Origin of the sequence: Paenibacillus dokdonensis (genome assembly GCF_004916975.1) — a bacterium.
Classification (GTDB): Bacteria; Bacillota; Bacilli; order Paenibacillales; family Paenibacillaceae; genus Paenibacillus_AQ; species Paenibacillus_AQ dokdonensis.
The window spans coordinates 883,926-941,596 of sequence record NZ_STGQ01000002.1 but is presented as its reverse complement, the minus strand read 5'-3'; the positions used below and the strand labels follow the sequence as shown (position 1 = coordinate 941,596).

Genomic DNA, 57,671 nt, shown 5'->3' with positions numbered 1-57,671 from the left:
ACCCAGCGAGTCCAGAATCGAACTGGTCTGTACGGATTCAGCAGCCGAGAAGCCTACGGTGATCTTTTTCTCCGTAATGCCTGCATTGGAGGTCATAATGATCACTGTTTCCTTAAAGCTTACGGTACGGCCCTGGCTATCCGTCAGGCGGCCGTCGTCCAATACCTGCAGGAACATATTCTGCACATCGGGATGCGCCTTCTCAATTTCATCCAGCAGGATAATACTGTACGGATTGCGGCGTACACGCTCCGTCAATTGACCCGCTTCATCATGACCGATATAGCCTGGAGGCGAACCGATCAGCTTGGAGACGGAATGTTTCTCCATATATTCACTCATATCCAGCCGAATCATAGCGTCTGCCTGACCAAACAGTTCCTCTGCCAGCGACTTGGACAGTTCTGTCTTACCAACACCGGTTGGTCCGACGAACAGGAAGGAAGCGATTGGCTTATTCTTCGGCTTGAGTCCTGCACGGCTGCGGCGTACCGCTTTAGCTACCTTCTCCACCGCTTCGGTCTGACCGATCACTTTCGTTTCCAGACGGGCTGCAAGGTTCTTCATCTTGTTCTGCTCATCCTGCTGCAGTTTACCGACCGGAATGCCTGTTTTGCGTTCAATGATCTGCTGTATATCCTCTACACGCACCTCTGTCTGGCTGCCGTGATCCGTTCCGGCATGATCCAACTGGTTCAACAGACCGGCTTCTTCATCACGCAGTTTGGCAGCAAGTTCGTAATTTTCAGCTTGGGTTGCCTGATCCTTCTCGCCTCTGATTTTCTCAAGACGTGCTTGGATCTGCCCATGACCGCTCTCGGAAGCACGCAGATTCAGTTTGGCACCCGATTCATCAAGCAGATCGATGGCTTTATCCGGCAGGAACCGGTCCTGAATGTAACGGTGAGATAACTGCACACAAGCTGCAATGGTGTCATCTGAATAGCGGACCCCATGGAATTCCTCGTATTTCGGACGCAGTCCTTTCAGAATTTCAATGGTTTCCTGTACCGTTGGTTCATCGACCATGACCGGTTGGAACCGGCGTTCCAGGGCTGCGTCTTTCTCGATCTGACGATATTCCTTCAGTGTGGTAGCACCGATCACCTGCAGTTCACCGCGTGCCAACACGGGCTTCAGAATATTGCCGGCATCCATCGAACCTTCAGCAGAACCTGCACCGACCAGCAGATGGATCTCGTCAATGAATAACAGAACATTCTCGCGCTGCTGCAGCTCGGCAATCAATTGTTTAACTTTCTCTTCGAACTGACCCCGGATACCTGTACCTGCAACAAGAGAGGCAACATCCAGTGAATATACCTCTTTATTCAGCAGCTTGGCCGGTACTTTGCCTTCGATAATACGGAGGGCAAGACCTTCGGCGATGGCTGTTTTACCAACCCCTGGTTCACCGATCAGCACCGGGTTGTTTTTACTGCGGCGGTTCAAAATTTCAATGACCCGTTCGATCTCCTCATCACGGCCGATCACCGTATCAATCTGGCCAGCGTTCGCGGCGTCATTCAGATTGCGTCCCAGCTGATCCAGCATTCCGCCTCTTTGGCTGCCGTTTCCAGAAGCTCGGTTAGCAGCAGCATGGGTGCCAGAAGCATCATGTTGAGCTTGCTGCGGCTGCATGAAGCCTTTGAAGAATTCATCGATCGGCGACATGCCTGATGAGCCGAAGCCGGCATGGAACGGAATTCCGCTATTTATTTTTGCATAGCATTCCTGACATATATATAGTTTTTCGGATTTTTGATTGATTGTTAGGCTAAGTCCTACCGTTGCTTCGTTCTGATTACATTTTTGACAACGCATTGTACATGGCCCCTTTCTTGGTATGTTGCTAATTGGGTTGGATCAAGCTAAGTTTGACGTTTGATCAATTTCTTTTGACTTTGACTTTCTTTGACTATTATACCGCATTCAGACGCAAAGTCAAGATGTTTGAAAACAATGTATTGAAAATTTTCATTTTGTTTTCTTGTGCAGGCAAAAAAAAGAACAACTGCGCTGAATGCCGGCTGTTACCGACCGCAATCGCAGTTGCTCGTTGTCCAAAACTACAAGCTGCCCCAGTGAATGATGTGCAGCTGAATGCTGATCTTTCCATAGAATATGATCCCTTCAATTCCGAGTCCTTGTCACTTCGGGCTTTTCGTATCCAGCTTGATCTTCAGTAGCAGCGTCACCGCATCCGTTTGCAGCATTTCCTTCAATTGCTCCGGGTCAAACGTTTGATAAACACCGGATTCATTTTGGCGGCATACCGCTAATATCGTGGATTCGCCGGCTTTCAATTCAAGCTTTTGATCCCCTATGACTGAACCCATCATCGATGAAAGATTATGATCAATCACGTCGGGTACGCTGCTTAATCCCGTCCCGGCTCCAGGAGCGTATAAAATCATCGACTTCTGCGCTCCGCCTTCTTTTACGATCCCCCACCCCAAAGCGCCTGCGCTTGTTTTGGACGGAGCGAAACCGTAGGAGAGCGAGATCAGCGGCGATCCCTGCATTTTTTTACCCTTTTTATAACCTTCCACCCATACTTCAACCCAGGTTTTGTCGGCATGCGGCAAGCTAAGGTTATAATCGAAAATATTGCCGAGAGATAAGGCATTAAACATTTCCTCATAGTCGGAATCCTTCTGTGCCTGGATCACCGCAAGCGTATCCGCCTCAGGCCGCGAACTGCAGCCGCCGAGCAGCAAAATCAAAATGGAACAGACCATCAAAAGCTTTAGCCCTGTTTTCATGTTCCCCTCATTTCATACTTTTTAGTTGCCTTCATGATTCGAAAGGCTGAGCGATCAAAACTGCTCAATCGCATGTTATATTTTGTATATATTGTAAGTTAGTTCATAGAATGCGTAAACCCTGAAGCCCCGTTCCCGCGGAATTCTCGGCTGGATTCCTTTTCATCTGAAAAAAGGAGCATCGTCAAATGCTCCCTCGCCTTCATTAACGAGCTGCACCTAAATCTGTTATAATAAATGTTCCAGTTTATTGCTTGCATGGAGCACAATCATGATGAGGAGGAGAGAAACATGTCCGTCTTGGAGATTTGGAAGGCTATACATTGGCCGGGAAAATTTACGAAATGGCGGTCGATGCGGGTTACATGCCGGAAGAGACGGCTAAATCATTCATGGAACGCTATCAAGGGATGTTCGTTAGCATGCCTCCAGAGACCGTTCTCCGAAAAGTATTGATTGATAGTGGGTTGGTATCCATGCAGCTTATGCTTGTCGCCCGCGCTAAAGGCTATGATACATTACCGATGGGCGGCTTTGACCAAGTTACATTTGTAGAAGCGTTCGATATTCCGGAGAGATACTCTCCTGTTATGCTCATCGCCATCGGTAAGGCGGCAAAGCCCGGACACCCGACGGTAAGATTGCCGATTGAGGATGTCGCTTTCTTCAACGAAATGCCTAAGGCATGATAATACAAATAATATTAAAAAAGAGACATCTTTCGATGTCTCTTTCATCCGTGCTATTTTGCCGCCAGCATATGCTCTTTAATCTTACCGTTGATCCAATCCCGCTTCGACAGAATCCAATCCGCGTTCCTCGGATAGCAGCTGAATGTGATCGGCTCATCCAGGCCCTCATCCAGCGCCGCGAGTACGGCATCTCGCCCCATCAGTTCCTCCAGCAGGCGCAGCGCGCGCAAATCCTGCAGCGCCTCGTACATAACCTCCATCCGGATCGATTCGATCGGGCCATCCTCTCCCGGATACACCAGATAGGCGTCGCCGGAAGGAAAAGCGCCCCCTGCGTCCGTCACGTGGAACGGGTCGATGACCTGCTTGGAATACTGCGTATACCAGAAGTTATATCCCCAGTGCAGGAATCCGGCCGCATCGTATTTGTACAATTGGTAACCGAGTATCCGGTTGCGTGCAGACGGCATGCTGAAGAAGCGGTTGGATACATCCTTGTACTGTGATACGCAGTAATACGTCCACAGCGGCGTGACCCCGTGCTCCAGGAAAGGCTCGATGTGATTGTTGGCCGGGATCGGGTTCTCCACCAAACCCTTTTCATAGAAGTCGTAATCCGACAGCGCGTCGATGATGGGAAATCCCTCGAGCAGATCCTTGACGATATTACGGGCGCTTTCGTAAGATTCCAGGTGATCCAGCGTCGGCTCATCGGAAATATGGAAATAGCTGCGGCTTTCCAGCCCGTTCTCCCGAATCCATTCAACCAGCTGCGGCAGAAACTGATTCAGGAATGCACGATAGGCGTCGCCCGACGCGTCGGTCTCCCAGCCGAAGATGCGCTTCGCTTCGCCATCTGCGGTTGCCATGATTTTCGGCGCGTGCTTCGCCCCCCACTGCGTGAACAGATGCGAGAATTCGAAATACTCGATGCCGCATTCGTTACACAGCTCCACCCATCTTTTCAGGCGGTCAAATCCGAAACGGTACTGATTCTCCCCCGTCACCTCGACATCGACCAATTGCACGGTCGGCCGTTCCCCTCCAACTTCCGTATCGAGCGGAGGCGTGAAGAGTGGCGTCAGCAGCATATTGATGCCGTGATCCACCGCGGTTTGTATGTACTGTTTCAGGAGCTCCCAGTGTCTTTCGCTGAACGCATCCGTATGATAGTGCGTCGTCAGGCAATCCGTGTGAAACCACTGCGTATGCAGAAGCTGCTGCTTCGGCAGCTGTGCCCCGATGATCTCCAGTTCAAAGCGTTCCTTTGCCAGCTCCTCTCCCGATTCCATCACGAAACGCACCACGGTCGGGTAGAGGCCGGGAATAACCTCGTTCTTCGGGTTCACCGAGATCCAAATCGAACGCCACTGCCCCGGATATGCACGCACGCCGTCGCCGCTCAGCGGCAGCAGCGGATCCGGATACAGGCCAGGCGTGGTCCGCAGCATGTTGTCGTCATGATCGCCCTGCACAGGGTACTCCGATGGTGACAGACCGACGCTGCGCATCGTGATGTAATCCCCGATTTCGGACTCGACCTTCACATGAATCGACGGAATCCAATGCTGCGACCGATAGGCCACCTGGTACGAGAAGACCTCATTCTGGAGTGCCGCTCCCTTGACGACTTCCGTCTCCTGCAGCTCCTCATCAGGAAATACCTTCACTAAAGAATGGACAATACGGGTTTCGAATTTCTGCGTCATACATTACATCCTCCCTTCATATCCTCCCGGTACTGCGTGGGGGTCTTGCCAATGATCTTTTTGAAAATCTTCGCAAAGTAAAAATAGTTCGGGTACCCGGACTGCTCCGAAATCTCGTAAATGGAGAGCCGGGAACTACTTAACAGCTGGCACGCATAGGCAATCCTCTTATCCGTTACATATTGTAGAAAGGTGGTATTCACCATTTTTCGGAACAGCTGGCTTAAATAGCTGGGATTCACGTAGAACTGCTCTGAAATGCTTTTGAGCGATACATCATCTGTGAAGTGGCCATCCAGATAACGCAGAATATCCTGCAGTGTTTCATTCTTTACCTGCCCTAACTCTCCAGCCAGCTCGCTACGATGCGAGGATAAATTCCTGATCTCGTTCATCATATTCGCGAGGGTCCCATACTTTTCTACCAATTGCTCAAAGCTGTGAATATATTCATCCTGCTCGACTTGACCGCTGTACATGAGGAAGAACGTATTATAAAAGCGCAGTGCATCCTGAATATCTACCGTGCCCTGTTCAGCATGCTGCATAAACATATCGCAGGCTCTGGATGCCTGCTCCAGATTGAATTGATTCCCCATTTGCTGGAATAGCTCCTTAATCTCCGGCCGCAGGCGTTCAGTAACAGGCATAAACGGTCCCTTCCGTCCCGTAATAAAACACTGGTATGATGCAATCTCCGCTTCCTGATAGGCGCAGCGGAGCTGGCCAATATCCGTAATACGCCTGGAACAGCCGAAGCCCTTAATATCCGGGAGTATGGATAATCCTACTGCAAGATCGTGATCCATGCTGCCTTCTAGCCCAGCTTCCAGCAAATACATCGTTTCCTGCTTGCCCGTGCGTACGCGGATATGCGGAGCGGAGATACCCCGCAGCTCCTGATCCTCTCCCATGACATCAACTACGATCATCCCCTGTTCCCTGTTCCAGGAAAGACCCATACGTACAAGCAGTTCATCAGCGTAACCCTCATGCTCCAGCCGATCCGACATCAAATACAGCAGCTCCATTTGCAGAAGAAGCTCCTTCTCCTGCTGCATCGCTCTGAACCGTATGAGCAGACTCGCCATCTCCTCCTCCTCGAACGGCTTCAGACAATACCCGATCGCGCCTGCATTGAGTGCCTGCTGGGCATATTGGAATTCGGCGTGACCGCTGGATACGATGAACTTGGTATCCAAGCCCAGCCGGTTGACCTCGCGGATCAGCTCCAGACCGTCCATGCCCGGCATACGGACATCCGTGATCACCAGATGGGGACGGAGCTCCTGAATCGCCTTCAAGCCCAGAATCCCGTTCATGGCTTCTCCTACCACTTCATATCCGTATGAATCCCAGTCTACAGAACGGCGGATATCTTTCAAGACCCATTTTTCATCATCGACCATGACAATTTTATACTTCATGCATCATCACCCCGGTTTGCCAATATTGTCAGGTATACCTCCGTGCCGCCAGAGGGCGAGCTCCTGAGCACCAATCCGGAACCGCTTCCATAAGTCAATTGCAGCCTTCTGTGGACGTTCATCAGCCCCAGGCTGTGATTCTCGGTCGTTCCGGGTTCCCGCTCCGCGTGTCCCGATAGCGCCTGCTGAAGCTGCTCAAGTTTATCCGGCGGAATGCCCTCGCCGTCATCCTTGACCCAGAGCACGGTAGCCCCCTGCCCGTTGTCGCATCCGCCAATCCGGAGGGTTCCCTTATTCATTTTCCGTTCCAAACCGTGGGATAAAGCATTCTCGACGATGGGCTGCAAAATCATCTTGATGATCTTGCGGTCGTGCAGCTGCGGATCCACGTCATAATAGACGTCAAAGCGGTCCTCGAAACGGAACTGCTGGATTTTGACGTAGGATTTCACGATATCCAGCTCCTCGCGCAGCGTTACCCACTCCGCGCCCTTGATGCTGTATTTGTAAATCTGGCTGAGGGCGCCGGTAATTTCCACGAACTGCGGGATGTCAAGCTCGGCGGCCAACCCTTTCATGGATGCGAGGGTATTGTACAGAAAATGCGGATTAACCTGATGCTTGAGATAGGAAAGCTCGGCCGTCTGCTTGGACAACTCCAGCTCGTAGATCCGCATGCGCGAGTCCACCGCTTCTTCCGTCAGCTCGTCAATCGCTTCGATCATTTCATTGAATTTGCCCGCCATGATTTTAATTTCCAGATAACCGTCCAGCTTGATCTCGGTTCTTTCTTTCTGAAACTGTCCCATCTTCAAGGCGTTGATAGCCCGGATGAACATACGAATGGGGGACACAATACTTCTTCCGAATACAATCGCCATGAAGACCAAGGTCGGAATAGTTAAGGCTAGAATGACCATGTAGACCTTCCGAATATCCGTCATTCCGCGCAGCAGTTCCTTTTCGGAAATGACGTTGATAATCTTCCCTTCAATATCCGGCAGATCGACCATTCTCACGATATGGCGGGTATGCTGCTGATCATAGAACACATAGTCTCCACCGCCGGCCTCCTCCAGTTGATCCAGCGCATAGACTTCTCCGATATGCCCGCCGCCGCTGGCTGCGACGACGACATCGTTTCGGTCAAGCACATAAATTTTACCGAAGGCATTCTGATACACCTCTTCCACATTGGAGATAAAGGAAGAAGGCTCCATAAATACGACCATATACCCAAGCCGTCTGCCCACCGTCGAGGTCGACATGGCATTGTTAATGGGTAGCCCCACAAGAAAATACTGATTATCTTTATCCCCGTCATGGTGAACGATGAGTCCCTTATAATAAGGACTCGATCCGCCGTATCCTTTCGATTTCATCTCTTCAATGGTTTCCAGAACCGCCGCCCGCTTCTGCTGATCGAACATCAAGTTAAAGTTGCTGCCGCCTGTCCCCATGATCGTCACGTCCGAAATCCCTTCACGAAGTGAGCTATACCGGGCTACCAAAGTATTCGTCTGCTTGTACAACTCGTATCTCCACGGGGACTGATCTTTACTCTCCAACAAATACTGCTGAACCGATTCGTTATAAGCTATCCCTTGGATCAAGCGGTTGGTTGCCGTATTCTGCGCGGAAATATGCTGCCTGATCTTGTTCAGAAGCAGGTAAGAATAATCGCTGTTCTGGTTATAAAGCCACCTTGATGTAAACATATAGGCTGTGGCCATCACCGCAAAGAGCAGCAACATAAAGGCCAAAATAATAAGAAACAGTTGCCGCCGGATCGGCAGAGCTTTGATGTAGTGCAACAAGAGGCGGGTCTCCCTCCGTGTCTGTGATGTTCCAGGACAAGTTTAAGTTCCTGGTATTCCTCCCCATTATCGCATACATTTGCCCCTGAATATGCAATAAACTTCCTCTGCAGGCATAGCCTGCAGAGGAAGTGACTCACGGAGCAGTACGGATTATGGCTTGATGCCCATTTCCGCCGCTTTGTCATTCACTTCTTTTATGGCCTCGTTTAATCCCTTCGCTTCATAACCCTTCAGGACCGTTCCCCACATTTTGGCCGGGTCTTCTTTACCGATCACGACCTTCGTAATGTCATCGATAAATTTGATGCCCATGACCTTATCCTTTGCCGGCGTCGACATCAGCTTGATATCGAAGGCCGTCGGGATTGGTTTGGCTTCAGCCATTTGCTTATTGTAGTATTCATCCGTTATGTCAACCAGCTTATCCCCGTACATGGTTCGTTTCACCCCATCATCCAAGTAAGTCCCTTCACGCCATCTGGCGGTCATCGCAATCAACTGTTGGAAGGGATAAATATCCTTCAAATCCTTCATAGCCCCCGTTTTAGCATCTGCAGGACGTGTAGCAATGACCTTATCACCATCCAATTTGTAATCTTTACCTTCAAATCCGTAGCGAACCAGCGTATCCCCTTCCGGTGACAGCAGGAAGTCATACAGCCTTAGAATGCGATCCATCTTTTCGTCATCTACCTTGGCGCTGAAATAGCTTTCCGACCAGAAGGAAGTTTGTACGAATCGATATGTATTTCCTTCCTGGTCCGGCCAAATCGGCAGTATGATAACAGCGTCCTCGAACGGTTTATCATGTTGATATTTCGACCACATTGTCTTTAATCCTGCAAGCTTATCGATGGAAATTTGATTAAAGATAGCTCCGGCTTTATTTTGGGCGAATTTCTCCATGCCATCATCGTTTTTCAGAATTGGGAAATCCGGATCGAGGGCTCCACTGGTGTACATATCGCGAAGTTGTATCAAGCCGTCGACCATTTTCGTAGAAGCAACTGATGGTATCCACTTTCCACCCTCATACAACCAGCCCTCATTGCTGTACTGCGGAATAGTGCCCAGAAGCGGTGTATCCAGGAATCCAGGAAGACGGAGCGTCACCCCGATCGTATCCTTCTTGCCATTGCCGTCTGGATCCTCGCCTACAAATTTGACCAGCATGTTTTTGTATTCATCGTAGGTTTTCGGCACCGGAATGTTCAGCTTCTCCATCCAGTCTTTGCGGACGATTAGCCCGCGTTCCATGACCCAGTCTTCAGTTGAGTCAAAGGTTAGCCTCGGAATCATATAAAACTTGCCGTCCACCTTCAGAGGCTGTATATCGGCTTGATCCATCACCTTTTTCACATTCGGATATTTGCTGAGGTCATCCGGTAATGGCCGGATGATGCCTTGATCAATCCATTGATTATAGGTCGCTGTATTAAACATGTCGTTCGCCATAATGTCAGGTAATTCATCCGCAGCCGCCCAGAGTCTGAATTTTTCCTGATAATCGGACCAGCTTACGTTTTTGGGCTTGAACGATACATTGAAATCCGATTCGAATTTTTTCAGCATTTCATCACTATCGCGATTGACAAAAGCCTTATCGGCATCCCACATGCCGATACTGATTTCCAACTTTTTATTGCTCTCTGTAGGAGCTTCCGTCTTTGTTTCCCCAGCGTTTGCCGGCTCGATCTTGCCCGGATCTGCCGCCTGTTCCGTCTTACTGCCGCCGCAAGCCGCTACCGTAAACACCATGAGCAGCGAAACGGCTCCTGTCGCAAGTCTTCTGAACTTTTTTGACATCATGAAGCAGAACCTCCCTTTAATTTGCAATCTTTTTATAAGTTGATTAGAGCTTTTGGCCCCAATTACTCCTTCAGTGATCCGATCATCACGCCGGCCGAGAAAAAGCGCTGCAGAAAAGGATAAATGCACATGACCGGCAGCATGGTGACGACGACCGTCGCCATTTTAAGGCCCTCCGGATACGTATTGCGCATCTCGGAAGCCATGGAAGCGGCATAGGCGTTATTCATCATTTTGTTGACGTCCACCAGCATCTCCCGCAAATACAGCTGCATCGGAAACTTGTTCGTCTCGGATATATACAGGAGCGCGCTCCACCATTCATTCCAGCGGTCCACCGCATAGAACAGGGTGATGGCGGCAATCGTCGGCATGGAGATCGGGAGCACGATCCGCAGCAGCACCTGGATGTCGTTCGCACCGTCGATCTTCGCCGATTCCTCCAGCGCCTCGGGCACCGTGCGGAAATACGTCAGCATGATAATCAGATAAAAGGTGTTGATGGCAAGCGGCAAAATCATGGACATGACGCTGTTGATCAACCCGAGTTGCTTGACCGTCAGATAGATGGGAATCAGCCCGCCGTTGAACAGCATCGTGATTAGAATCCCAACAAGGAAGGCATTTTTACCAGGAAGATGCTTTTTGGACAGAGCATACGCACCGATAGTGGTAAGAGCAATATTAATCAGCGTGCCGACAATGGTGACAATGGCTGATACCCCAAGCGCCCTGAACACGGTATCGCCGGAAAAGATGTACTTGTACGAGCTCAAGTCAAACGATGTCGGAATCAGGTAGATCGCCTGCTTGGCAATTGCGCCGGGGTCTGCAAAAGAAATCAGCACTACGTTATACATGGGCACCAGAATCAGCACAGCCACAAAGATAAGTATCAGATGGATGACGACGTTCGGCCAGCCTCTTTTTTCAACCATTTACATCAATCCTCCTTGGCCCATGCGCTTGACCGCCAGATTGGCGATAATCAGCAGAATGCAGTTAATAATGGATTTGAAGACGCCGACCGCCGTCGAGAAGCTGAAGCTGCCGCCTTCATAGAAGGTTGAACGGTAGATGAAGGTATCGAGAATATCCGACACTTCGTATACTCCGGGGTGATACATATTGAAGATCTGGTCGAAGCCCGCCCCGTTCATAATGTTGCCGACCTGCAAAATGAAAAGCACCGCTGCCGTGCTGCGAATCGAGGGCCAGGTAATTCTCAGCATCCGCTGGAACCGGTTAGCCCCGTCGATGCTTGCCGCTTCATACAGCGCGGGATCGATGCCCGCAATGGCAGCCAGGTAGATGATCGTTCCCCAGCCCATCTCTTTCCAGATACTTGTGCCGAACAAGAGGCCGCGGAAGCTTGAGGGCTCCATCAGCAAATTGATTTTTGGCAGTCCGACATATTGCAGCAGCTGATTAAGTACGCCGGAGTCGCTCAGAAAGTTGATCAGAATACCCGAAACGATGACCCAAGACAGAAAATGCGGAAAGGTAAATACCGTCTGATAAAATCGTTTGGTGAGCGTTCGGCGGACTTCATTGAGCAGTAGAGCAAAAATAATTGGAATGGGAAACTCAATAACGATCCGTCCTGCGGCGAGAATAAGGGTATTCTTGAGCACGTCGATAAACTGGGGAAGACTGAACATCGACTCAAATTGCTTGAGACCAACCCAGGGACTGCCCAGAATACCTTTGGAGAAGCTGTATTCCTTAAAAGCAATGATAATCCCATACATCGGGTAATAATGAAAGACGACATAATAAGCCACCAGCGGTAAAAGCAGGATATACAGATACCTGGCCTCCCACACATGCTTGGCCACAATATTTGTGGTGCGCTTGGTGCCGGGCGGCGACTCTTTCGCTCCGTTCAGTTTGCTCTCTAACATAGAGCCCCTCCTATCTCTTTCTACTACTCTTATTCCTCATTCTTGTTAGCGCTTACAACATAAATTATAGAAAATAATATGTATTCTTCGTATAGCGTTTTTTTAGTTGTTCTATGTCCGATTTTTAGATTGTGCTGGATGGGGATTCTAAAAAGGAAAAGACTGCTTCCAATAAAAAAGGGGAAGAACGGTATAGCCTGATTGAATTCTCAGGTATGACCGATCTCCACCCTTGAAGGCTAGTTACTCCACGGTAACATCGTCCCCATAAGCATATCCTGTGCCAGAAGGCTTGTATATGTAAATGGTTGCAACTGTGTTAGCTGACCCCGTTGTGAAGGTTACCGTTCCTAGCGAATAAGAAGTACTGGTTATGACGGCGTATTGCTCTGTGCCTCCATAATTCTTTACACCAATGCGCACAGGCTGGCTGCTGTTATCTGTCTTGGCATAGCCCTTCAGCGTATACGTGGTGCTCGGCTGCAGCGTAATAATCTGCTCAGCCGATCCCGGTCCCCCGTTCAAACGCAGGGCATAGCTGCCGCTTCTTGCATTACCGCTTACGACGCCGGCTGTGTTCCAGTTCGTCCAGGGCGATAAGACACCCGCTTCAAAGCCGCCGTTCTTCACGATGCTTGCAGGCGTTCCCTGTATTCCCGGCCCGTTATAAGCGCCCCGGTTCGGCGCACCCGTCTGCGAGACCGCATTGCCCCAGTAATCCTTGCCGCCGTTACTGCTGACCGCCATGCCCGAGCCCAGCGCCGGCGATCCCTGCAGCAGCTTGTACCCGTCCACCGTGCTCCGGTTCACCCCTGTTCCTGGCGCAGCAAGGAGCGGATTAGCCGTCGACTTGTTCGCGTCGGCAGGTTCTCCCACCGTATGAACGCCGTAAATCGTATTGTATTTGAACGTAAAGCTGGCAATGTTGGACAAGCCGTCCCATATGCCTCCCCCATCAAGATGCCAAATGTTGTTGTAGAAGGAAACGGACTTCGTATACCCGTCCCAGGAGCCCGCCACGATCGGCGAGGTCGTGCTTCCAGTCGGCAGATAGATGGTATTGTTGTAAACCAGCGTGTTGGTTGTCGGTCCGGCTAAATGAAAGGTACGCGCATAATCGTTTTGGCTGATATTATAGCGCACGATGCCGCCGTCATTCTTGGCGCCTCCCGGCTGGCAGATCAGCATGAATCCTCCGTCATTGTCATGACTGTAATTGTACTGGACGATCGTCCGCGACTGGCCGTAGTCGATGTCGAAGCCCTGCCCGTCCTGGGTCGTGTTACCGTTAAACGCTTCGTTGTACTGAATGACGGTGTCATCCGCGTTCCAGGCCCATATGCCTGCATTCGCCGTTCCTGACCGCATGTTAAATCCGTTCACGGTGTTGTACTGCAGCACAGCTCCCTGCGTAGCCATCGGCACGATACCATCGCCGCCGACATCGGTTACGTAGTTGTTCTCAATGACTACGTTCGTGCTTGGATACCAGTTATTCGTCCCGGTACAGCCGCTGTCGGTCCGGCACCAATAATCGGAATTGACGTCAATGCCTGTCCGGTCCACGCGCGGCCCCACCGTATTTCCGTCGATCCGCACATCGTTATAATTCGATTTGACGCTACCCGTTTTCGTGCGGATCTTGATGCCTCCACTGCCATTGCCGTCTTTTACGTTGTTGCCGTAAACATCGTGAACGTTATTGCCGATCACATAAATGTGATTCAGCAGACCTGCGCCTTCGTTTACGACATAAATGCCCATCCGGCGCGAACTCGCTCCGTTATCGTTTGTAATCTCCAGGTTTTTGATTTCCCAGTACTGCTGGTTATACAGATAAACGGCGGCCTCCTCGCCGTTACCGTTCAGAAGCGGCGGATTTCCGGCGCCGTAGGCATCCACGACAATCGGCGCCTGTGCGGTCCCGCTCCCTTTCGGCCACAATTTTCCGGTCCAAGAGCCTCCGCGTTTGAATACGATGCTGTCGCCAGGCTGAAACGTCGTTGCGTTCACCTTGTTCAGCGTTTTCCACGCTGCGTTTTGCGAGGTTCCCGCGTTGTTGTCGCTGCCGCCTTGGGAATCCATATAGTACATTGCAGCCGAGGCTGACACGGCAAAGAATGCTGCCCCGCATACCATGGAAAAGGCCGCCAACATCAATCCGCGCATGATCGTCTTCAATTCAATTCCCCCATCCTTTTTGAATTCACGTCAATCCGTCTGAAGCGTGCCATACAATTCCGTCAGCCCAATCTTCGCCCCGGAAGCAAGCCCTTCGAGATAATCCCCGAAGCGCTTATCCTCATACCGCAGCATCACCTCCTCCCGGACTTCGTCAAAGGATAGATATCCCCCTTCGGTTCTTGCATCGCAGTAGAGAATGGCCTTGATTCCGTTCTCTTCCACCATCCCGCTTTCTCCCGGCTGCAAGCGGGCAACGAGTTCATAGAATCCGCTCCGGTACTTGGCCATATCGCGATAATTATCCTCTTTGATGACCTCGACTCCAGTCAAGCCGGGCTTGTATTTTCGCGACTCATAAAGCTTCATGAACGGAATTCCTCCGCCCTGCATCTGCTCCAGCAGAGCCTCTATGCGCCCGTTGGCCTCGTTTCGCTCCCGTTCCCCCGAACCCCCGTTTTTGTTCATAGAGAGCTCCGTTAATTTATAGATCCGGATGATATCGTGTTTTTTGGCAAGCTGATTACGGTTCTCCTCATAATAGGCACGAAGAGCTTTGTCTTCGACGTTCGGCTGCTTCTTCTTCCAAACCATCTTCAGCTGATTCAACGTCCTTGCATGCTTGTAATCATAATATGACTGCAAGGTAAACTGCCGCGGCCCGTAAATGATCTGCTTACTCCGCACAGCTTCGTCTCTGCGCTTGTTTTCCTGCTCCAGCTCCGCGGAAAGCGAAGCATATGCGCCTTTTTCCGATATTCCCTGCCGGATGGCCTCCTGCTCGGCGGTCTTCACTTGGATGAGCGATTCAATCACCTGCTCCTTCAATGACTCGGACAACTTCCCGCCCTTCTCCTCCCGATAGCCACGCGTCTGCTTGGCCAACAGTAAGAACTCTTCCTTGTCTACGGGTTCCGTATTAATATAGGCCACAATGCCCGTACGAGGATTCGCGGCATCATCATTCCGGATGAACATGACGGATAGCACCAAGGCTACACATACAGCGATAAAAATGGCCGATCCAGCAACTTTTCCCTTCAAGTGATCACCGCCCTCCTTTTGGTAGCGCTTTCAAAATAGATTATAATGACCCCTATCTTTGCTTCGTATGATCATTTTTTAGATGCCATATATCGGATCTTTAGTTTTTGGCACATTCAACGCTCAAAAGCCCGCAAGGAGAGTAACAAGCACTCTTCTTACGGGCTTTATTATTAAAGAAGATATTTAAGGGTATCTTATTTTGTAGCGTTTTTCCAGTCAGCTGCGAATTTGTCCATACCTTGATCCGTCAAAGGATGTTTTGCAAGCTGTGCGATAACACTGAATGGTACAGTCGCAATATGCGCACCTGCCATAGCTACGCGGGTAACATGATCCGGATGGCGAACGGATGCAGCAATGATTTGCGAATCCAGGTTATGAATACGGAACAGCTCGGCAATTTTAGCTACCAACAATACGCCGTCTTCCGAAATATCATCCAAGCGGCCCAGGAATGGGGAAACATAAGTTGCTCCTGCACGTGCAGCCAGCAAGGCTTGGTTCACCGTAAAGATCAAAGTAACGTTTGTTTTAACGCCTTTTTTAGTCAGGTAGCGGCATGCTTCAAGACCATCTAACGTCATTGGAAGCTTGATCGTGATATTTTTGTCTCCGCCGTTGATCTTGATCAGCTCATTCGCTTGTGCGATCATCTCTTCTGCTGTTTCAGCATCCGGGGTTACTTCAGCAGATACCGATTCAACCTCAGGAACGGCTTGCAAAATTTCAGCAATACGGTCTTCAAATTTCACGCCTTCTTTGGCAACCAGTGAAGGGTTGGTTGTTACACCGGAAAGTACACCGACTTTGTATGCCTTTTTAATATCATCAAGATTCGCAGTATCGATAAAAAATTTCATGATTCTCTACCTCCATATTTTGTATTTTGTGATTAGTTCTTAATTACAGCATGACCGCCAAACTCGTTGCGGAGCGCCGCAACCACTTTACCAGTGAACGTATCGTTTTCAAGAGAACGATAACGCATCAGCAGAGACAATGCAATAACCGGAGTAGCGGTCTGCAGATCGAGCGCGGTCTCCACGGTCCATTTGCCCTCACCGGAAGACTGCATGATACCCTTGATGTCATCCAGCTTCGCATCCTTGGAGAAGGCCTGCTCGGTCAGCTCCATGAGCCACGAACGGATAACGGAACCGTTATTCCATACGCGAGCGACTTTCTCATAATCATAATCAAAGTCACTTTTTTCAAGCAGCTCGAAGCCCTCGCCGATGGCAGCCATCATGCCGTACTCCACGCCGTTATGGACCATTTTCAGGAAATGTCCGCTGCCGGCTTTACCTGCGTAGAGGTAACCATTTTCAACCGATGTATCTTTAAAAATCGGCTCCACAATATTCCAGGCTTCTTGATCTCCACCGATCATATAGCATGCACCATTACGTGCGCCTTCCATACCGCCGGAAGTACCCACATCGAGGAAGCTCACGCCGATTTCCTTGAGCTTGTTATATCTGGCAATGGATTCTTTATAATGTGAGTTTCCTGCTTCAATTACAATATCGCCTTGCTCGAGAAGCGGCGACACTTCGTCGATAACAGAATCAACAACCGAATGCGGGACCATGATCCAAACGATTCTTGGGGATTCCAAAGCGGCAACGAGCTCTTTCAAGCTTGCAGCACCTTCGGCACCTTTGCCTTTCATGTCTGCAACCGCAGCGGTATTCAAATCAAAAGCAACAACATTATAGTTATGATCCAAAAGATTTTGTCCCAGATTCAAACCCATTTTTCCTAATCCAACTAATCCGACTTTCATTTTATTACCTCCACACCATGCTGTTTTTATCTATTTTTATATTACTTAACCAGTATGATCATAAACCCGTCAGGATTGAGTAACCAATTCCTTCTTGTCAGCCTTTTGGGCAGCCAGTGCTTTATCAAGCCACCACTCGAATCCATCCGCTTTAACCAATTGATCAGAAGCCTCAGGTCCATTCGATCCTGCCGGATAATACGACATAGGGATCAAATCCTGCTCAAATGCATCGAGGATTGGCTGCACATATTCCCAGGAAAGCTCAACTTCATCCCAGTGGGCGAAGAAGGTGGAATCGCCGCGGACAGCATCAAAAATCAGGTTTTCGTAGGCTTCCGGCAATTCCTCTTCATTGGAGAAAAAGTTAATGCGCATTGGCTCAAGCTTCTCGGTGTTGAGCGGATCTTTTTTATTCAACTGAATAAAGATACCTTCATTCGGGTTAATTTCGATGACCAGAAGATTAGGGTCGCTTGTGGTAGTTTGTCCTTTTAAAGGCTCTTTAAATTCAATAACGATCCGCGTAGATTTTTCCGCCATTCTTTTTCCTGTACGAATATAGAAAGGAACTTCACTCCAGAAGTAATTATCAATCCATAAACGGAGAGCGATGAAGGTATCATTTTTTGAGGCTTTTGGAACGTTCGGTTCATCGGTATAGCCTTGCACTGACTTTCCTTGCAATTCTCCCGCAGTGTATTGACCGCGGATAACATTCTTCGCGATGTCCTCCATATGCAGCGGACGCAGGGATTCCATGACATTTTTCTTCTTCATGCGGACTTCGCTCGCATCACTCTTCCGCGGTAGCCGCATACTGATCATCATGAGAAGTTGAAGCATGTGGTTCTGAACCATATCACGGATCGCTCCGGAGTTATCGTAATATCCTGCTCTTTCTTCAACACCGACCGTCTCACTCGCTGTAATTTGAACGTTGGCGATATGATGATTGGACCATAGGGCCTTCAAAATAGGATTCGAGGATTCGAGGATTTCGAGATTCTGCACCATCGATTTGCCGAGGTAATGGTCAATCCGGTAAATTTCGCTTTCATCAAAAGCTTTGCTGAGCTGTTCATTGAGATGCCGTGCCGATTTCAAATCACGTCCGAACGGTTTCTCGATAATCAGCCGCTTCCAGCCATTAGTTGAGCCAAGACCGCTCTCCTTAATGTTCAAAGCGATGACATCAAAAAATTCCGGTCCAACCGAGAGGTAAAACATGCGGTTTTCCGGAATGCCTAGCTCCTGCTCACGGGACTCTACAAGACTCCGCAGCTTCTGATAATCCTCCACATGAGTCGCATCCAGCGCAGAATAACGAATCGATTGCAGGAAAGCCTCTACGACAGCAGGATCGTTTGCCGCTCTTCTTGAAAAAGTCTGCAGCGACTTCGCTACAACCTGTTGAAACTCTGTATGTGACTGCTCTTTTCTTCCCAGAGCAATGATCGAGAATGCTTCAGGCATTTTGTTATCTATATACAGATTGAATAAGGCAGGGTATATTTTTCTCTTCGCTAAATCCCCTGTCCCTCCAAATAAGACAAATGACATATTGTCCACCGTTAACTCCTCCATTCCACCATAAAACATAAGCTGCCGGCAGCAGTTTTCACTGCATATATGGTTACTAAAAATAACCCGATTACTTAACATGGGCAATATTAAACCCATTTTTCCGCCTTGTCAAACATTTTTTGTCCAAATTATGAACAACCCTTTTCCCCCTTAAATGATAGCGTTTCCGTGATATTATGTTGTATAATTGCTTAAATGCCATCATAAATGCATGATATGGACTGCATAGTAACTTGATCATATTTAGTAACCGTGGGAGGAAGGAGTGAGTAAAAATGAATGATGAAAAACACGAAAATCCATTATGTGAAAAAATAGAAATCGCCTATCAGATCACAGGTAAAAAATGGGTCAATCTCATTATCCATACCTTGATGGAGGAACCCAAACGTTTCAGTGAGATTCAGGCCTATATTCCCGATCTTAGTAAGCGCATGCTTAATGAGCGGATCAAGGAATTAGAGGATAGTGGAATTATTATCCGTAACGTCATTACAGAACGCCCCGTTCGTATCGAGTATTCCTTGACCAGAAAAGGGACGGAACTCGGAAGAGCCCTGCGGGCAGTGGAGGAATGGGCTGAGAAATGGTACTAGCCGTTATGCGTTCTTGCTACGCCGTTTTGTTAGCGTTCACAAACCAAATTATGTAACTTTAGTCATATAAAATTCACTTGTTTCTTCTGTTTTTTCATAAAAAGATTCTGCATCTAAAGATGCAGAATCTGTAGCAATCGCCGTATGCTGTTTTTTCAATGAACGAGTCGAAAATTCATCTCTACCAGCCCTCTTAAGCCAGTGTCATCACTTCATATTTGTCCGCCAGCTCCATAAAATGTCCCATACTTGAAATTTCACCGGCTGTCAGCTTCTCGCGAACATCGTAATAGTCCACGCAAGTGGCACAGGCCAGCACGGGCACACCTTTGCCCTCCAGCTCCTTCAGATGCACGGAAGCCAGAGACAATTCCGTCAGTGCAAGCACGCCCCGATTCGCGCAAAAGATGGCCGCAGGCAGCTGCTCGCGCTGCTTCAGCAGTGTGAAAAACGTTTCCAAAATCTGCGCACCCAGCCCCGGATCACCGTTTCCCATACTGTCGGTGGTCAGAAAAATAACTTTATTTTGCATTCCAATCCATCCTTTCCGTCCTTATAATCTCATAATCACTTCCAACGATAGCCCACGTCCGGCTAAAGAGCAACCGCAGGGCCTGCGCTCCCATGATCATCCGGCCCATAGTTATAATTATTTTATTATTTTTTTATATTAATACTGGATGTAATAGAAAATCCAAATATAACACTTGAAATCATAGGAATATGGTCATTTACGAGAATGTATGAAAAAATCGGCTCATTGAAATGAAATAATCCTGAATATGCCCAAATATAACTCATAGAAACGATGAAGGATGGTAGAGTAAGTAACAAAAGTCTAGATATATCAATACGTGAACTCCCTTTAGCTTTAATTAGGCCATTTAAACCCAGCAGAGCTCCAATACCCCCGTAACAAACAATGATTACGACCGTTATATATATCGGACTAAAATTGAAGCTCTCTCTTGCCTGGGCATAATGATTGGCGATTAATTTTGATCCAGTAGTGAGCAGCGCGATAATTAATACCAAATAAATTAAATTACCCATAAAGCTGTTTTGAATTTTTTTCATGTAATTCCCCCCTCTCTTTAATTGGGTGGTTCCTTATTTGTCCAATATGTTTAATTGTTATTATATATATAATGTTTAGGTAATTCTTCAATAAATTATAATAAGCCAATTGTTCAGCAGCCGTTGTACGAAAATAGTATGTCTTTTCCGAAGCTTAGGCTGCATGAGGAGCTTTAGAAACCCTCTAAAATAAGAAGCCGCTGTCCCAAAGGTTCGTCATGGGCAGCGGATTTTTAATATCAAATATTCAATGGGCGGCCCCCTTCAGATTAATGATCACGACACCCAGCATAATAAGCACAAGTCCTGCCGCAGTGGTCATGCTGGCCGCCTCCTTCCAAACAACAATACCGATAATGGCGGTCACCGCCGTTCCGACACCTGACCAGATTGCGTAGGCTGTGCCAATCGGAATATGCTGAAGTGTGATCGAAAGCGCATAAAAGGCGATGCCAAAACCCAGCACGGTCGCCAGACTTGGCAGCCATTTGGAGAATCCCTCCGACGCCTTAAGCATCGAAGTGCCAAACAGTTCAGAAACAATGGCAACAGCCAAAAACAGATAAGCCTTCATCCCCCACTCACCTCTTTGCCAGCGTATGCAATACTTCGCTTATTCATCTTTTTCATATCCATCAGTCCTTTCTCATCTGTCCATTGCCGCTTCCATAGCGTTGCAAGTTCTAATGTTCTTACCCATGCGTCCTCTGCCCAATCAACAACCGAGATGGCATTTCTGGATTATGCTGAAGCCCAAACCGGAGCTGGGGCCGTGACAATACGTGTATATCAGAAGTTTCGCACATAAAAAAACGGACACGAGCCCGTGTCCGTTTTTTTAAACTTCCATTATTTGATTATCGGATAAGACCTGCCTGCAGCAAAAGCCGCTGCAACACGGCCGCTGTCTCGGCCTTTGTAATGCTGTTTTGTGGCTGCAGCTCAGCGTTAGCGCCCTGCATAAGCTTGCTTTGTACCGCAGTGGCAATGGCATCCATGGCCCAGCTGTGGATGGATCCCTTATCAGCAAATCCGGCCAGAACGTCATTAGCATTGCTGACATGGGTGTTCAACCCCGTAAGCTTCATTGCCCTATTTAGAAGAACCATCGCTTCCTCTCGGGTAATCGTGTTATCCGGACGGAACGTGCCGTCTTCATACCCCGTAATCAATCCGAATTCCTTCGCCTGAGTCACTACGCCTGTATACGGGTTAGCAGGACTCATATCCGTATAAGAACTGTTCTTTCCATTGTCGGCAATGCCAAGTGCCCTAATCATAGCTGACGCAAACTCTCCGCGGGTAATGGCCTTCGCTGGTATAAAATGCGTATCGTCAGTACCCTGTATAATCAGCCTCGAAGCCATATCGTTCACGATGTCCTGGGCCCAGCTTCCTTCCAAATCTGTAAAGGTCTTCGGATGGCTGATCAAAGCAAACCAGCCGCTGGTTAAGCTGCTGATTACAGCCGCCTTTTGTCCGCTGCGTTCCGTGATGTAGGTTGGTACCGGATGAATAGAACCATCCTCTTCCACCATGACCCCGGTTGTAATCCGGCCAGCATCCACCTTGTCCGGGATATCGATAATCTGCTGTACATAAGAGCCGAATGATTTAAGCGCAAGCAGCTTACCCTTATAGACCGCATTCACCGTAAACTCCCCGGCCGGCAAAACAACATCAAACCTCTGCTCCTTGGCTTTCATGTCCAAAGGCTCTTCCTCTGCCTTGTCCGCTTTGGAAACACCAAGACGGATCACTAGCTCAGACAGATTTAGTCCCGTTCCATATCCATCCGTCAGCTGAGTTTTAGAAATCGCATCTGCGGGCAATCGAATAATTCCGCTTGGCGTAACAAATTCGAGAATCGCATGCTTATCCTGCAATGCCTGGAGAGCATCACCATTCAGTTCCATGACAAAGCGATCGCCCTTTTGTGTAACCGGAATCGAAACTGTCGGTTGATTTCCGGCAGAGGTTAGTAAAGACTGGATCGCAGCGGTATCGATATGGGCCGTTACCACGGCCAGACCGTTTTCCGTCTTGGCGCCGGTTGTAACCACCTGATCATATGTCTTGTCTCCTACCGTTACTCGAACAGGTACATTCGTACCAATACCTCCGGAGGACGGGGTACCTACAGTTCCGGTTCCGCCTCCACTACCGCCGGATGATCCGCCGCCATTTCCAGCCATGCCGCCACTACCTCCTGACCCACTGTCGCCCGGATTACCGGTGTCTTTTTTAATCCAGTGTGCATAAAGCGTGACGTTACCGTCCTTCATCTGGAATTTGTTACCCTCAAGATAGTTCGTACCTTTGCCATCCGCCCGGGTATTCCAGCCTGTAAAGGAATATCCATCCATGCTGAGCTCACCCCGATTACCCAGTACGGTGACTTCAGCGTTTGCTTCATAGGTTAACGGATCGACCGGAACGTTTCCCTGAAGGCTGCCGTTGCTGTCATAGGTTACGCTAAATTTCTGCACCGGCTCGGTTCCACCGCAAAGCGGACGTGTTCCAAAGCAAATTGCCTGACCCGTCATGACACTGGAATTGTTCTGCGAATACAGCACGTAGTTGGCTGAATGATTATCCCCCTGATCCTGGATACCGATTGTTGCCGATGCTCCATTATCGTAATAGCCCCCACCGACTCCGTCCATTTCGATCTGTGGATACTGAAAGCGGATATTACCGCTTTTCTCATACAAAATAGCTTGAAACGTGACAGGCGCATCCACGCCCATATAATACATATTGTTCCATTGGATAATAAATTTCTGGTCACCCGGTTGACCCACTATTTGGGTATAAATACCCGAGCTTTCGTCCCCGTTGTTGATCTCCATATTTCCCAAATAAGGATGAAGCGCCGGAGGGGAATCAAAATCCGGATATTCGTCCATGTACATCGTGTCATAGTCACGGTCGCTAAAATACAATGCGCCCATGGGACTAACGGTGATTTGATGATAGATGTTGTTGTAGAAACGGAAGCTAAAAGGCAATTCAACCTTGGCTACGTCTCGGTCGCCGCTGCTTGTTCTCGTGACTGGAGCAGCCGTTCCGTCAGAAAAAGCATCCAAGTCCTCATACTCTACTTGATCATTGTATGTATATGGATACAGTGTCCCTGCCTGCACATCAAAATAAGTATAGACCCTATTTTCTTCCCCCTCTTTGACCACTTGGGTCTCTCTTGGTGACCGGTTGCTGTTATCAGGCTTGACCACCAAGCTGCCAAACGGATGTCCATCCACTTCAGCAGAGATGGTATATGGGCCAGACCCCGTCGTATTCATGGCAAAATGCAGAGACTGATCGGAGCTGTCGTAGGATAATTCATCATTTCCGAAGCTGACCGTTGTTTCCTCCCCGGCATCAGGTGTCAACGTAAGACTCATGCGGGATGCCAGCTCAGGTGAGACTGGAACACTCCCTTTGACGGTTGATACCATGCTCCACTCATAATCCACTGTATCGACGGTTGATTGGTCATCCTTTCGGAGGGTCGATACGCGGAAGGTTACGGGATGGGGCTTATCCAGGTCGAAATAAGGAACCCATGTTGCTGGATCAATAGCAAGCAAAAAAGGCTCGCTTGGATTATCAGGACTGACTTCCTCATGCATCTGATCTTCCCCGTAATACGACTCTACTTTCAGTTCATATTCTTCATTTCCGTATTCTGAGTCCATGACAGCAAAAACGTAAGGATTACCCTCCAACGGCTTCACGGAAATTTCCGCCATCGCCAGCAGCGGAAACGCCTGCTGAACACCGAGAAGCAGCGAGGCGGCCAAAGCCGCTTTTTTGAAACGTCTCATTCCTTGATCTCTCCCTTACCACAATGAAATAAAGCCGCAGCTGTATTTTCTTTTGACAGCAATCTGAGCTTTCCCGGCGATTCCGGGCACCCTTATCATATCGATGCAAAATGGCATGAACAATTAACAAAAGTTAATTTTCGACAATTTTCATCCGCAATTTTCCGCATAAACAGACCAAGAAAAGAATCCGCTGCCTTCATTTCGTCAAAAATGGGTTTCAGGAAAGAAAAGGCTGTATAGAAATGAAGATTACGGGGCGGAACAAGTGGTATACTGATTGCTGGTGATTGAACCGGGTACGAAAGCTTCATCAGCCATTTTTTCACTTTGTGCCATGCCTGTGCGGATCCATGGTGAAAAAATGCGCATGCTGTGCTACAATACTGGAATTGCACCGGCAAATAGATCAGGGAGGTTTATATACAAGCCATGCTCATTATTGGTATCGCCGGCGGGACAGGCTCCGGCAAAACGACAGTAGCCCGCTCCGTCATTGACCGTCTTGGTACGGGTAAAGTTACTTTTATATCCCAGGACAACTACTATAAAGATCACAAACATCTCACGCTGGAGGAACGGGCACTGATTAATTACGATCATCCCTTCGCCTTCGATAATGAGCTGCTGATCGAGCATCTTGCCCAGCTTCGGGCAGGAGAAGCAGCATACGCACCGGTATATGACTTCACGGTCCATGCCCGTTCCACAACTGAAACGCTGGAACTGAGACCCAACAATATTATTATTATCGAGGGACTGCATGTCCTGTCCGACGAAAATCTTCGCGGAATGCTGGATATCAAGGTGTTTGTCGACACAGACCCCGATGTTCGCATTTTACGCCGTGTCGTGCGAGATATCGAGGAACGCGGCCGTTCCATTCAATCGGTAAACCAGCAGTATCTGACCACGGTAAAGCCGATGCATGAGGCCTTTATTGAGCCTTCCAAAAAATACGCCGACCTGATCATACCCGAAGGCGGGGAGAACGAAGTCGGTATACAGCTCCTGTCCATCTTGACGGAGAAATTCCTGTCAGGTGACCGGGATTGGTCTGATTACTAAGCCCTGATTACTAAGCCCTGTTTGCATCACGCAGCCAGCGGATACGTATAGGCATACAGCAGCCCCCGGTGCATTCATGCGCCGGGGGCTGCTTTTAATACGGTCTGACCTATATTCAATATTCCGCATTGGAATAGGATTGAAGAGTCTTGTATTCACCGTCCTCTTCCCCCATCTTTTCGAGCAGCACACGCTGCGACGGGTATGCCAGCCGAATTCCTTCTTCCTCCAGCACCTCAAGCACCATCAAATTCACTTCCTGCCGCGTCTTTAGGTACTCCGCCCACACGGTCGTTTTGGTAAAAAAGTAGAACATGATGCCGAGACTGCTCTCCTGAAACTCCGTAAACTTGACCATAATCGTCGCCGGATCCATTTTTTCATCTTCCCTTAGCATCCGTTCCAGACGCTCCGTAGCTGCTGCCAGCCGCAGACGGTCTGAATCAAGCGCCACGTTCAGGGTGAAATTGATCCTGCGCTTGCCCATCCGGCTCCAGTTCGTAATCGGCTGACCTGAAAGTGTGGCATTAGGCACCGTGACCAAGGCGTCCGCAAAGGTGCGGATTTTTGTGCTCCGGAAGGTGATATCATCCACGAATCCTTCTACGCTCGGCGTGAGTATCCAGTCTCCTTTGGAAAATGGCTTCTCCAGGATGATGACGATCCCCCCGATGATATTGCCGAGCGTGTCCTTGGCCGCCAGCGCGAGCGCCAAACTGCCCAGCCCCATACCTGCAACCACACCGTTGATGCTGAACCCCCACTCGGATGCGACCAAAGTGATGATCAGTACAAATACAACAAACCGCAGCACCTTGGATAAGAACGGAATCAGCATGCTGGAATCATCGAGCCGGATCTTCTTGCTGATTTCCTCCAGCAAAAAGGAGGATTGATTGGATAAAACCAACAGCCCCCATCCAACCAGGATAATCACCGCACTCCGGAACCACCGGTCCAGCATGATTGCAGTGAGCCAGAGCGGCGGCAAAAGATAGTTCAAGCCCAGATACACGCCAAGCAGCACAATAAACAGCCGCAGCGGCTTCTCAAAGGCCTGCCTCCACATCAGCGTCTGCTCGCCCGCTTTAAACTTTTTGTTAATAAACGCGAAAACATATGTAACCAACAGCCGGTTTATGATGAAAAAAACGAACATAATACCGAAGGCGATCAACATGTCCATCCACCGGATCTGGTGGTAAACATCCCCTGCCCATTCCCAAATTTTCATGGTGACACCCCCAAAATTTGAAGTCATCATTGTAACATTGATCAACCCTTGCTGTCTAAGCACATGGACAACCGAGGCGATGTCCATTCTATGCCGCCAAGACAAAAAAAAGAACATCCAATCGGATGCCCCAGGTCGAATCGAGCTTGGTATGCGTGGCGATCTCGCTGATTTTCATGTCCGTGGTCACGAGCAGCTGTTTACAGTGGCTCATTTTGACCGGAGTCAAGTAATGGATGTAATTGGAGCCAGTCATCTGCCTGAAAGCCTTGCTCAGCTGGGACGCGCTCACATCGGCTTCCATGGCGAACGTTTTCAGCGACGGATCGCTCATGTAATTATCGTTGATTCTTCGGATGATCTGATGATAGCTCTTATCCAGCACCTCGATATACAGCTTGATGATGCTGGCATGGAACCATCCGATGCAGGTCTGCGAGTCCCGTAATGCTTTCAGCTGCAGGCCCTGCAGCTTCTCAACCAGCTCATATTCCATCAGATGGGCCGCCTGCCCGGATAAGAGCTGATTGATCGGCGCTTCCCGAATCTTCGGGATGGACTGGTTCAGGCTGCTCAGCAGCGTTTCGCTCACGGAGCGGTACAGGCGCCATTTTCCCTTGATATATTTGAGCACGTTATTCTCCTTCCTCGTCCAGCCTTTGCCTTCTTGGAACAAATTCACCATGCGGTGGATCGGCCGGTACATGGGATACACCCCCAATAGCTCAGCCTGCACAAGTCGCGGAACATCTGCTCAAGCGACAATTTCAAGCAACTGGATCCATGCAAAAATTAGTGATGGATAATTACTTATTTGCCATTTGGTAATAAGAAGTTGTACTTATCGAGCATTTTAGATTTGTACAACGGAGAGATTGTCGCTTACAATATTGCAGATACACAAGATACATCCTTTGTTTTAGATACGCTAAATCAGCTTCCAGATCAGCAAGGTATAATGTTACACAGTGATCAGGGCAGCGTGTACACGTCTCAAGCATAACAAGAGGCTGTAAAAAGAAAAGGCATAACCATGAGCATCCCGCAAGGGAACGCCCGCTGATAATGCCCCATCGAATCGTTCCATTCCACACTAAAGTCTGAAACGTTCTATCTCGAAGGGCTAACCTGCACAACGACGGCTATCGTTGAACAGACCGTTCGAGATTACATTAGCTATTATAACTCAATTCGCATTCAAACAAAATCAAATAACCAGTCGCCGATACAATATCGACAACTGGCTGCTTAAACTTGCAAGGTGTTTTGATCCCTGTCTCACAAAAGGGGCCAGTCCCAATTCAGTTCCAAGAGGTTTTTTTGCGAATCAAGGGCTCCTCTTCCCATCCTGCATCTCGGCTCTTCACTTCAACAAGGTCTTTTCAACAAAACCCGAAATCTTGTAAACTAATACCAACCATAACGACCAGGAACCACCTAAATATAGAAAAGGAGGATATAGCAATTTGAAAGGGATTACAAACAAACTCGGATTCAGCCGTTCTCTGTTCCGTAAAATGCTGCTTTCCTATATGGCGACGATTCTTATTCCATCCCTTCTTATTTTGGCTGTTTATGCCTATACGCTAAAGGAAGATTTGCTCTCTCAAATGGAGGAATCCTCAAATGCGAGCATGCAGCGGGTATCCGCGAACGTCGAGACGATTATCAACCAGATCAACGGTTTCTCCTTACAGCTATCTTTCCTGCCGGACATCAATAATTTGTTGAAGCAGCCGGATACGTTCACGATGTATGATTATTATCAATTAAAGGAACAGCTTCGCACCCAGATCGTTTCGAATTCTCTGTTTGAGTCGGCCTATCTTTATGTGTCGCAAAACGGGAAGATGCTGACCACCAATGAGGGGCTTTTCGATGCCCTCTCCTTCTATGATCAGGATGTCATGAAAGAAGTACGCTCCCATACCGGTGAATCGTTATGGTACAAAGTGCGACAGGCTCCTGCCAACCCCAATCCGAGCGCCAAAGCACTTGATTTTGGCGAGTGGATCACCTTTTACAAATCGGTCCCGGTAACCTCTTCCAAGCCACTCGGCACGCTTGTGCTGAATATTCCGAAATCCATGTTCCTCCAAACACTAAGCAATATGAACGGGGGTAACGACAGCCATATTCTAATTATGGACAGCAGCGGCTCGCCCATTTCTTCGAGCCGATCAGAAGACAGTGGCAATCTCAGCCAGTTGGCGATGCAAAGCACGGCAGGTGTACCAGGAACGCCGGCAAGCAAAATTCGTTGGAACGACGAATTGTACTTCGCCCATATTCATACGATTCCTTTGAACGACTGGAAGGTTATTAATCTCGTTCCTTATTCCGATTATGAGTCCAAACTGTTTGACAAGCTGTCCCGCCTGCTGCTCATCCTGCTGTTTGTATGTTTCGTCGGCCTCGCGATATCGTACCTGTTCGCCGCGCTCATGTACAATCCTTGGAAAAAAGTGCTTGCTGCATTGTCGCATACTTCGGACAAGCTGCTGCGATCCACATCCGGCAGCCGGCAAATGAGTGATGAAGTAACCATTGTGAACAGCGCTATCCGCAATATGATACATACGATTCGAGAGAACGAACCGATTATTCGCAATTACCTGATCGCCGATATACTGCGGGGCAACATATCCGACAAAGAATCGATTCCCATGATGCTGGAACAGGCAGGCATCTCCTTCCCCCATCCGGATTACATGGTCATCGTCGCAGTATTGGATGGGCCCGAGCCGCCGGTCGCGAACGATTCGGATAACCCGCAGACGACGCTCGTTCTGTTCAGCATGATCTCGGATACGTTAAAGCTGCATATGCAGGCGGAAGGGACGATATTAAGCGGAAGCAAGCTGGGTTTTATCGTGAATATAAGCCCCTTACAGCATGAGGAAGACCTGAAAGAGACCGTCAGGGAATGCTACTCGGAAATGAGCGCCATGATCCAGGAACAGCTGCACATGACGCTCCGGCTATGTGTAGGCGATATTTGCCCTCCAGCCGGACTTCACATCTCTTACGGAAGAATTCAAAGCGTTTTGAATTATAAAGCCGTCATGAACAGCAGGGACGTCATCTTCGTGCATGCCCGCCAGACGAACCCAAAATTCGTATACCCCATTTCGTTTCAAAAGCAGCTCATCCATTCCATCACTTCCCTGGACCTAGCCAAAATAGAAGAAGGCATCAACAATTTGTTCCAACGTTATATTTACAACTCCAAATATCCGCACGAAAAGCTGCAAAGCATGGTCATGGCCTTGATGGGAGGCGTTATGAACGAGCTGATTCGCGAAGGCTATGATTTGGAGAGCCTAAATGAAGGTTTCGAGCTGTTCGAGCTGCATAACTGCCAAAACAACGAAGAGCTGCACCGATTTATGACGATCCGGATGGTCCGCATTGTGGAAGCGATGCAATCTATTCAAGAACGGCCGGTAATTAATCTCTACGTATCCGAGGCGATAACCTACATGGAGGAAAAGTACGCGGAAAATATTTCGATAACCGATATCGCCGAGCATGTCGGGATCAGCAGCGGACACCTCAGTCGCACATTCAAGGCGGAGATGGGCCGGTCGATGCTTGAATATTTGACTGAATACCGATTATCGAAAAGCAAGGAAAGGCTGGCCAATCGTCACGATTCACTTCAGTGCATCAGCCAATCGGTCGGTTACAATGACGTGCAGAGCTTCATCCGTTTTTTCAAAAAATACGAAGGCGTCACCCCAGGGGAATACCGCAAAAACTTATTTAAATCCTGATATCCATAATGAAATCATGATTTCCGCCTGAATTTCATCATAAATATCGCATCATTACGCGAAAGTGAGGATTCCGCCGAATCGGTCTCCGGTATAGGATGAAAGCGCACACATTTATTGTGGCCAACACCTTATCGGAGAGGAGGAAATGCATGGGAATCGGGATTCAGAAGATGAATCAGGAGCGCAAGCTGCGGGACGTCAAACCGTCATTGGTGAAATCCTTCAACAAATACAAGTACTATTATGTACTGCTGCTGCCGGGTCTGATCTATTTCATTGTGTTTAAGTATTTGCCCATGGGCGGCATATTGATCGCATTTCAGGATTTCAAGGTAACCGGAGGCATATTTTCAAGTCCATGGGTGGGCTTAAAGTGGTTCCGAATCCTGTTTGATTCTCCAGATTTCTGGGTAGCCCTGAAAAATACGATTCTCATCAGCTTCTATAAGCTCGTGTTTAATTTTCCGGCCCCCATTCTGCTTGCGCTCATGCTCAATGAGATCGTTAACCGGGTCTTCAAGCGGGTCGTACAAACAATCGTCTATTTTCCGCACTTTTTATCGTGGGTCGTTCTTGGCGGCATATTATTCTCGTTATTTTCCGTAGATACCGGGATTCTGAAGTTATTCAGTATCACGACATCGCCGCTAATGAACCCGGATACGTTCCGGGGATTTCTGGTCGGTTCGGAAATGTGGAAAGAGATCGGCTGGGGAACCGTCATTTATTTGGCCGCCATGGCCGGCATTAATCCCGAATTATATGAAGCGGCAAAAATGGACGGAGCCAATCGCCTCAAGCTTATTATGCACATCACGATACCAAGCATCATGCCTACGATCGTTATTCTCCTTATATTGCGAACAGGCTCCATTCTGAATGCAGGCTTCGATCAAATTTACATTATGTATAATCCTCTCGTCTACGAAGTGTCTGACGTTCTGGATACCTATGTGTACCGGCTGGGCCTCACCATGGGCAGATATTCGTTTGCCTCCGCTGCAGGCCTGTTCCAATCCGTCGTAGGTCTCTTGCTGCTGCTCTTTACGAATTGGCTCGTTAGACGCATGGGCGAACGGGGATTATGGTGAGGGATAAATCGATGAAAATACGCACTGGATTCGGTGACCGATTGTTTCAGATTGGCAACGCAACGCTGATCGTGATATTCAGCTTGGCAACGCTATACCCGCTTTGGTATGAAGCTTCCATATCATTCAGTTCCTCCGCCGGCGCGCTGAAGGGCGGATTAATCTTCTGGCCGCGCGAGTGGACTTGGGAGGCCTACCGCGTCGTGTTCAGCTCCAGCTACATATGGCTGGCTTACCGTAACAGCATTACCGTGGCAGCCGCCGGCACCTGTCTTCATGTTCTGCTCACGGCCATGACCGCTTATCCGCTAAACAAACGCGGCCTTCCCGGAGGGAAGCTTGTGACGTTTCTTATTTTGTTCACGATGCTGTTCGGTGGCGGGATGATTCCGACATATATGCTGGTGAAAAGTCTCGGATTGATAAACTCCCTATGGGCGCTGATCCTCCCTGGCATGATCTCTGCGTTCAACGTCATCGTCATGCAGAGTTTTATGCGGACGATCCCCGAAGAGGTGGAGGAATCGGCAACGATGGACGGGGCCAATCCGCTAAGGATATTTTTCACGATCATCCTTCCCCTGTGCAAGCCTGTATTGGCAACCATCGCCCTGTGGGAATGCGTGGCATTATGGAATAACTTCATGCAGGCCTTGATTTATTTGAACGACAAATCCTTGTATACGCTGCCCATATTGTTAAAACAAATCATTGCCGGCCAGCAATTAATGGCCGAGTCAGGACAATATACCGATTCGTCCACGGAGACCGTCATCGCGGCCACGATTATCGTAACCATCATTCCGATATTGCTTACGTATCCATTCCTGCAAAAACACTTCATGAAGGGTACCATGCTCGGCTCCGTCAAAGCCTGAAAATTATGTTTGGGGGGAATTTAAAAAATGATCAAAGTCAAACAATGGGGCTCTATCCTTCTTGTCGGCAGCCTGCTCCTACTGTCGGCATGCGGATCGCAGGGTGGAAACGGCGAAGCCGGCGAGGCTTCCTCCAATGGGGACAAGCAAACCAGTACGTTTAACATGTTCTTTGACAACGGCATTCCGGAGTATCCCGGAAACGGCGGAGAAGCAAAGCCCAAAATCATTGCCTTGATGAACAAGGCAGGCATTACAGATGTGGATTATCAAGTAACGCTGCTGAGCGGTGACGAATATAACACGAAGCTAAATCTGCTTGCCTCCTCAGGCGAGCTGCCCGATTATTTCAGCGTCAATCCCACGACGCTGTCCCAGTTTGTCGATCAGGGACTCGTGATGCCGCTGGATGACCTGCTGGCCAAAGCCCCGCACATTACGCAGCAGGTTCCAAAAGAGCGCTGGGAGGGAGTTACCTTTGACGGAAAAATATATGCTGTCCCGTTCGGCGTAAGGCCCGAATCGTTCAACTCGCCGAATACCTCAGGACTCATCATCCGTCAGGACTGGATGGACAAACTCAACTTGAAGCAGCCGACTACGCTTGACGAGCTTCACGACGTTCTTACAGCATTCGTTCAGAAGGACCCCGATGGTAATGGCATTAAGGATACCTACGGAATGAGCGGAAGCAAGGGTTCCCAGTTCAGCGTCATATTCGGGGCCTTCGGCATTGCGCCATCCTATTGGATCGAAAAAGACGGCAAAATCGTAAAGGGATTCACAACCCCTGAGGCTAAAGAGACGCTCAGCATTCTACAAACCTGGTATAAAGAAGGATTAATTGATCCGGAGTTCCCTGTCATGGAAGGCAACCAGGCCCAATCCAAAATCATCAATTCCAAGGTCGGAAGTTATGAAGGCCCGGCCTTTGACGTCAATCCGAAAGGAAGCTCTTTTGCCGAGGCGTTGGCCAAGGCATCCCCAAGCGCCGTACTGAAACTGATCCCTCCGCCAAAAGGGCCTCAGGGCCTAAACGGCTATCCGGAAGCCAACCCTTATGCGGGCGGCGGTTTGAGAGCCATTAGCGCCAAAACGCCCCATCCCGAGAAGCTGATGCAGCTCCTGGACTGGTCGGTTTCCGAAAACGAAAACGGTGGGGTTAACTTGCTGACCTACGGGGAGGAGAACGTCGATTATACGATCGATAAAGAAAAAAATCTCATTAAGCAAACCTCCTCCTACGCGGATCTCTACAAAAAGGGATTTTCTAATCCGGTACGCTTCATCCAGGTGACGGATCGCCGTTGGGCGGAAGAATCCGTACGCGACGGGCTGGAAACGGCGGCAGCGTCCGTCGTTAAAAACGCGCTCTGGAAGACCGTTCCGGCTGAACTGGATTATCCGGACCTGGAGAAGAAACTTTGGACCGAATATTTCGTCAAGATCGTCACAGGCGTCTGGTCTTTAGACAAATTCGACGAATTCGTCCAAAAGTATTACGCGCAGGGCGGCCAGAAAATTCAAGACCAAGCCAACGAAGAGTGGAAGAAGAATCAAGGGAAATAACCCGCTAAACCACGGACTTGTACATCCATCCTTTCTAACAGACCTGAATAATCCCCTCACGGTAGGGCAACGAAACGCTGCATACCGGAGGGGATTGTTTATGATATACCCGTTTCGTTTGGCTTACAGGTTGCCATTGCTCATCCAGCTGTCAACATGAAGCGGCTCGCTGTAATCCTCCCGGGCAGATAATTCACGAAGAAGTTCCTCTGCATCACTGCGCGACGCAAAACCGCCCATCGCTACGACATACTTACCGTTCTTTGTTTTAATGACATTGCTGCCATCCTCCGCATACTGCTCATCGAGCATCCCCAGCACCTCACCAAGCTCCATTTCCTGGCTTCGAACATAGAAGACTTCATGCGTTTTCTCCTTCTCTGCTGCGCCAAACAGCTTCAGCTGAATGAACCCGGGCTTCTGGTACTCGGACACGGAATAATCGATGTTATCCTTGAGCTCAACCACAAAGCGAACCGCCGAATCATCCAGAATGACATTACTGTAGACATCCTTCACATTCGAAAGGGCGCCGATATCCTGCTTCAGCTTCTCAAAATCAAGATTACGGACCCCATTAAAAGTAAAGATCAGACGATTCGGTGCTTCCTTGTGATCGACCGTGTAGGCCGGAGCATTCGAGATCTGTTCACCATCGATGTTGAAGTGAATATTCAGCATATTTTCCTGAACCGTCGTTGTGACGGACACGCCATCCGTGCGCTCGCCCCCGCTGCCAACCTGCAGCACCTTTACAATGGAACCAACGATGGGTATATCGGATAAAGCCATGGCTACGCTCGGCACGTTAACGGTAATCATAAGAGCCGCACAAGCAGCCACGAGAGTGGATGAGCCGCGAAGCCATCTCATTTTCCGTTTATGGATGCGCCCCCGCTGCGTGGCTTCATGAATAACCCCAGAGAGGCGGGATGGAATCTCGATATTTTCGTAGCGTTCTTTTCCTGTCATGTGATATCCACCTCTTCCTTTATTAAATGTTTTTTTAGTTTGGCCAGAATGCGGTAAACCTTCGTTTTGACGGTGTTTTCCGGCAGAGATAACACGTCAGCCATGTCCTTAAAACGCTGGTCCTCAAAATATTTCAGAATAATAAAGGCTTTGTCCTCCGGCTGCAGCCGATCCAGCGCCTGATATAGATCCCACTTCTCCTCTAGTGAAACCGGACCCTCCTTAGCTGAAAACTCTACCGCACTGTCCTCGATATAGGTGTATTTCTTATTTTTCCTCATATGATCCAAAGCACAGTTGATCACAATCCGGCTGATCCAGGTCTCGAAATACTCCGGGTTTTTCATTTTTCCAAAGGAAAGATAGGCTTTGTACGTTGCTTCCGATACGATTTCCAAAGCCTCCTGTTCATTTTTCACATAACAGTAAGCAAACCGGTAGAGCTTTTCTTTGCAGGCCTCTATTTGCTCACTGAACTGCTGTTCTGTTAATTTTTTGTTTTCTTGGTTCAGTTTGTTCACCCCCTTGCGGCTAAAGCATTCAACTTATACCGCCTAATCCTGAAAAAGAGTCATTATATGCTGTTATGCCCGTTAGACTGAGGAGAGTGTCAGAAAGTTTCAATGAATTTTTTCATAATTGCCCCACCCGCCCGAGGGCTATTTTTCGTACAAACAAGACATTTCTTTGTAACTTATACGGATGGGCTCATGTTATATACATTAAACAGTGCATTCACGAACAGTGAGAACAATAAAATAAGCGGTGAGGTGAGCCTATGACTGAGATAATAGAAGAATATGAGAAATCGGAAGAGAATGATACATATCAAGAGCTTCAAGAGAAATATGCTGATTTGTGGAACAAACTCTCCGTATTGCCTGTGGAACAAGCCAAGGAACTGCTAGACAGCTTCTCCAGTCAGATCCAGCTGCAGCATGTAAAGGAGCGTTCCTACCAAGACTTGAAAAGCACATTACGTTCACCCTGGTTTTATGTAACTTTGATTATAGGTCTCTGCCTCCCGGTCATCTTCTATGTCGGGTTTATCTATACTTCGCTTGCGATTGAATAAGTGTTGCTCTGGCGATGAATAACAATTCCATATATAACTGAAAAAGCTTCCTCGCGGAACTGCCTGTCGGTTCCCGGGAAGCTTTTTTGATTGGAGCAAAAGCGGCAGCTACCGCCCCTGCTGCGTGTTTTGATACTGCTTCTTGGCCTTATAGGCGAAAATAGCATAAACCAGAATCATAACCGGGATGATCAGCCAGGTAAAGCCCCTGAAGAAGGCAAACGGCGTTTCGAAAAGAAATGCCTGCCAAAACTGTCCTCCGTTCATGTCCCACAGCCCCGGCGTGTAATAGAGCAGCTTGGGCTTGATAAACGCCGTCACGTCAATCGCATCGGTTGAAATCAATACCGCAAAGAGCGGTATAAAGCAGCAAGCCAGCGACAACCACATATCGGAAATCCGCTTGTACCGCGCAGCCTTGGAATCCACGTCGGAGAAGATATCCTCGATTTCCTGCTCTCCTGTTTGCTTAAAGTATTGAGATCCTGAACTTTTGGTCCCGGCAATATGGGTCCAGCCGCTATCCTCAAACAGCACTTTGTAGTCCTCAAAATCCTGACGAGTTTTAAAGATGCGGTAATCCATCCGATAATTCGAATTCTCCGGCTGCACCTGTGCAAACTCGTAGGCAAATGATTTCCCCACCAACGCATATCCCTGCCTGGCCATCTCGTTCAACCACTGCTCCTCATGGTCGAAGTTCGTAAAAAATTTAACCTTTTTCATGACGCTCCCCCGTTTCTCCGTTTCTTATCCCATTATCGTATTCGTCATTTCTAGCATGTGGCGCATCCGTTCATAATCGTGGCGCAATATCTCCCGGCCCCCATCTGTGATGGCATACACCTTGCGGCGGCTGTCCTCACTGTGAACCGGCTGGATGAATTTTTGCTTCAAAAGATTTTCCACCGCTCCGTAAAGGGTTCCTGCAGCCATACGTACCTGGCCAGCGCTCAGCTCCTCCACCTTTTGCATAATCAAATATCCATGTGCAGGTTCAAGCAAAGCAAGCAGTATATAATAAACCGTTTCTGTCAGCGGCAGATTTTTGTCTCTGTTCATTGGAAATGCCCCCTTTTGTTCAGCGATACTTTATATCGCCACACTGTATAGTTATACTATATATAGTTCAACTGTATAATGCAATAGACAAAAGTCCAAAAACTTCAATGCAGTGGCTAGGACGAATTACTCGAATTCGGGAGGAAGCTCAAAAATGTTAAAACGCTACTGACATACCGTTGTCAGTAGCGTTTTTTTATAATCGGAGTAAGTAAACGTAAAGGACTGGGAGATCAATGCGAAGTATGTCTTGCATCGGTTCGGGGACACCGCTTCGCTGGTTCTGGCCCAAAATGAAATGATACAGGATTTGTATCATTTATTATAGGAAGGATGATATCTTGTGAATTTTGCTTCTGTACGTATCATTACCGACGACGTGGATCGTCTCGTTGAGTTCTATGAGAAAGTCATGGGTGTTTCAGCGGAACGCCCCGCGCCCGTCTTTGCTGAACTTGTTGTGCCATCGTGCACCCTGGCGATCGGCCACTCCCAGACGGTGCAACTGTTCGGCGCTGGTTCCGCAGTGGCGGCCGACAATCACACTGTCATTCTCGAGTTCCACGTCGACGATGTCGATGCCGAATACGAGCGCTTGAAGCCGTTTGTCGATGAGTGGGTAAAGGAACCGACCATGATGCCGTGGGGGAACCGTGCTATGTTGTTTCGCGATCCCGACGGCAACCTGGTTAACCTCTTCGCGCCGGTGACCGAGGAAGCCATCAAACGGTTCAGCGGTAGGCGTTGACGGATAGTTGAAGTGAGTGAGGCCTCAATTTGGGGAGTGGCAACGATTTGTAAAATTCAAAGGATCCGCTGTAAACAGCGGATCCTTTTTAGTGCGCCCAGCATGGGCGGCAGCTTCTCCGATCAGGGTTATATCAGGAATTATAAAGCTACTTAAATTCTATCTTGATGGATACGCGCTGGTCTCCAGCAGGAACCTTGATGGTCACAAATCCGCTCTCCGAGTCTGAAAAAGGCTCAATATCAATCATGCTGTCATCCGCACCCTTAGTGCTGATATTTTCTCGATTGAGTCGTGCAGTATGAGGATGATAAATAATCGTTGTACCGCCGGATGGAATGAATTCCATAGTAAACATGTCTTTATCATAGTCATAATGATAGCTTTCAAGCACGCCGCCAGTGGTCTGCGGATAAGCACGCTGCAGCGCCTGACTGTATGGAGACTCCCGGAAACCGTCACACCAGCACCAATATGTGTTGCTCCATAAGTACTTTTCGAAAATAGCGATCAGCTGCCGGGCCAGCCCGAGCGTCGCCGGATGATTCGTAAAAGCCCCCCATTCACCGATCAGGACGGGAATATTCAGGCGTTCCTGCACTTTGCGATGTGTGGCAAAGATCAAATCCACCCGCTCCTGGTTATAGATCTCATAATGTTCCGTATCGACCACCAGATCATAACCATGTGGAGCAAATACCTGCCCCGGGAAGATCGATCCGTTCTCTTCTGCAAGCTCAAGTCCCGATTCCACGCCCATATTGGCAAAATAGCTGGTCTCCAGCATCAAAAAACCATCCGGTGCCGCCTTTCGAATCACTGCTGCTGTTTTGCTGAAAAAGGGCATCAATACATCCCTTTCAAACCGCTGCGATGCCTCCCTCGCTTGGTCCACCAGCATCCCGTACGTCTTCATGTCGGCCATGCCCGCCAGCACCTCTTGCTTCTTCTCCTCATCAAACCAAAGCGCAGCCAGATCCTCCATATCTGCTTCATCATGCCCCATGACTTCTTGAGCATAAGCAACAATCATCATGCCGAACACCTCCTGCCCCTGGGTGCCGGGATAAGGCTCATTCATCATGTCATAACCGATGATATTGGGACAATCCGCAAAAAATGCCGCCGCATGCTTCCACATCTCCGCGTAGTGATCCTGCAGACCGATTCCGTCCGCAGCGGATGCGTTTGCCCAAAAATGATCCAGTGACCGGTTCACTGCCGGGCTTTCCAGGTAAGCATCGCTCCACAAGCTGCCTGTCACATGGGGAAGATCATCCGGTAATGTTGCCCACGCCGGTGCCCCGTCACCATATAATGAGCTGTACAAATCCTGATGCATATCCAGGAAAACATAGATGCCATGCTGCTCCGCCCAGCGGATCTGCTGTTTGATCCTGCCTAAATAATCATCATCATATACGCCGGGGGCAGGCTCCACGCCATCCCAAATGAGTCCGAGACGGATCACATTAAAGCCCTGGTCCTTAAACCAGGCGAACAGCTCTTCAGTACAGGGGGTAACATAACCTTTTTTCTTATCCTTGCAGACCAGGTTTACCCCGCTCAAAATCACCTGCTGCCCGTTATCATTCACGATCCGCTGCCCGTCAATGATCAGTTTATTCATATTTGATCTCCCCCTTTGATATTCCCGGCTTCCGCTACAGGAATGTACATTTCAATGTAGTGCTTGTTGTACTGGTTATACAGATTGACTTCCAGAGAATTACCGTCGATTTGCAAGCCTCTGCGACGGATAAACGCCTTCATCTGGTCGTAGTGTTCATCCAGTTCGGCGTAGCCCTCCCTCCCGATCACGACGCATTTCCTCGCGCAGTAGCAGGGTGTAAGTCTCTGAAAGATGCCCGTGTTCTCCTCCATAGGAAAAGTGGATAGAATACCGTTGTGCAGATAGCTGTGATATTGTCCTGACTCCAGATTTTCCTTGGAAACAACCGAAATGATATGGCAAAATGCCAGCCATTCCTGGTGAACGTTCATACTGCGTACCTGCTGCTGGACCCGGCTTCCGAGCTTCTTATCCCCGCTTTCCATGACAGAGTCAGTGAGCAGCACCCAGAATGGATTTCTTTTCACCAGCTCAATCGTATCCGTATCCTCAAACCGGCGGAACTGCTCATCCATTGCATCCAGCTTCTGGGACAGCTGCTTCAAAAACGTCAGCTGCCGGATGACATCCCGCTTTTTACCTTCAATCAGCTCGCGGATGTCATCCAGACTGTCGCTGGTCAGAAGACCTTGAATCCGCTCAATCGGAACATCCATCGCCCGCAGCATCCGGATCGTTATCAGGGAATCGAACTGCTCCAGATCATAGTAACGGTACCCGTTCCCATCCCTGTCGTTTGAAGGGAGCAGCCCGATTTTGTCATAGTAGCGCAAGGTATCCATGGGAATATCCAAAATCTTCGAAACCTCGCCAATCGTAAACTTCAGCTTAAGCAGCGGACTATTCATCTTTTGGGCCTCCCCTTCTGGCGTAATTACTGAATGCGGATATTTCCTCCTCCTTTTGCCTATCAAATGGATACAAGGCCATCGGAATAAGGCCAATGAATACCGTGACTAACGGGATCAAACCGGTTGCTACCCGAATGCCAAGTACAGCGGAATCCGTTTGTACGGTTGCCAGCCCATCATAGCCGAACGCCCCGATCACGCTCATGAAGATGACCGTCTGCAGACTGGAAAAAGCGATGATAAAGATCGAAAACAGGCCGTTGAACAGCCCCGTTTTCCGTACGCCGGTTACACGTTCGTTCTCATCAATCAGAAGTGCGCCTACCTGCGATGTCGCTGTCCTGAAGTAATTGACAGTGAATACGATCAGTACATAGGACGCAGCTGCTGCCCAGATATTGTCCGCAAGGAAGATGCCGCCATAGCCGACAACCGCGAAACCTGTACCGAGGTAGATGCTTTTTTTCGTACCGCAGGTTTTTACGATATAGCCTATGACCGGCAGGAACATAAGCGCAATCACATGCGTGCTGACATCCACAATGGTTGCCGTCACGCCATCCGTATTGAGCACATCATCCATGTAATACAGGTACGGTGTGAAGTAAAAACCAATAGGCCCGAGCGTAATGATAGAATAGAGCACATAGGTGAGAAAGGGACGGGATTTGACGATTTGCCAAGCTTCCCTCCACAGCTCACCAGATCCGAGCGGCTGAGACTGAAGCGTTTCATGCATTTTGGCATCATCCGGAAGTCCGCGCAGCGCCAGTACGAAGAATATCGTCTCCACCGCGATAACCGCCGTAAAAATCGGAATAATGATCTCACGCTTCCCATCACCGACCAGCAGCAGGGTGGGAATCAGCGTGATCAGAAAAGACATGGCCTGCGAAATGTAGTTTTGCATGATATTAACATCAACACGTTCCTCTTTGGTGGGTGCTGCAATCAGTGTGTAGGATTGATAAGCCACGCTGTAAGCGGTTGCGGCTGTGTCGTAGATGAAGAGTTCAACGGTATAGAGCAGGAAGATAAGCCATTGACTCCATTCTGGGCTTGAGAGCATCATGAGGAAGGAGGAAATGATCATGAAGGGAACCGTGACACGCATCAGATAGACATATTTGCCGCGGCTCGGACGGTTCCTCATTTTGTCGATCCAGACCCCGATCATCGGGTCATTTACGGCATTCCAAATGTTATAAATAATGTACACCCAGCCTACATAGGTTGGACTCAGCCCAATCATATCGGTATAGTATTTAATGAATACGTTGTGGATGAGCACACCGCCGACGGACAGGACAGGCCCGGGCAAAGCCAGCTGCCATTTTTGCTTCAGGGTGAGTCCCGGGCCGGTAAAGCGAAAAGCTCCACGAACGGAGCCGGCCATCTTCCTCAAGATGATCAAATTTTTTTCTCCTCTCGCTCTGGAATCCTGCTCTATCCATCTGAATATCTCGATTTGCCCTTATTATAAAGGATGGAGTAACTCCAGATTAAAGGGGGTTCAGAAAAATATTTTATTCGTGAGAGGTAGGTCCCGTATCCATCCCCACTCACCTATTGTTTAGTTTTATCTGCATAAATTTGATCGATTGTATATTTTGTAGTATACATATGTAAAGCGAATATCATCAGAAGGGAGCGTGCAGTTAGACCTGCTTCGGGTCCCGAAGCCGATTGACCATCAAGAAATTGGAGGATTATATGGCCCGTCCTAAAAAGAAAAAGAATATATATCGTACTGTAGTATGGAGCTTTGTCAGTGTCATTGGGCTCTTTATTCTGATCGCCGGATCCTATGCAGGATTCCTACATCATAAAGCTATGTCTGCCGTACATAAAATTTCCGCTGCCGACTATCAGGCGCCGCAGCATGAGGATACAAAAAATGCGATACCCGTAACTGAAAACGTGACTGAAGATGACATGAAGCCCATGACGATTCTGCTTGCCGGAGTCGATAACCGTGAGGGCAGCGGCGGAACGATGAATACCGACGTTATGATGCTGGTGACGCTGAACCCGGAAACTAAATCCGCAAGTCTGTTATCCATTCCGCGCGATCTGAAAATAACGCCAGCCGGACAATCAAGCCATAAAGCGAACTATTTTTATGCTCATAACTATATTAAAGATAAATCAACGGCCATGACCGAAACCAAGCAGCTTATTGGCGATTTGTTCCACCTGCCGATTGATTACATGGTTCTAATTAATTTTGACGGATTCCGTCAAGCAGTGGATGCCGTAGGCGGCTTTGACGTCGATGTGGACATGGATATGCATTATATGGATACCGCCGATGGGACGAATATCAATCTGACCAAAGGCTTGCAGCATCTCGACGGGAAAGAAACACTGGATTTTGTCAGATATCGTAAGTCCAATGACGGAACCTCGCCTTCCTCGGATTTCGACCGTAACAAACGCCAACAGCAAGTGCTGAGCCAGATGCTGGACAAGCTGACCTCCCTGAACGGCATTAGTCAATGGGGCAGCATTCTGGACATTATCGGCGATAACGTAAAAACAGATATCCCCGAGAAAAGTCTGACGCGGTGGCTGTTGAACTTCAAAAAGATGAAGCCTGACACCACCAACCTGCTGACAGTAGAGGGGGATTGGAAAAGCCCGTTTGTTTATTGGAACAAGGATGATTTGACGAAGGCGATGGAAACCCTGTATTCGAATGTGGAGCTGAAGCCAAACAGCAAGATCGACTATGGCGAACACTTGGGGCTTTATACAAACTCCGGTCAAAATAAGCGATGACGCGCAAAAAAATCCACAGCCATTCCTGGTTGTGGATTTTCGCGTTCTATCTAATTATACAGCATAGGAAATGCGCTGAAGCAGCTTAGTTCACACAGCCAGGTCTCTTGCCTTCAGCCAACATACCGTTAATGTTCTCAATTAACTGTGGAAGCTCGCTCATGGTATTGATCGTAAAATCAGCCCCGTGCTGCATAAAAGTCTGTTTTGTTTTCGAGATTGCCGCTTCCTTTTCGGAATCGGACAGGCTATCGTACTCCTCTTGGCTCAGCCCCATTTCCGAGCTGCCAATCACGACGCCTACCGACCATACACCCGCCTGCACGCCCTCTTTTACATCCGAGGTGGTATCGCCAACCTTGACGACCTTCCAGGATGCGGACAGCTTCAGCTGCTCCATATTGCGGTAGATCATATAAGGATAGGGTCTGCCAAGTGAGTGCGTATCATCCGGTGTTACTACATAATCCGGACTGTAGCCTTTTTCCCGGGCGTTCGATACGACCACCTCCATCATGGAGCTGGTATAACCCGTTGTTGAACCAAACTTCAGCCCCTCTGCCCGGAGTGCTTCCACCGTCTGGATCACGCCAGGAATCGGATCTGTATATTCAGATAAGGAGGCCATCAGTGCAGGCTCAAATTCGGCATACAGCTGTTCAACATCCTGTTCATTAAAGGACCTGCCGTACTTGTCTTCCCATAGGGCTGACACCCTCGGCATGGACAGCATCGCACGGATATGGTCGATCTTCAGCATGCCCATCGGACCCCTTGCTTCTTCCATGGTCACTTCAATGGCGGCATGGTTGAATATATCCACGAACACATTCACCGGTGCAAAACATCCGAAGTCTACCGCTGTACCTGCCCAGTCCAGAATAACGCCTTCGATTTTGTTCATTGTTCAATTCCCCCCATGTATTCTCCGATGATATCACATAATTGCTCGATGTCTTCCGCATAGATTCCCCCGATATTGCCGATGCGGAAGGTATCCACATCCGTCAGTTTACCCGGATAGATCACGTAGCCTCTTTCCTTCACGTAAGCATAAAAATCTCCGAAGCTGAAGCTTTCACTTGGGAACTGGAAGGTCGTAATGATCGGCGACTGCTTTTCTTCTGAAATATAGGCATGAATGCCGATATTCGCCAGCTTTTCCCGGAGCAGCTGATTGTTCTGCTGATAGCGGGCAAATCTTGCGGGAACGCCGCCTTCCTCCACCAGCTCATCAATCGCCTTAGCAAATGCGGCGACGACATGGGTCGGAGAGGTAAAGCGCCATTTTCCATCCTTGTCCATGCCCTTCCACTGATCGTACAAATCCAGGGACAGGCTGCGTGCGATACCTTGGCAGGCGGTTAGCTTGTCGAGCTTGGCAATTGCAAATCCGAATCCCGGAACGCCTTGTATGCACTTATTCGCACTGCTGATCAGATAGTCGATTCCAAGTTCCGCCACATCCATCTCGATGCCGCCAAAGCTGCTCATTGCATCTATAATCAGTGTTTTTCCATATTCCTTGGACAACCCCGCAACCATATCTATCGGATTCAAAATGCCTGTCGTCGTCTCGCAGTGAACCATCGCAATATGTGTAAGCTCCGGATCTGCCGTAAGCAGGGCTCTTAGCTCCGTTTCCTCCGGGTGTTCATCATAACTCACACGGTATTCCGTATAGTTCAGACCGATATATTCCGCCATCTGGACGATCCGCTCACCGTATGCGCCATTGGTGATGATCAATACCTTATCATCGTCAGAGATGGTAGAGGTCATGACCGATTCCACCGCGAACGTTCCGCTGCCCTGCATCAGCACGGCCGTATACTCATCCGGATTGACACCTGCGAACGTCAGCAGCTCGGATCTGATCTTTTGCGTAATGGATTTATATTCATCATCCCATGTGCAGCGGTCAAACAGCATAACTTCCTTCACGGTGCTTGTCGTGGTCAGCGGTCCTGGTGTTAATAGCTTATAGGTTTTCACTTTTGCTACGCTCCCTGCTGAATTATTTTGCCGCATTGAAGAAATCCTGATGTTCTTTGAGCAGCTCAACGGTCAATGGCTCTGCAAATTTCATTGATTTAGCCGGCTTGTTGACATCTTCCACGGTCTCGCCTTTATACAGGGCAACCGGATAGTTGGTGATCAATTCTTTTCTCGCATCCTTGATGATGGTCTCTGCCATTTTCATCGCAAGGTCGGTTGTGGCATTCTTTTTGTCCACCACCGCCACGGATTCCGTCAGCGAAAAGTTTCCTTCGGCTGGGTCAACGTAGTCGATCGGTGCTCCTGATGCTTTTGCCTTAACAGCCTGGTGACGCAGTCCAAAACCGGCAGCGACTTCTCCCGCCTCTACCTTTTTGATCGGGCCGGAACCGGAGCTCTCCAGATGCGGACCGACGTTAGCAATCAGATCATGTAAAACGGTTTTCCCTTCTTCTTGACCGTAATGACTGATAATTGCTTGTACGAGCAGCCAGCCTGTAGAGGAGTCCATAATGTTCGGAATCGATACCAGACCTTTAAATTCCGGTTTCGTCAGGTCTTTAATCGATGTCGGCATAGGCAGTCCCTTTTGCTTCAGCACTTCCGTATTGACGAAGATTGAACCTGTATTGGCCAAAATCGGCGTATAGTAAGATGGATAAGAATCCAGTGGATCTGTTGTAAACGACAGGTTTTTGTACATGGAGTACTTACTTTGCGAGCTTTCGATAAAATAGGAGCTCATGGTGATCAGATCCGCTTCGATTTTGCCGCCCTCTGCCATGAGCTTGCCGCCCAGCTCTGAGGTACCCTGTGATTGAAGCACGTATTTGCCATCGTAGCCGGCGTTTTTCAGTGCTGTCTCCATGGACGCGACCGCTTCTTCATCGGCATTCGTGTAAATGACAACCTTCTTCGCTTCCTCTGCCTTGCTGCTGCTGCATCCTGCCATTGCAATAACCAGACTGATCGCGAATAATGTGAGCAGCATTCCTTTAATCGTTTTGGACATGATCGTAAATCCCTCACTTTATATTTTTATGGTTTGTGAAAAATAAGTTGGGGTGCGCGGGAGGCCGCTACGAGTACCGATCGCACTAAGGCTCGATGGTCAATCCATGCCATATTGCGGATGAGACCGCTACAAGTACGGATCGTGCTTCCGATCGCTGTTGTCATCGGATTTTATTTGATTACACTTTTCAGTTGTAAATATCCGATGACAAAGGCGAACGCTATCGCTTCTTCAGCACGATTCCGTCCTTTCCGCTACTTCGCTTAATATCGAGTAACTGAAATCGACATCAGTTTCAGCAGCGTCAGCTTACTCTTGAGCCGATCGTAAGAATCATTCGCTCTCGAAGTGATACAAATATTGAAATCTTGCTAGCCTCAACGCCGCACCGCTCTTCTCCTCTGAAGAAAATCGCATAATACCTTTATCAGTAAATTGGTGAAGAAAATCAGCAGGGACAGCACAAAGATCTCGTTAAATTTGGCAAAATGCTGGAGCTCTTTGATTTTGCTGGCCACGACGGATGTCTGCGCCGATACCAGGAAAATGATCCCGCTGATCGTCACCATGGAATTGATGAAATAATAGCTGAACATCTCAATCACCGTGGACGCTGAGTTCGGCAGAATCACCCGGTAGATCGTCTTGAACCAGCTGTCTCCGAGCAGCTCTCCCGTGGTTTCCCAGGATGGATTCATCTTGGAGAGGGAATTTTTGGCCATGAGATACGGTGTCGTAAACAGATGCACAATGTTGCACAGGATAATGATTGTAAATGTACTTTTCAAGCTGCTTGCGTTAAACAGGAGCAGGTATGATATCCCGAGCACCATGCCGGGCACCGTGTTGGTCATCATCGAGATGATATCCGTCGTTGACCTCGCTCTGAGCGAAGTACGCACATTCAGCAGCGCCGAGCCGTACGCGACCAGTGTGCCGAATAGGGAGGTTAACAGTGCTACCCACAGTGAATTTTTATAGACTCCCGTCAAATCACTGGATTGAAACACGTTAACGACATGCTTGAACGTAAAGGTAAGATCGTATGGAAAACTGTTCAGAAAAGGTGCAATGAACATAACCGCAAAGACAGACAGCATACCCAGAACGATTACTGAAGAGACCATTCCGAAGCCCGTATCACGCACCCGATGTCTTGGAAGCTCCGTGTCGGTCACCTTGTCGTAGTGAAAATTAAGCTTCTCCAGATATTGCAGCAGCCAGATTCCGAATACCGCCGGAACCAGCATCAGTACCGCGATGACCGCGCCTTGATTAAAGTCCGGAATGGAGCCGAGCATCACCTGATACAGCTGAGCCGCAATCACAGAATACGTGCCTCCCACCGAGGCAGGAATCCCGAAGTCCGTGAAGCTCAATATAAAGGACAAGACGAACGCTCCGCCGAGAGCACCCGCTAACGGACGCAGGATGGTATTCGAGAAGCTCCGTACCGTTCCGTCGCCCATAAGCTTCGAAACAATGATGAATTTTTTATCGATATAGCCGAAGGCATTATGGATCAGCAGAAACGCCGGCGGCAGCGTGTAAATAACATATCCCATCAACAGGCCGTTAAATCCGTAGATTTCGAACAGGTTCCGGCCAATAATCTTCGTGATCAATCCCTGATTACCGAACGAATACATGATGGCGAAGCCGTAAGTAATCGTTGGCAGCAGCATCGGAACGATGATGAGGGTTTTCAGCACGCCCTTGATAGGGCGGTATATTTTCGTGCAATGTATGGAATAGGCCAGGATAAACCCGAACACCGTTGTGATGACTGCGGTAACCGCGGATACTTTTACACTGTTCAGAGTAGCCCCGATCAAATCCCGATCCTTCCAGATCGACACGTAGTTCTCCAACGCGAAGCCGTGGTCTGTCTCAAACGAACGAATAAGCAGAACAATAAGCGGCAGGAACAGAAATCCGGCGAACAGCAGCAGAAGTAGGATGAACACAATACGCATTTCAGGCTTGGCTCTATGCATACATCTCACCAAACAAGTTATAAATGTTCTTCCGTTTAATCTGTAATTGCTTGATAATAAATTGCTCTACGAATTCATTGTCCGGTTGGTTAATAATCTCTTTAGGCGTGCCGAATTGAGAGATTTTCCCCTGGTTGATAATCAGTATTTTGTCTGACAGCGTCAGAGCCTCCTCGGGATCATGCGTGACAATGATCGTCGTCAGCTTGAATTCTCTCGCTATCGATTGAATCCGCTGCTTGATCGACTCCTTGATCACCCCGTCCAGCGCACTTAGCGGTTCATCGAGCAGAAGGATCTTCGGTTTCGTTACCAGCGTTCTCGCAAGTGCCACTCTCTGCTTCTGCCCGCCGGATAGCTCGCCGATTCTCTTTTTCAGATGCGGTGTTAATTCCAGAAAATCGATATATTCCTGAACCTCCTTCTCGCTCACCGAGCCTTTTTTATTGCGCAAGCCATAGACGATGTTGTCATAGGCATTTAGATTCGGAAACAAGGCATAGTCCTGAAAAACAATGTTAAAGCCGCGCTTTTTCATCGGTACATGGGTTATGTCCGCCTCGTTAAATACAATGCTTCCAAGATCCATTTCCGTCAGGCCTAGAATAATATTGAGCAGTGTCGTCTTCCCGCTGCCGCTTGGACCGAGGAGCGACACAATCTCGCCCGTGCCAATTTCGAGGTTGATGTCATCGAGTACCACTTTATCGTCAAATTGTTTGCTAATATGATGCAGCTTCAGCAAACCGCTCACCTCCTTTAAACACAACCTCAGTATAAAAATCATATGTCATCCGAAATCCTCTTCTATGTAAATTTTGCGTAAATTATGCATAACTTCTTCATAACTTATGACTAACTTTGTAATGAATTGGACGGTTATACATGATGATCTATGTAAACCTATTGAATAACACAGGTGTTACCAGTACACTGAAATTGTTTCAATGTTGATACAAAATTGCAGTTAAACGTCATATATTAGCGGGTGAGAGAGATGCTGCCACTAGAGAGGCAAAAGAAAATTCTCGATCTATTAACGGTCAAAAAGGTCCTCAAAATAACGGAGCTGACAGAAGAGCTAGATATATCTATCGGTACCCTCCGGAGGGATTTAAATCTCCTGACAAGCCAGGGAAAAATCGAGAAAATCTATGGCGGGGTCAAGCTTGTAGACAGGTTCGGAGAATCTTCCATGGATGAGCGGATGGTCAATCATTTGCAGGAAAAGGAACAAATTGCCCGCAAATGCAGCGAATATATTAACGACGGCGATTGTATCTATATAGACAGCGGATCGACGACCTATCAGATTGCCAAATATATCAAACATAAAAAGAAGCTTACCGTCATCACCAATTCTATCCCTGTCATTAATGAGCTCATGCACTGTGAGGTCGAGTTGATCATTATCGGGGGGAAAATCAGACAGGATGAGCAGTCCGTCGTGGCGTTTGATTATATTTTCAATTTTCACGAGCTGAACGTCCGGAAAGCCTTCATCTGCTGCAGCGGCATTACGATTGAAAGAGGCATCTCCGACTACAACTTGGAGGAAGCCATCACGCGCAAAAAAATGATTGAGCTCGCCAAGGAGGTGTTCGTCGCCGCCGACAGCACCAAATTCGGAAAAGACGTCACGATCTCCATTGCACCGCTGGATCGCATTGATACGATTGTGACGGATAACAACGTGGACAAGGGCTTCCTTCCCAGATTCAAAAAAACCAACACATGCTTAGTCATTGCCGATACTTAACTTTGGGAACAACAAAAAGGACCTTTCACTAGGGGAAGCGATCTAGGAAAAGGTCCTCTTTTTACTATATAAGCAGATTTCTTTATTGCGCCTTGCTTGGCTGTCATTACCCATCATTGCCCCGTATAAACCCTCTCAACCCGGCTGCCCAGGCGGCTCAGAATTTCATTGGTCACCGTCCCGCAGCGTCCTGCAATTTGGCTGGCTGTGATGGTTTCCCCTCCGTCTTGTCCAATCATCGTGACCGTATCACCCTGCTGGACGCCAACGATGGAGGTAACATCTACTGTTAATTGATCCATACAAATGCTGCCAATAATGCTCGCCCGCTGCCCGCGGATAAGTACATACCCGCCATGATCGGATAGCGATCTCGGAATACCGTCGGCATAACCGATGGAAACCGTGGCGATCCGGATATCATGAGAAGGCAGAAGGTTGTAGCCATATCCGACCGGATGGTGGGCTCCTACCTCTTTCACCTGAGTTACGGTTGCTTTTAGAGAGAGTACTGGCCGCAGATCGGCATGGGCCCGTACCTCATCCCCCTCATGACTCAGCAATCCGTATAGCGCAATACCAGGACGTACGAGGTCATAGCGAACCTCCGGATAATTCAGAATGCCATAGCTGCTCTGGATATGAACCTGTCCAGGATCGAACTTTGCCGCTTTTAACTGGCCGATCACCTCGTCAAAATGCTGCAGCTGCAGCTGTGTAAAATCACTCTCTGCCTGTGACAGGCTGTCGGACATGGATAAGTGACTGAATGTGCCGGTGACATGCAGATGCGGAAATTGATAACACTTCATAATCGATTCCAGCTCCTGATAAGGCTCGCCCAAGCGGTTCATGCCGGTGTCGATTTTGATATGAACGTTGAGATGAACGTTGTACGCCTCCAGCGCCTCGCCATGTTCCCTGCTCACCAGGGTTTGTGTCAGCCGGTATTTTGCCAGCTCGGATGCAAGCTCAGGGGAGGTATATCCCAATATTAGAATCTCACCAAGAACCCCCTGCTTCCGCAAACGGATCCCTTCCCCGATTTCCGCAACGGCAAAATGATTGATTCCTTGCTGGTTTAGACATTTTGCAACCTCCGTGCTTCCATGCCCATAAGCATTGGCTTTGACGACTGCCATGATTTTGGATTTCGAGGGCAAAAGCCACTGAAGCTCAGCTGCATTATGTCTTACATGCTCCAGATTTATTTCCGCCCAAGCCCTGTCACGTGAAGCTTCCTTTTGTCCGCTTTTTGAAGGCATGGCGGGTACGTTGTGGTTCTTTTTAGTGAATGAGCGGATTGGAGCCATCGCAACCGTTGGAAGTGAATGATATCTGGAAAGCAGCCCAAGCGTTAGCATCCTCATCGGTTTATCTCCCCCTGCTCATGAAAGATCGTAATCATACAACCGTTCATGTTATTGCCGGAGACCTCTACCCGGGTACCCGGATTCATATCGATGATGATTTCCTTCTCTTCTTCTCCCATATCCACAACATACATCTCAATCAAATGATTTTTATATTTTTTGAATAAATGCGGACCCTTTAACGTGAACTGCTTCATATACTCCATATATTCCTCAAGGCACATGCCGTATTGCTCCATGATGATGGCATGCGGGACGCCAACATAACGGAAATGCCAGGGCTCGCAGGCGATATGGGTCAGATGCTCCTTACCCTGCTGATAGCGCTGGATGAAGCCGTACTCAGCTGCCTGCTGGCGAAATTCTGCATATACGCCATCTTCAGGGAAGGACGGACAGAGGTAATCCACTCCAGCTTTCAGTTCGCCGATATCTACAGCCAGACCCGTCTGATGCTCACTTTCATCAGGCTGCGCCACATAGCTCGCGGTGAAAATCGGCCCATTTTCCGCGTAGGACTGGTCGTAAATACGCTGCAGCTCCGTACGCGTACGGTATCCGCTTACGATGCCGGTATGCTTTTTGGCCTGGCATGCTGTGAACCATGCATCCAGCTGCTGCAAGCATGTCCGCTCGAGGCGCATATTTTTTTCTTCCATGCTTGCATGCGTAATGTCTGTGACTTGCATTAAATTTTTGGGATGGATCACAGATTGCAGTGGATGCTCCGAATTGACCAGGATCAAATGTCCGCGATGAACCATTTTCGGATCGATACGGATCACGCGGTCTGTTGTTGTGCCCATCATGAGTTCGCCCCCCTTGCCATGGCAAGTTGGATCAGCTGATCCATCAGCCCTGGGTATGAAATATGGCTTGCACGCATCATATTCGGGTAGCGGCTTGCCGCCGTAAATCCCGGCATCGTATTGACCTCATTAAACACAATGCGTCCATCCCCGCTGATGAACATGTCCACTCTGGCCAGGCCTGCACAGCCTAGCGTGCGGTATATCAGAAGCGCCGTTTCCTTGACCCTTGCAGCCATTTCTCCCGAAATTCTGGCCGGCAGGTGGATTTTCGAAGAGATTAAGGAATATTTCTCATCATAATCAAAAAACTCGCTCTTCAGCTCAATTTCATCGATTTCCGCGATTATCGGATCTGCATCGCCAAGCACGGCACAGCCCACCTCAAAACTGGGAATATTTTGCTCAATAATAATCTTTTTGTCATGCTTGAAGGCAGAACGGATGCCATCCATCAGCTCCAACATGTCATATGCTTTGGTAATGCCACACGAAGATCCGGAACGAGCTGGCTTAATGAATAGGGGAAATCCAAGCGGTTCAGCCTCTTTTACCGCTGTATACAGATCATCTCCGGCATGTACGGTCATTGACTTTGCAGCATCGATCCCTATGGCCCTCACGAGCTGGCTTGCGGTCCCCTTGTCCATACACACCGCTGAAGACAGTGTATCGCAGCCGACAAAAGGAATTCCCGCCAGCTCCAGCAGTCCCTGCACCGTGCCATCCTCGCCGTTCTTGCCATGCAGCACTGGAAACACTACATCTACCGGAGTCACTCGATATTCTGTGCCCACCAGCTCTACAATTCCTCCCAGCTCCCGGCTCGGAGAAATGAAAGCCGGAGTACAGCTGGGGTGCAACTGCCAGCGGTCTTCACGGATTTCCTCTGTATTACCCCCATATCTGAACCAGATGCCTTCCCTCGTAATGCCAATCAGCACCAGATCGTATTTTGACATGTCCAAATGATCAATCACCGAAGCCGCAGACTTCAGCGATACTTCATATTCCGTCGAGCAGCCGCCGAACAGTACGGCGACCGTTTTCTTTTTTATATTTTGCATTGGTAATCTCCCCAGTTCATGCGGGCTGGACCGTAAGTTTCACGCTTAGACCAGCACCAAGATGACTTCATTATAGAGAGGGGAAATTAAACAAATTGAAACTAAAAATAAAACTTGGTAAAGGAAAGTTAAAGAAAAGATAAAGACGGGGATTCATCTCTGAGAGCTATCCTTATTTCCGGTATTCTGTGATGTCACCACTGAGAATAAGCCGTGCCGGACTGCTCCGTTGCGGGCTTAGCCATCTCCCAAGCTGACATTCGTTGGCGGAAAAACAAAAAAATACCGCCACAAGATGACGGTATTCTCGAATTGATTATTCAAGATTAGATTATCCGTTTCCCACCAAAGTCACTTGCTCCCGCATCCCATCCGGAACTTGTACTTCCACCTCTATGCTGCTTGGCGCAGCCACGCGTACGTTCATGGTATCGCCATCCACGCTCCAGCTCACATCAATCCGGCCGCCTTGCGGCAATGGCACACTGCCTCTTGCCCAGGCCAGATCACAAGGCTGCGGCTCGATGAGGACTCGAGTCCAGCCAGGATCCGCACGTTTCACGCCCAGAATGCCTTGGCCCAGAAAGTAACCCGGTGCGGCCGACCAGGCATGGCAGTGGCTGCGCGTCAGCTGGTCAGGATTAGCCCGGTTCTCCGAGAAATTCGGATACATCTCCCAGCAGGTGGTGGCATCATAACGTACCATCTGTCCGTAATTGTGGCGGATATCGTTTAACATTTGATCATACCGACCAGCATCCACCAAAGCTTCATAATAGAAGAAGGACATAAACGGACTGCCTATCTGGACAAAGGTCGCCTTGGGCTTCAACAGGTATTCGCCAATGATTTCTTTGCGCTCGCCAGATGCCACCGCCGTAAGGTAAGCCAATACCTGTGTCTGCATGCTGAAAATATCCGAACGTCTTCCATCCGCATGAATGCAGTCCAGATAAGCCTGCTGCCGTTCTTCCCACAGGTGGGCATTGATCGCCAATGACAGGTTTTCCCCTGCACGAAGCATTCGTTCGATAGCTTCTGTGTCTTCGCCTGCGATTCGGGCAAGCTCCGTAGCCTTGTTCAGCGCAAGCACGAGCAGCAAATTCTGATGCGTAACGATGCCTTCATTGGGCTGATCGATCGGCGCCCAGTCCAGCAGATTCCACCCCCGCATATCCAGCAGGCCATCCCCATTCAGCTTTTGGAGGTAATGCTCCAGTGTATATCGCACAGCCGGCCAAATTTTCACGGCAAAATCTTTATCGTTCGTATGCTCCACGTACTCCAGGCAGGCGATGGACCAGAAAAACGTCCAGTTCGGAATCACGCTGCTCCAGCCGCTCGGGACCTGATCGATATACAGCGGCGACATGTCTTTCGAGCCGGGGACGAGATTCAGGCATCTTTTGACGATATCAAGGGAGCCAAAAACATAATAATTAACCAAGGCCTCGTTCCGGCTGTCCCCTACCCAAAATACCTGCTCATACGACGGGCAGTCTACAAACGTATCCTCCATGCACAGCCTCGTCGTATGCCGGCTGATATTCCATATTTCGTTTAGCAGCGGGTCGGAGCATTGGAAAGCACCTGTATTCGTCACCGGATATGTGCTTTGGTTGACGTACAGCTCTTGCAGCTTTACAGGTGCGGCCGCTTTTCGAACCGTCAGCACCATATACCGGAATCCCCGGCGGACCGGAGACAAATAACGCTGCCGCCCCTGCCGGCACACGTACCGCATTGTATTGTCCAAGCCGTAGGTATGCTGCCTGTAATCATCACGCATATATTCAAATCCATAGACATCGATAACCGTACCAGCTTCTGCTTCCACCTCGAAACCAATAAATCCGGATGTTTCCCTGCCCACGTCGACTACAATTTCACAATCGCTGGCGCCATGATCGAATAACGGCAGCACTCCCGGCTCAGGTATCGGCAAAATCGCATGCTCCAGCTGTGAAGGAATGCTGTACGGCTCCGCTTCTACCGTCCAAACGTTAGCACCGAACACGTCCTCCTCGCTGTAAAGAGAAGCTGGCAGCGGACGAATCCAGCCTGCCAGATCCTGAAGCTCCTTAAAATTCGCTGCACCCGCAGCCTTCAAATATTCTGGATGGTCCAGCTTCATCGGTTGTGGTTCCTGGTGGTCGATATGAACCGTCGTATCAAAAGGCCCGATGATCGCAAGCGGTGGCCCACCCAGCTGTTGTGTCCCATCTCCAGCAGGCGATCTCCATTCCAATGAAACCTCGGCATGCGCTGCCAGGTGAAAGCCTCCCCCATGATCCCATGATGTAACGTCTATCAGCACAAAATGCTCTCCTGCCGTAAGCTCCAGGGTGCAGTACCGTTCCGGTGATTCTCCGTACCAGTCAGAACAAAGCCTGCCATCCACCCACATGTTCTCTGTCCGCCAGCCAGCCGGGAATCCGAAGGTGACTTGACCGCCTTCTTTCAATACCAGCTCCCCCGCTAAATAACCAACAAAGCTCACAGGATTGGCATGAAATACACTATCAGGCATCATCGCTGCCCTTAAATCCAGAACGGCAGACCATGCCGGTGCCTGAACCCGGCGCAGTGACATCAGGCGGGATGGATAGATTTTTTCTTCCGTCAAAAAAGGAATGTCTCTTGGTACAATCCGCTTCCAAGGGTCCACCCCCGGCGGTCCGATCACCTGCGACGGCTCCCACGTAGAACCCGGTCCGTCTTCCCGGTATTTAACCGTTACCCATCGCTCATCCCACTGCCGGGCATCGTATATATCGGCAAAGCCCTGCTGGCAGGACATACGCGGAGAGTTAGGATTCTGCGCCTGCAGCCTTGAGGTCGCCCATGTATCGTCACTACCCACACGCATCATTAGATTCGATTCAGCGGCTGTGCCTCCCGCTGATTTCACTCCGTATTCCAGCTCTGCCAACAGTCCGCCGCGTCCGCGAATATAATAGAAGTTCGTTACGCCAAAATGCAGCACATGGACGGCAATCACATTGCTTTCTCCCGCTTGCAGCAGATGTCCAACTTCATAGGAATCGTAAAACTGCTCTTCCTTCCAGGAGCGCACCGGGCCACGCCCAACCTGTGCACCGTTGACGTAGAGGACGTAACGGGAGTCCGCTGCAATATGAAGCCAAGCCTCCTCCAGAATTTCTTCAGGTAATTCAAAAGCCTTACGAAAGCAGCGCCATTCATTGCGCGGGCTTTCCTCCGTGCCTCCCCAAATCCACTGTGCGGTCCATGATCTCGCATTCATCCTGCTCTTCAGCTCCCTTTTTAAGCTTGCTTGTAATCGCATACATGATTGTTCTGCTTTTACGTTTCACCAGCCGCATATACCTTTCCTGCCAGGAATTCTGATTTTTTCAAAATGGAAAATCCAACTTTTTTAGAGAATTATATATTCAGTCATCCCAGAAAAAATGCCATGTTTTGCAGATCCCGGTTATGTCCGTTTTCGTCGATTTTAAGATGGGAGAAAAGGGCTATGTCGCTGCAGCAATTCATAGTTCTTACGTAATGATTTTTTTCTTGACTATTAAATCTAGCGGATTTAATATAATGGTAGATAATAGATTTATTTTCCAAAACCCAAAAAAATGATAAAGGCAAACCCATTGAAAATTGGGGACGCAAAACTACAGGGGCTAACGCGAATCCTTCGCCATGCCAGCCAGTTACCGACATAAGGTGCAACGTTATTCGTTGTTATTCAACCCTTCTTATTTCGGTGAGAAGGGTTTTTCGTGCTTTATATCATTGTTCGACAATTACATATGTCAACTCCGTATTGACAAAGGCAAACCCATTGAAAGATGGGGGCGCAAAGCTATAGGAGCTACCGCGATCTATTCGCCATGCTAGCCAGTTACCGATATTGAAGCTCAACGTTTCTCGTAAAACGTTGGCTTTTGGAGGATGTTTGAGATGAAATGGACAAAACGTATATTAGCCATGCTAATCATTTTCACATTGATTGGTGCATTTCCTAAGAATGAAGTTCATGCACAAGCTTCGGTCATGGATCAGTTAGTTGTCCTGCCAACAGGCAATTATAATGTGAAGGAAGCAAACGCCATGATGGATCGGTTAGAGAGAATACCTGCGCCGATCTTGAAGACTTTAAATGATAAAGGTGTAAAAATTATTTTGACCAACGACATTATCACCAACGAACCGGAGCTGAACTACCTGAAGGGCCAGACTCCAAGAGGCTGGGAAGGTACAGGTTTAACTTGGGATGATGTACCTGGTGTCAGTGAAAAAGATGTTGTTGTTCGGATCGGCTACAGTAAAAAAGGCAAAGGCCATAATTCGTTCAATCTTGAAATTCATGAAACCATGCATGCCATTGATCGTTTCGTCTTAAATAATGCGAGCGATACCCAGGAATTCAAGAATATTTTCAATAAAGAAGCAAGTGTTACTTATGGAAATGATGGTTACATGTCGGTCTACCCTGTTGAGTATTTTGCAGAAGCAGCCAGCATGTACGTTTACAACGAAACCACTCGCAATGAGCTGAAAGAAAGCACGCCATTAACCTACGATTATATGGACAAGCTCTTCAATAAATAAAATATAAAGGCGCCTCTCATAAGAGAAGCGCCTTTTATTATGGCTTAAGGATACACACGATCAGGTTTTACTTGTTCCCAAGTTTCCGTCTCGTC

The 57,671-nt window shown here is 48.7% G+C and carries 48 protein-coding genes, 1 pseudogene and 2 riboswitches (2 of these 51 cut by a window edge); of the genes and pseudogenes, 13 read left to right on the top strand and 36 right to left on the bottom strand.

Translation table 11 applies throughout. The features are described 5' to 3' along the window. Together E6W40_RS22255 and E6W40_RS22250 are read right to left on the bottom strand one after the other, a co-directional pair. Positions 1 to 1,824, bottom strand: partial view of an ATP-dependent Clp protease ATP-binding subunit gene (locus tag E6W40_RS22255; protein ID WP_136607753.1) — the 5' portion only. The gene continues 333 nt to the left of window position 1, outside the view; only the first 1,824 of its 2,157 coding nucleotides appear in the window; the start codon lies at positions 1,822 to 1,824; the stop codon falls past the left edge of the window. 326 nt (positions 1,825 to 2,150) lie between these two features. Then, positions 2,151 to 2,765: a hypothetical protein gene (locus E6W40_RS22250; protein ID WP_136607752.1), complete on the bottom strand. Its 615-nt coding sequence runs from the start codon at positions 2,763 to 2,765 to the stop codon at positions 2,151 to 2,153. 323 nt (positions 2,766 to 3,088) lie between these two features. Here E6W40_RS22250 and E6W40_RS22245 point away from each other — a divergent pair, with 323 nt between their 5' ends. After that, on the top strand, positions 3,089 to 3,454 hold the full coding sequence (locus tag E6W40_RS22245) for a nitroreductase family protein (RefSeq protein WP_246073132.1): 366 nt from the start codon (positions 3,089 to 3,091) through the stop codon (positions 3,452 to 3,454). Positions 3,455 to 3,507: 53 nt separating this feature from the next. On the opposite strand, the gene E6W40_RS22240 is transcribed toward E6W40_RS22245, so the two are convergent. The 11 genes from E6W40_RS22240 to zwf all read right to left on the bottom strand — a co-directional run bounded on the left by E6W40_RS22240 (position 3,508) and on the right by zwf (position 18,712). Further along, positions 3,508 to 5,166 carry a DUF4091 domain-containing protein gene (locus E6W40_RS22240; protein WP_136607751.1) on the bottom strand — a complete coding sequence of 553 codons (1,659 nt, stop codon included), beginning with the start codon at positions 5,164 to 5,166 and terminating at the stop codon, positions 3,508 to 3,510. Next, a complete protein-coding gene (locus E6W40_RS22235; RefSeq protein WP_136607750.1) occupies positions 5,163 to 6,593 on the bottom strand; it encodes a response regulator transcription factor in 1,431 nt (476 codons plus the stop codon). Before E6W40_RS22235 ends, E6W40_RS22240 begins: the two co-directional genes overlap by 4 nt. Continuing rightward, positions 6,590 to 8,407, bottom strand: a complete 1,818-nt coding sequence (locus E6W40_RS22230; RefSeq protein ID WP_168929010.1) for a cache domain-containing sensor histidine kinase — start codon at positions 8,405 to 8,407, stop codon at positions 6,590 to 6,592. The genes E6W40_RS22235 and E6W40_RS22230 overlap by 4 nt, the downstream gene beginning before the upstream one ends. Positions 8,408 to 8,563: 156 nt before the next feature. After that, complete coding sequence (locus E6W40_RS22225) at positions 8,564 to 10,222, bottom strand: extracellular solute-binding protein (RefSeq protein ID WP_136607748.1); 1,659 nt, start codon at positions 10,220 to 10,222, stop codon at positions 8,564 to 8,566. 62 nt (positions 10,223 to 10,284) lie between these two features. Next, on the bottom strand, positions 10,285 to 11,160 hold the full coding sequence (locus tag E6W40_RS22220) for a carbohydrate ABC transporter permease (RefSeq protein WP_136607747.1): 876 nt from the start codon (positions 11,158 to 11,160) through the stop codon (positions 10,285 to 10,287). Further along, positions 11,161 to 12,126 (bottom strand): ABC transporter permease, encoded by a 966-nt coding sequence (locus tag E6W40_RS22215; RefSeq protein ID WP_136607746.1) that lies wholly within the window; start codon positions 12,124 to 12,126, stop codon positions 11,161 to 11,163. Between the two features lie 243 nt (positions 12,127 to 12,369). Then, a complete protein-coding gene (locus tag E6W40_RS22210; RefSeq protein ID WP_168929009.1) occupies positions 12,370 to 14,307 on the bottom strand; it encodes a carbohydrate binding domain-containing protein in 1,938 nt (645 codons plus the stop codon). A 30-nt stretch (positions 14,308 to 14,337) separates the two neighbouring features. Then, positions 14,338 to 15,351: a peptidylprolyl isomerase gene (locus tag E6W40_RS22205; protein WP_136607744.1), complete on the bottom strand. Its 1,014-nt coding sequence runs from the start codon at positions 15,349 to 15,351 to the stop codon at positions 14,338 to 14,340. Between the two features lie 197 nt (positions 15,352 to 15,548). Further along, positions 15,549 to 16,214, bottom strand: a complete 666-nt coding sequence (gene fsa / locus E6W40_RS22200) for a fructose-6-phosphate aldolase (protein WP_136607743.1) — start codon at positions 16,212 to 16,214, stop codon at positions 15,549 to 15,551. 32 nt (positions 16,215 to 16,246) lie between these two features. Next, positions 16,247 to 17,140 carry a phosphogluconate dehydrogenase (NAD(+)-dependent, decarboxylating) gene (gene gnd, locus E6W40_RS22195; protein ID WP_136607742.1) on the bottom strand — a complete coding sequence of 298 codons (894 nt, stop codon included), beginning with the start codon at positions 17,138 to 17,140 and terminating at the stop codon, positions 16,247 to 16,249. Positions 17,141 to 17,209: 69 nt separating this feature from the next. Continuing rightward, positions 17,210 to 18,712, bottom strand: a complete 1,503-nt coding sequence (gene zwf, locus E6W40_RS22190) for a glucose-6-phosphate dehydrogenase (protein WP_136607741.1) — start codon at positions 18,710 to 18,712, stop codon at positions 17,210 to 17,212. A gap of 290 nt (positions 18,713 to 19,002) precedes the next feature. Here zwf and E6W40_RS22185 point away from each other — a divergent pair, with 290 nt between their 5' ends. After that, a complete protein-coding gene (locus E6W40_RS22185; protein ID WP_136607740.1) occupies positions 19,003 to 19,323 on the top strand; it encodes a winged helix-turn-helix transcriptional regulator in 321 nt (106 codons plus the stop codon). Positions 19,324 to 19,516: 193 nt separating this feature from the next. Here the strand turns inward: E6W40_RS22185 and E6W40_RS22180 are convergent, their stop codons facing one another. From E6W40_RS22180 to E6W40_RS22165, 4 genes are all read right to left on the bottom strand, one after another. Further along, entirely contained in the window at positions 19,517 to 19,855 is a 339-nt protein-coding gene (locus E6W40_RS22180) for a transcriptional regulator (protein ID WP_136607739.1), read from the bottom strand. A 125-nt stretch (positions 19,856 to 19,980) separates the two neighbouring features. Continuing rightward, on the bottom strand, positions 19,981 to 20,400 hold the full coding sequence (locus tag E6W40_RS22175) for a hypothetical protein (RefSeq protein ID WP_136607738.1): 420 nt from the start codon (positions 20,398 to 20,400) through the stop codon (positions 19,981 to 19,983). Positions 20,401 to 20,647: 247 nt separating this feature from the next. Beyond that, positions 20,648 to 20,974: a DMT family transporter gene (locus E6W40_RS22170; RefSeq protein ID WP_136607737.1), complete on the bottom strand. Its 327-nt coding sequence runs from the start codon at positions 20,972 to 20,974 to the stop codon at positions 20,648 to 20,650. Between the two features lie 283 nt (positions 20,975 to 21,257). After that, the gene (locus tag E6W40_RS22165; RefSeq protein ID WP_136607736.1) at positions 21,258 to 24,230 is read right to left on the bottom strand and encodes an S-layer homology domain-containing protein; all 2,973 of its coding nucleotides are present in this window, start codon (positions 24,228 to 24,230) and stop codon (positions 21,258 to 21,260) included. Positions 24,231 to 24,662: 432 nt separating this feature from the next. Here E6W40_RS22165 and udk point away from each other — a divergent pair, with 432 nt between their 5' ends. Further along, on the top strand, positions 24,663 to 25,298 hold the full coding sequence (gene udk, locus E6W40_RS22160) for a uridine kinase (RefSeq protein WP_136607735.1): 636 nt from the start codon (positions 24,663 to 24,665) through the stop codon (positions 25,296 to 25,298). A 115-nt stretch (positions 25,299 to 25,413) separates the two neighbouring features. Here udk and E6W40_RS22155 read toward each other — a convergent pair whose 3' ends face one another. Continuing rightward, positions 25,414 to 26,532: a mechanosensitive ion channel family protein gene (locus E6W40_RS22155; RefSeq protein ID WP_168929008.1), complete on the bottom strand. Its 1,119-nt coding sequence runs from the start codon at positions 26,530 to 26,532 to the stop codon at positions 25,414 to 25,416. An 88-nt stretch (positions 26,533 to 26,620) separates the two neighbouring features. Beyond that, positions 26,621 to 27,238: a helix-turn-helix transcriptional regulator gene (locus E6W40_RS22150; protein WP_136607734.1), complete on the bottom strand. Its 618-nt coding sequence runs from the start codon at positions 27,236 to 27,238 to the stop codon at positions 26,621 to 26,623. A 20-nt stretch (positions 27,239 to 27,258) separates the two neighbouring features. Between E6W40_RS22150 and E6W40_RS30160 the strand changes: the two are divergent. From E6W40_RS30160 to E6W40_RS22120, 5 genes and pseudogenes are all read left to right on the top strand, one after another. Further along, positions 27,259 to 27,784: pseudogene (locus E6W40_RS30160) on the top strand (IS3 family transposase); the annotation flags it as partial. Positions 27,785 to 27,998: 214 nt separating this feature from the next. Beyond that, positions 27,999 to 30,308, top strand: a complete 2,310-nt coding sequence (locus tag E6W40_RS22135; RefSeq protein WP_136607733.1) for an AraC family transcriptional regulator — start codon at positions 27,999 to 28,001, stop codon at positions 30,306 to 30,308. 152 nt (positions 30,309 to 30,460) lie between these two features. Next, positions 30,461 to 31,402: an ABC transporter permease gene (locus E6W40_RS22130; protein ID WP_211147063.1), complete on the top strand. Its 942-nt coding sequence runs from the start codon at positions 30,461 to 30,463 to the stop codon at positions 31,400 to 31,402. Between the two features lie 11 nt (positions 31,403 to 31,413). Next, positions 31,414 to 32,280, top strand: coding sequence for a carbohydrate ABC transporter permease (locus tag E6W40_RS22125; RefSeq protein WP_168929006.1), 867 nt, complete (start codon positions 31,414 to 31,416; stop codon positions 32,278 to 32,280). A gap of 27 nt (positions 32,281 to 32,307) precedes the next feature. Then, on the top strand, positions 32,308 to 33,849 hold the full coding sequence (locus E6W40_RS22120) for an extracellular solute-binding protein (RefSeq protein ID WP_136607731.1): 1,542 nt from the start codon (positions 32,308 to 32,310) through the stop codon (positions 33,847 to 33,849). A gap of 123 nt (positions 33,850 to 33,972) precedes the next feature. Here the strand turns inward: E6W40_RS22120 and E6W40_RS22115 are convergent, their stop codons facing one another. Together E6W40_RS22115 and E6W40_RS22110 are read right to left on the bottom strand one after the other, a co-directional pair. After that, a complete protein-coding gene (locus E6W40_RS22115; RefSeq protein WP_136607730.1) occupies positions 33,973 to 34,821 on the bottom strand; it encodes an SPOR domain-containing protein in 849 nt (282 codons plus the stop codon). Next, a complete protein-coding gene (locus E6W40_RS22110) occupies positions 34,818 to 35,333 on the bottom strand; it encodes a sigma-70 family RNA polymerase sigma factor (RefSeq protein WP_425464957.1) in 516 nt (171 codons plus the stop codon). Before E6W40_RS22110 ends, E6W40_RS22115 begins: the two co-directional genes overlap by 4 nt. A gap of 266 nt (positions 35,334 to 35,599) precedes the next feature. On the opposite strand from E6W40_RS22110, the gene E6W40_RS22105 reads away from it, so the two are divergent. Next, positions 35,600 to 35,896 (top strand): hypothetical protein, encoded by a 297-nt coding sequence (locus E6W40_RS22105; protein ID WP_136607728.1) that lies wholly within the window; start codon positions 35,600 to 35,602, stop codon positions 35,894 to 35,896. Positions 35,897 to 36,004: 108 nt separating this feature from the next. Here E6W40_RS22105 and E6W40_RS22100 read toward each other — a convergent pair whose 3' ends face one another. After that, positions 36,005 to 36,622 (bottom strand): DUF2812 domain-containing protein, encoded by a 618-nt coding sequence (locus tag E6W40_RS22100; protein WP_136607727.1) that lies wholly within the window; start codon positions 36,620 to 36,622, stop codon positions 36,005 to 36,007. A gap of 24 nt (positions 36,623 to 36,646) precedes the next feature. Beyond that, a complete protein-coding gene (locus E6W40_RS22095; RefSeq protein WP_136607726.1) occupies positions 36,647 to 36,958 on the bottom strand; it encodes a PadR family transcriptional regulator in 312 nt (103 codons plus the stop codon). A gap of 343 nt (positions 36,959 to 37,301) precedes the next feature. On the opposite strand from E6W40_RS22095, the gene E6W40_RS22090 reads away from it, so the two are divergent. Further along, a complete protein-coding gene (locus E6W40_RS22090; protein ID WP_136607725.1) occupies positions 37,302 to 37,706 on the top strand; it encodes a VOC family protein in 405 nt (134 codons plus the stop codon). Between the two features lie 148 nt (positions 37,707 to 37,854). Here E6W40_RS22090 and E6W40_RS22085 read toward each other — a convergent pair whose 3' ends face one another. From E6W40_RS22085 to E6W40_RS22075, 3 genes are read right to left on the bottom strand one after another with little or no spacing between them, the layout of a single operon-like run. Further along, positions 37,855 to 39,336, bottom strand: coding sequence for a cellulase family glycosylhydrolase (locus E6W40_RS22085; protein ID WP_136607724.1), 1,482 nt, complete (start codon positions 39,334 to 39,336; stop codon positions 37,855 to 37,857). Continuing rightward, on the bottom strand, positions 39,333 to 40,187 hold the full coding sequence (locus E6W40_RS22080; RefSeq protein ID WP_136607723.1) for a MerR family DNA-binding transcriptional regulator: 855 nt from the start codon (positions 40,185 to 40,187) through the stop codon (positions 39,333 to 39,335). The genes E6W40_RS22085 and E6W40_RS22080 overlap by 4 nt, the downstream gene beginning before the upstream one ends. Then, entirely contained in the window at positions 40,180 to 41,604 is a 1,425-nt protein-coding gene (locus E6W40_RS22075) for an MFS transporter (RefSeq protein WP_246073131.1), read from the bottom strand. Before E6W40_RS22075 ends, E6W40_RS22080 begins: the two co-directional genes overlap by 8 nt. A gap of 299 nt (positions 41,605 to 41,903) precedes the next feature. On the opposite strand from E6W40_RS22075, the gene E6W40_RS22070 reads away from it, so the two are divergent. Continuing rightward, positions 41,904 to 42,971, top strand: a complete 1,068-nt coding sequence (locus E6W40_RS22070) for an LCP family protein (protein ID WP_168929005.1) — start codon at positions 41,904 to 41,906, stop codon at positions 42,969 to 42,971. Between the two features lie 85 nt (positions 42,972 to 43,056). On the opposite strand, the gene phnX is transcribed toward E6W40_RS22070, so the two are convergent. The 5 genes from phnX to E6W40_RS22045 form a co-directional block, all read right to left on the bottom strand. Continuing rightward, positions 43,057 to 43,875, bottom strand: a complete 819-nt coding sequence (gene phnX / locus E6W40_RS22065) for a phosphonoacetaldehyde hydrolase (protein WP_136607721.1) — start codon at positions 43,873 to 43,875, stop codon at positions 43,057 to 43,059. After that, positions 43,872 to 44,966, bottom strand: a complete 1,095-nt coding sequence (gene phnW, locus E6W40_RS22060; RefSeq protein WP_136607720.1) for a 2-aminoethylphosphonate--pyruvate transaminase — start codon at positions 44,964 to 44,966, stop codon at positions 43,872 to 43,874. The genes phnX and phnW overlap by 4 nt, the downstream gene beginning before the upstream one ends. 22 nt (positions 44,967 to 44,988) lie before the next feature. Continuing rightward, positions 44,989 to 45,981, bottom strand: a complete 993-nt coding sequence (locus tag E6W40_RS22055; RefSeq protein ID WP_136607719.1) for an extracellular solute-binding protein — start codon at positions 45,979 to 45,981, stop codon at positions 44,989 to 44,991. 380 nt (positions 45,982 to 46,361) lie between these two features. Further along, a complete protein-coding gene (locus tag E6W40_RS22050; RefSeq protein WP_136607718.1) occupies positions 46,362 to 47,981 on the bottom strand; it encodes an ABC transporter permease subunit in 1,620 nt (539 codons plus the stop codon). After that, complete coding sequence (locus tag E6W40_RS22045; protein WP_136607717.1) at positions 47,974 to 48,726, bottom strand: ABC transporter ATP-binding protein; 753 nt, start codon at positions 48,724 to 48,726, stop codon at positions 47,974 to 47,976. Before E6W40_RS22045 ends, E6W40_RS22050 begins: the two co-directional genes overlap by 8 nt. Positions 48,727 to 48,978: 252 nt before the next feature. Between E6W40_RS22045 and E6W40_RS22040 the strand changes: the two genes are divergently transcribed. Then, a complete protein-coding gene (locus tag E6W40_RS22040) occupies positions 48,979 to 49,740 on the top strand; it encodes a DeoR/GlpR family DNA-binding transcription regulator (protein WP_136607716.1) in 762 nt (253 codons plus the stop codon). A 113-nt stretch (positions 49,741 to 49,853) separates the two neighbouring features. Here the strand turns inward: E6W40_RS22040 and vanT are convergent, their stop codons facing one another. The 4 genes from vanT to E6W40_RS22020 form a co-directional block, all read right to left on the bottom strand. Further along, the gene (vanT, locus tag E6W40_RS22035) at positions 49,854 to 51,110 is read right to left on the bottom strand and encodes a serine racemase VanT catalytic subunit (protein ID WP_246073130.1); all 1,257 of its coding nucleotides are present in this window, start codon (positions 51,108 to 51,110) and stop codon (positions 49,854 to 49,856) included. Next, entirely contained in the window at positions 51,107 to 51,922 is an 816-nt protein-coding gene (locus E6W40_RS22030; protein WP_136607715.1) for a D-alanyl-D-alanine carboxypeptidase family protein, read from the bottom strand. The genes vanT and E6W40_RS22030 overlap by 4 nt, the downstream gene beginning before the upstream one ends. Continuing rightward, positions 51,919 to 52,980 carry a D-alanine--D-serine ligase VanG gene (gene vanG, locus E6W40_RS22025; RefSeq protein ID WP_136608193.1) on the bottom strand — a complete coding sequence of 354 codons (1,062 nt, stop codon included), beginning with the start codon at positions 52,978 to 52,980 and terminating at the stop codon, positions 51,919 to 51,921. Before vanG ends, E6W40_RS22030 begins: the two co-directional genes overlap by 4 nt. Before the next feature lie 340 nt (positions 52,981 to 53,320). Further along, positions 53,321 to 56,254: a family 78 glycoside hydrolase catalytic domain gene (locus tag E6W40_RS22020; RefSeq protein ID WP_246073129.1), complete on the bottom strand. Its 2,934-nt coding sequence runs from the start codon at positions 56,252 to 56,254 to the stop codon at positions 53,321 to 53,323. A 341-nt stretch (positions 56,255 to 56,595) separates the two neighbouring features. Continuing rightward, a riboswitch (cyclic di-GMP riboswitch) is annotated at positions 56,596 to 56,683 on the top strand. Positions 56,684 to 56,786: 103 nt separating this feature from the next. Beyond that, positions 56,787 to 56,874, top strand: a riboswitch (cyclic di-GMP riboswitch). Between the two features lie 51 nt (positions 56,875 to 56,925). On the opposite strand from E6W40_RS22020, the gene E6W40_RS22015 reads away from it, so the two are divergent. Beyond that, positions 56,926 to 57,576: an anthrax toxin lethal factor-related metalloendopeptidase gene (locus E6W40_RS22015; RefSeq protein ID WP_136607713.1), complete on the top strand. Its 651-nt coding sequence runs from the start codon at positions 56,926 to 56,928 to the stop codon at positions 57,574 to 57,576. Between the two features lie 44 nt (positions 57,577 to 57,620). Here the strand turns inward: E6W40_RS22015 and E6W40_RS30540 are convergent, their stop codons facing one another. Beyond that, on the bottom strand, positions 57,621 to 57,671 hold the end of the coding sequence (locus E6W40_RS30540; RefSeq protein WP_136607712.1) for an S-layer homology domain-containing protein. The gene runs 1,833 nt beyond the window's last position; only the last 51 of its 1,884 coding nucleotides appear in the window; its start codon lies off the right edge, out of view; it ends in the stop codon at positions 57,621 to 57,623.

Excerpts from the sequence above, each read along its gene's own strand:
- E6W40_RS22155 (WP_168929008.1), bottom strand. The coding sequence starts at position 26,532 with ATGAAAATTTGGGAATGGGCAGGGGATGTTTACCACCAGATCCGGTGG.
- E6W40_RS22225 (WP_136607748.1), bottom strand. The coding sequence starts at position 10,222 with ATGATGTCAAAAAAGTTCAGAAGACTTGCGACAGGAGCCGTTTCGCTG.
- vanT (WP_246073130.1), bottom strand. The coding sequence starts at position 51,110 with ATGAGGATGCTAACGCTTGGGCTGCTTTCCAGATATCATTCACTTCCA.
- E6W40_RS22015 (WP_136607713.1), top strand. The coding sequence starts at position 56,926 with ATGAAATGGACAAAACGTATATTAGCCATGCTAATCATTTTCACATTG.
- udk (WP_136607735.1), top strand. The coding sequence starts at position 24,663 with ATGCTCATTATTGGTATCGCCGGCGGGACAGGCTCCGGCAAAACGACA.
- E6W40_RS22235 (WP_136607750.1), bottom strand. The coding sequence starts at position 6,593 with ATGAAGTATAAAATTGTCATGGTCGATGATGAAAAATGGGTCTTGAAA.
- E6W40_RS22250 (WP_136607752.1), bottom strand. The coding sequence starts at position 2,765 with ATGAAAACAGGGCTAAAGCTTTTGATGGTCTGTTCCATTTTGATTTTG.
- E6W40_RS22170 (WP_136607737.1), bottom strand. The coding sequence starts at position 20,974 with ATGAAGGCTTATCTGTTTTTGGCTGTTGCCATTGTTTCTGAACTGTTT.
- E6W40_RS22165 (WP_136607736.1), bottom strand. The coding sequence starts at position 24,230 with ATGAGACGTTTCAAAAAAGCGGCTTTGGCCGCCTCGCTGCTTCTCGGT.
- E6W40_RS22105 (WP_136607728.1), top strand. The coding sequence starts at position 35,600 with ATGACTGAGATAATAGAAGAATATGAGAAATCGGAAGAGAATGATACA.
- fsa (WP_136607743.1), bottom strand. The coding sequence starts at position 16,214 with ATGAAATTTTTTATCGATACTGCGAATCTTGATGATATTAAAAAGGCA.
- E6W40_RS22020 (WP_246073129.1), bottom strand. The coding sequence starts at position 56,254 with ATGAATGCGAGATCATGGACCGCACAGTGGATTTGGGGAGGCACGGAG.
- E6W40_RS22055 (WP_136607719.1), bottom strand. The coding sequence starts at position 45,981 with ATGTCCAAAACGATTAAAGGAATGCTGCTCACATTATTCGCGATCAGT.
- gnd (WP_136607742.1), bottom strand. The coding sequence starts at position 17,140 with ATGAAAGTCGGATTAGTTGGATTAGGAAAAATGGGTTTGAATCTGGGA.
- E6W40_RS22120 (WP_136607731.1), top strand. The coding sequence starts at position 32,308 with ATGATCAAAGTCAAACAATGGGGCTCTATCCTTCTTGTCGGCAGCCTG.
- E6W40_RS22095 (WP_136607726.1), bottom strand. The coding sequence starts at position 36,958 with ATGAACAGAGACAAAAATCTGCCGCTGACAGAAACGGTTTATTATATA.
- E6W40_RS22215 (WP_136607746.1), bottom strand. The coding sequence starts at position 12,126 with ATGTTAGAGAGCAAACTGAACGGAGCGAAAGAGTCGCCGCCCGGCACC.
- E6W40_RS22175 (WP_136607738.1), bottom strand. The coding sequence starts at position 20,400 with ATGAAAAAAATTCAAAACAGCTTTATGGGTAATTTAATTTATTTGGTA.
- E6W40_RS22070 (WP_168929005.1), top strand. The coding sequence starts at position 41,904 with ATGGCCCGTCCTAAAAAGAAAAAGAATATATATCGTACTGTAGTATGG.
- phnX (WP_136607721.1), bottom strand. The coding sequence starts at position 43,875 with ATGAACAAAATCGAAGGCGTTATTCTGGACTGGGCAGGTACAGCGGTA.
- E6W40_RS22100 (WP_136607727.1), bottom strand. The coding sequence starts at position 36,622 with ATGAAAAAGGTTAAATTTTTTACGAACTTCGACCATGAGGAGCAGTGG.
- E6W40_RS22240 (WP_136607751.1), bottom strand. The coding sequence starts at position 5,166 with ATGACGCAGAAATTCGAAACCCGTATTGTCCATTCTTTAGTGAAGGTA.
- E6W40_RS22220 (WP_136607747.1), bottom strand. The coding sequence starts at position 11,160 with ATGGTTGAAAAAAGAGGCTGGCCGAACGTCGTCATCCATCTGATACTT.
- E6W40_RS22115 (WP_136607730.1), bottom strand. The coding sequence starts at position 34,821 with ATGACAGGAAAAGAACGCTACGAAAATATCGAGATTCCATCCCGCCTC.
- E6W40_RS22080 (WP_136607723.1), bottom strand. The coding sequence starts at position 40,187 with ATGAATAGTCCGCTGCTTAAGCTGAAGTTTACGATTGGCGAGGTTTCG.
- E6W40_RS22180 (WP_136607739.1), bottom strand. The coding sequence starts at position 19,855 with ATGCAAAATAAAGTTATTTTTCTGACCACCGACAGTATGGGAAACGGT.
- E6W40_RS22040 (WP_136607716.1), top strand. The coding sequence starts at position 48,979 with ATGCTGCCACTAGAGAGGCAAAAGAAAATTCTCGATCTATTAACGGTC.
- E6W40_RS22130 (WP_211147063.1), top strand. The coding sequence starts at position 30,461 with ATGGGAATCGGGATTCAGAAGATGAATCAGGAGCGCAAGCTGCGGGAC.
- E6W40_RS22030 (WP_136607715.1), bottom strand. The coding sequence starts at position 51,922 with ATGATGGGCACAACAACAGACCGCGTGATCCGTATCGATCCGAAAATG.
- E6W40_RS22185 (WP_136607740.1), top strand. The coding sequence starts at position 19,003 with ATGAATGATGAAAAACACGAAAATCCATTATGTGAAAAAATAGAAATC.
- E6W40_RS22150 (WP_136607734.1), bottom strand. The coding sequence starts at position 27,238 with ATGTACCGGCCGATCCACCGCATGGTGAATTTGTTCCAAGAAGGCAAA.
- E6W40_RS22125 (WP_168929006.1), top strand. The coding sequence starts at position 31,414 with ATGAAAATACGCACTGGATTCGGTGACCGATTGTTTCAGATTGGCAAC.
- E6W40_RS22085 (WP_136607724.1), bottom strand. The coding sequence starts at position 39,336 with ATGAATAAACTGATCATTGACGGGCAGCGGATCGTGAATGATAACGGG.
- E6W40_RS22050 (WP_136607718.1), bottom strand. The coding sequence starts at position 47,981 with ATGCATAGAGCCAAGCCTGAAATGCGTATTGTGTTCATCCTACTTCTG.